This window comes from Azospirillum agricola (assembly GCF_017876095.1).
GTDB classification, from domain to species: domain Bacteria; phylum Pseudomonadota; class Alphaproteobacteria; order Azospirillales; family Azospirillaceae; genus Azospirillum; species Azospirillum agricola.
Map to the genome: position 1 here is coordinate 171,997 of NZ_JAGINM010000010.1, position 57,142 is coordinate 229,138.

43 protein-coding genes and 3 pseudogenes (2 of these 46 running past the window's edge) are annotated in these 57,142 nt (G+C 69.4%); 18 read left to right on the top strand and 28 right to left on the bottom strand.

The features are described from left to right. The 3 genes in view from J2847_RS16755 to J2847_RS16765 are tightly spaced (at most 17 nt apart) and all read right to left on the bottom strand, a layout consistent with a single transcriptional unit that may run on beyond the window. Nucleotides 1-24, bottom strand: the 5' end (the start) of a protein-coding gene (locus tag J2847_RS16755; RefSeq protein ID WP_325169430.1) for an NHLP family bacteriocin export ABC transporter peptidase/permease/ATPase subunit. The gene continues 2,229 nt to the left of window position 1, outside the view; 24 of the gene's 2,253 nt are visible here — the first part of the coding sequence; its start codon is at nt 22-24; the stop codon falls past the left edge of the window. Then, a complete protein-coding gene (locus tag J2847_RS16760) occupies nt 21-1,286 on the bottom strand; it encodes an NHLP bacteriocin system secretion protein (RefSeq protein WP_209780056.1) in 1,266 nt (421 codons plus the stop codon). The genes J2847_RS16755 and J2847_RS16760 overlap by 4 nt, the downstream gene beginning before the upstream one ends. A 17-nt stretch (nt 1,287-1,303) precedes the next feature. Continuing rightward, complete coding sequence (locus tag J2847_RS16765) at nt 1,304-7,741, bottom strand: two-partner secretion domain-containing protein (protein ID WP_209780057.1); 6,438 nt, start codon at nt 7,739-7,741, stop codon at nt 1,304-1,306. A 431-nt stretch (nt 7,742-8,172) separates the two neighbouring features. Here J2847_RS16765 and J2847_RS16770 point away from each other — a divergent pair, with 431 nt between their 5' ends. Both J2847_RS16770 and J2847_RS16775 read left to right on the top strand, forming a co-directional pair. Next, nucleotides 8,173-8,889, top strand: a complete 717-nt coding sequence (locus tag J2847_RS16770; protein WP_233474579.1) for a ParA family protein — start codon at nt 8,173-8,175, stop codon at nt 8,887-8,889. 5 nt (nt 8,890-8,894) lie between these two features. Further along, a complete protein-coding gene (locus J2847_RS16775) occupies nt 8,895-9,593 on the top strand; it encodes a DUF3102 domain-containing protein (protein ID WP_233474580.1) in 699 nt (232 codons plus the stop codon). 40 nt (nt 9,594-9,633) lie between these two features. Here J2847_RS16775 and J2847_RS16780 read toward each other — a convergent pair whose 3' ends face one another. Then, entirely contained in the window at nt 9,634-10,125 is a 492-nt protein-coding gene (locus J2847_RS16780; RefSeq protein WP_411800595.1) for a hypothetical protein, read from the bottom strand. 214 nt (nt 10,126-10,339) lie between these two features. Between J2847_RS16780 and J2847_RS16785 the strand changes: the two genes are divergently transcribed. Next, nucleotides 10,340-11,236 (top strand): LysR family transcriptional regulator, encoded by an 897-nt coding sequence (locus J2847_RS16785; RefSeq protein ID WP_085551978.1) that lies wholly within the window; start codon nt 10,340-10,342, stop codon nt 11,234-11,236. Between the two features lie 49 nt (nt 11,237-11,285). On the opposite strand, the gene mmsB is transcribed toward J2847_RS16785, so the two are convergent. The 3 genes from mmsB to J2847_RS16800 form a co-directional block, all read right to left on the bottom strand. Next, nucleotides 11,286-12,179, bottom strand: a complete 894-nt coding sequence (gene mmsB / locus J2847_RS16790; RefSeq protein ID WP_209780059.1) for a 3-hydroxyisobutyrate dehydrogenase — start codon at nt 12,177-12,179, stop codon at nt 11,286-11,288. A 59-nt stretch (nt 12,180-12,238) separates the two neighbouring features. Beyond that, a complete protein-coding gene (locus tag J2847_RS16795; protein ID WP_209780060.1) occupies nt 12,239-13,384 on the bottom strand; it encodes an acyl-CoA dehydrogenase family protein in 1,146 nt (381 codons plus the stop codon). A gap of 103 nt (nt 13,385-13,487) precedes the next feature. Then, entirely contained in the window at nt 13,488-14,987 is a 1,500-nt protein-coding gene (locus J2847_RS16800; RefSeq protein WP_085551981.1) for a CoA-acylating methylmalonate-semialdehyde dehydrogenase, read from the bottom strand. A gap of 613 nt (nt 14,988-15,600) precedes the next feature. Between J2847_RS16800 and cas5c the strand changes: the two genes are divergently transcribed. The 4 genes and pseudogenes from cas5c to J2847_RS16825 all read left to right on the top strand — a co-directional run bounded on the left by cas5c (nt 15,601) and on the right by J2847_RS16825 (nt 20,908). Beyond that, entirely contained in the window at nt 15,601-16,272 is a 672-nt protein-coding gene (gene cas5c, locus J2847_RS16805) for a type I-C CRISPR-associated protein Cas5c (RefSeq protein ID WP_209780061.1), read from the top strand. Beyond that, nucleotides 16,269-18,140, top strand: coding sequence for a type I-C CRISPR-associated protein Cas8c/Csd1 (gene cas8c, locus J2847_RS16810; protein ID WP_209780062.1), 1,872 nt, complete (start codon nt 16,269-16,271; stop codon nt 18,138-18,140). The genes cas5c and cas8c overlap by 4 nt, the downstream gene beginning before the upstream one ends. Before the next feature lie 4 nt (nt 18,141-18,144). Continuing rightward, nucleotides 18,145-19,214 (top strand): annotated as a pseudogene (cas7c, locus tag J2847_RS16815) (type I-C CRISPR-associated protein Cas7/Csd2). A gap of 468 nt (nt 19,215-19,682) precedes the next feature. Continuing rightward, nucleotides 19,683-20,908: pseudogene (locus J2847_RS16825) on the top strand (IS3 family transposase). A gap of 30 nt (nt 20,909-20,938) precedes the next feature. Here J2847_RS16825 and J2847_RS16830 read toward each other — a convergent pair. The 4 genes and pseudogenes from J2847_RS16830 to J2847_RS16845 form a co-directional block, all read right to left on the bottom strand. Then, nucleotides 20,939-21,157, bottom strand: a pseudogene (locus tag J2847_RS16830) (transposase); the annotation flags it as partial. A 103-nt stretch (nt 21,158-21,260) separates the two neighbouring features. Continuing rightward, the gene (locus J2847_RS16835; RefSeq protein ID WP_209780065.1) at nt 21,261-22,022 is read right to left on the bottom strand and encodes an SDR family oxidoreductase; all 762 of its coding nucleotides are present in this window, start codon (nt 22,020-22,022) and stop codon (nt 21,261-21,263) included. 65 nt (nt 22,023-22,087) lie between these two features. Next, nucleotides 22,088-23,317, bottom strand: a complete 1,230-nt coding sequence (locus J2847_RS16840; protein ID WP_209780066.1) for an MFS transporter — start codon at nt 23,315-23,317, stop codon at nt 22,088-22,090. Between the two features lie 220 nt (nt 23,318-23,537). Beyond that, nucleotides 23,538-24,362 (bottom strand): AraC family transcriptional regulator, encoded by an 825-nt coding sequence (locus tag J2847_RS16845; RefSeq protein ID WP_209780067.1) that lies wholly within the window; start codon nt 24,360-24,362, stop codon nt 23,538-23,540. A 76-nt stretch (nt 24,363-24,438) separates the two neighbouring features. On the opposite strand from J2847_RS16845, the gene J2847_RS16850 reads away from it, so the two are divergent. From J2847_RS16850 to J2847_RS16860, 3 genes are read left to right on the top strand one after another with little or no spacing between them, the layout of a single operon-like run. Then, the gene (locus J2847_RS16850; RefSeq protein WP_209780068.1) at nt 24,439-26,553 is read left to right on the top strand and encodes an FUSC family protein; all 2,115 of its coding nucleotides are present in this window, start codon (nt 24,439-24,441) and stop codon (nt 26,551-26,553) included. Continuing rightward, complete coding sequence (locus J2847_RS16855; protein ID WP_209780069.1) at nt 26,550-26,765, top strand: DUF1656 domain-containing protein; 216 nt, start codon at nt 26,550-26,552, stop codon at nt 26,763-26,765. The genes J2847_RS16850 and J2847_RS16855 overlap by 4 nt, the downstream gene beginning before the upstream one ends. Further along, nucleotides 26,762-27,682, top strand: a complete 921-nt coding sequence (locus J2847_RS16860; protein ID WP_209780070.1) for an efflux RND transporter periplasmic adaptor subunit — start codon at nt 26,762-26,764, stop codon at nt 27,680-27,682. Before J2847_RS16855 ends, J2847_RS16860 begins: the two co-directional genes overlap by 4 nt. Before the next feature lie 230 nt (nt 27,683-27,912). Here J2847_RS16860 and J2847_RS16865 read toward each other — a convergent pair whose 3' ends face one another. The 3 genes from J2847_RS16865 to J2847_RS16875 all read right to left on the bottom strand — a co-directional run bounded on the left by J2847_RS16865 (nt 27,913) and on the right by J2847_RS16875 (nt 31,745). Next, on the bottom strand, nt 27,913-29,142 hold the full coding sequence (locus tag J2847_RS16865; protein ID WP_209780071.1) for a porin: 1,230 nt from the start codon (nt 29,140-29,142) through the stop codon (nt 27,913-27,915). Nucleotides 29,143-29,246: 104 nt separating this feature from the next. Further along, entirely contained in the window at nt 29,247-30,650 is a 1,404-nt protein-coding gene (locus J2847_RS16870; protein WP_085557806.1) for an MFS transporter, read from the bottom strand. A gap of 162 nt (nt 30,651-30,812) precedes the next feature. Continuing rightward, nucleotides 30,813-31,745 (bottom strand): dihydrodipicolinate synthase family protein, encoded by a 933-nt coding sequence (locus tag J2847_RS16875; protein ID WP_109083981.1) that lies wholly within the window; start codon nt 31,743-31,745, stop codon nt 30,813-30,815. A gap of 182 nt (nt 31,746-31,927) precedes the next feature. Between J2847_RS16875 and J2847_RS16880 the strand changes: the two genes are divergently transcribed. From J2847_RS16880 to J2847_RS16890, 3 genes are all read left to right on the top strand, one after another. Then, nucleotides 31,928-32,983 carry a LacI family DNA-binding transcriptional regulator gene (locus tag J2847_RS16880; RefSeq protein WP_325169431.1) on the top strand — a complete coding sequence of 352 codons (1,056 nt, stop codon included), beginning with the start codon at nt 31,928-31,930 and terminating at the stop codon, nt 32,981-32,983. Between the two features lie 245 nt (nt 32,984-33,228). Then, entirely contained in the window at nt 33,229-34,467 is a 1,239-nt protein-coding gene (locus tag J2847_RS16885) for a glycosyltransferase family protein (RefSeq protein ID WP_209780073.1), read from the top strand. Further along, the gene (locus J2847_RS16890; protein WP_209780074.1) at nt 34,467-36,266 is read left to right on the top strand and encodes an ATP-grasp domain-containing protein; all 1,800 of its coding nucleotides are present in this window, start codon (nt 34,467-34,469) and stop codon (nt 36,264-36,266) included. Before J2847_RS16885 ends, J2847_RS16890 begins: the two co-directional genes overlap by 1 nt. A 16-nt stretch (nt 36,267-36,282) precedes the next feature. Here J2847_RS16890 and J2847_RS16895 read toward each other — a convergent pair whose 3' ends face one another. Further along, entirely contained in the window at nt 36,283-37,434 is a 1,152-nt protein-coding gene (locus J2847_RS16895) for a DegT/DnrJ/EryC1/StrS family aminotransferase (RefSeq protein ID WP_209780075.1), read from the bottom strand. A 242-nt stretch (nt 37,435-37,676) separates the two neighbouring features. Here J2847_RS16895 and J2847_RS16900 point away from each other — a divergent pair, with 242 nt between their 5' ends. Together J2847_RS16900 and J2847_RS16905 are read left to right on the top strand one after the other, a co-directional pair. Next, nucleotides 37,677-38,894: a peptidogalycan biosysnthesis protein gene (locus J2847_RS16900; protein WP_209780076.1), complete on the top strand. Its 1,218-nt coding sequence runs from the start codon at nt 37,677-37,679 to the stop codon at nt 38,892-38,894. A 374-nt stretch (nt 38,895-39,268) separates the two neighbouring features. Further along, on the top strand, nt 39,269-40,189 hold the full coding sequence (locus J2847_RS16905; protein ID WP_209780077.1) for a LysR substrate-binding domain-containing protein: 921 nt from the start codon (nt 39,269-39,271) through the stop codon (nt 40,187-40,189). Between the two features lie 13 nt (nt 40,190-40,202). Here the strand turns inward: J2847_RS16905 and paoC are convergent, their stop codons facing one another. The 5 genes from paoC to J2847_RS16930 all read right to left on the bottom strand — a co-directional run bounded on the left by paoC (nt 40,203) and on the right by J2847_RS16930 (nt 45,907). Next, on the bottom strand, nt 40,203-42,401 hold the full coding sequence (paoC, locus tag J2847_RS16910; RefSeq protein WP_209780078.1) for an aldehyde oxidoreductase molybdenum-binding subunit PaoC: 2,199 nt from the start codon (nt 42,399-42,401) through the stop codon (nt 40,203-40,205). A gap of 3 nt (nt 42,402-42,404) precedes the next feature. Continuing rightward, nucleotides 42,405-43,355: an FAD binding domain-containing protein gene (locus J2847_RS16915; protein WP_209780079.1), complete on the bottom strand. Its 951-nt coding sequence runs from the start codon at nt 43,353-43,355 to the stop codon at nt 42,405-42,407. Next, nucleotides 43,352-44,023: an aldehyde dehydrogenase iron-sulfur subunit PaoA gene (gene paoA, locus J2847_RS16920; protein WP_209780080.1), complete on the bottom strand. Its 672-nt coding sequence runs from the start codon at nt 44,021-44,023 to the stop codon at nt 43,352-43,354. The genes J2847_RS16915 and paoA overlap by 4 nt, the downstream gene beginning before the upstream one ends. A 625-nt stretch (nt 44,024-44,648) precedes the next feature. Next, nucleotides 44,649-45,365 carry a YoaK family protein gene (locus tag J2847_RS16925; RefSeq protein ID WP_209780081.1) on the bottom strand — a complete coding sequence of 239 codons (717 nt, stop codon included), beginning with the start codon at nt 45,363-45,365 and terminating at the stop codon, nt 44,649-44,651. 119 nt (nt 45,366-45,484) lie between these two features. Continuing rightward, the gene (locus J2847_RS16930) at nt 45,485-45,907 is read right to left on the bottom strand and encodes a MerR family transcriptional regulator (protein ID WP_209780082.1); all 423 of its coding nucleotides are present in this window, start codon (nt 45,905-45,907) and stop codon (nt 45,485-45,487) included. A gap of 102 nt (nt 45,908-46,009) precedes the next feature. On the opposite strand from J2847_RS16930, the gene J2847_RS16935 reads away from it, so the two are divergent. Continuing rightward, complete coding sequence (locus J2847_RS16935) at nt 46,010-48,337, top strand: heavy metal translocating P-type ATPase (protein WP_209780083.1); 2,328 nt, start codon at nt 46,010-46,012, stop codon at nt 48,335-48,337. Nucleotides 48,338-48,350: 13 nt separating this feature from the next. Here the strand turns inward: J2847_RS16935 and J2847_RS16940 are convergent, their stop codons facing one another. After that, entirely contained in the window at nt 48,351-49,298 is a 948-nt protein-coding gene (locus J2847_RS16940) for a DMT family transporter (protein WP_209780084.1), read from the bottom strand. A 191-nt stretch (nt 49,299-49,489) separates the two neighbouring features. Here J2847_RS16940 and J2847_RS16945 point away from each other — a divergent pair, with 191 nt between their 5' ends. After that, nucleotides 49,490-49,966: an Lrp/AsnC family transcriptional regulator gene (locus tag J2847_RS16945; RefSeq protein WP_209780085.1), complete on the top strand. Its 477-nt coding sequence runs from the start codon at nt 49,490-49,492 to the stop codon at nt 49,964-49,966. Between the two features lie 50 nt (nt 49,967-50,016). On the opposite strand, the gene J2847_RS16950 is transcribed toward J2847_RS16945, so the two are convergent. Genes J2847_RS16950 through J2847_RS16980 form a run of 7 tightly spaced genes read right to left on the bottom strand, consistent with a single transcriptional unit; the run spans nt 50,017 to nt 56,783 of the window. Continuing rightward, complete coding sequence (locus J2847_RS16950; protein ID WP_209780086.1) at nt 50,017-51,084, bottom strand: ABC transporter substrate-binding protein; 1,068 nt, start codon at nt 51,082-51,084, stop codon at nt 50,017-50,019. Nucleotides 51,085-51,111: 27 nt separating this feature from the next. Next, complete coding sequence (locus J2847_RS16955) at nt 51,112-52,242, bottom strand: NAD(P)/FAD-dependent oxidoreductase (RefSeq protein ID WP_209780087.1); 1,131 nt, start codon at nt 52,240-52,242, stop codon at nt 51,112-51,114. Beyond that, entirely contained in the window at nt 52,239-53,636 is a 1,398-nt protein-coding gene (locus tag J2847_RS16960) for an FAD/NAD(P)-dependent oxidoreductase (RefSeq protein ID WP_325169432.1), read from the bottom strand. Before J2847_RS16960 ends, J2847_RS16955 begins: the two co-directional genes overlap by 4 nt. Beyond that, nucleotides 53,633-53,923: a (2Fe-2S)-binding protein gene (locus J2847_RS16965; protein ID WP_085557787.1), complete on the bottom strand. Its 291-nt coding sequence runs from the start codon at nt 53,921-53,923 to the stop codon at nt 53,633-53,635. Before J2847_RS16965 ends, J2847_RS16960 begins: the two co-directional genes overlap by 4 nt. Nucleotides 53,924-53,972: 49 nt before the next feature. Further along, nucleotides 53,973-54,767, bottom strand: coding sequence for an ABC transporter permease (locus tag J2847_RS16970; protein WP_209780088.1), 795 nt, complete (start codon nt 54,765-54,767; stop codon nt 53,973-53,975). A 4-nt stretch (nt 54,768-54,771) separates the two neighbouring features. Next, on the bottom strand, nt 54,772-55,662 hold the full coding sequence (locus J2847_RS16975; protein WP_209780089.1) for an ABC transporter permease: 891 nt from the start codon (nt 55,660-55,662) through the stop codon (nt 54,772-54,774). Continuing rightward, nucleotides 55,662-56,783: an ABC transporter ATP-binding protein gene (locus J2847_RS16980; RefSeq protein ID WP_209780090.1), complete on the bottom strand. Its 1,122-nt coding sequence runs from the start codon at nt 56,781-56,783 to the stop codon at nt 55,662-55,664. Before J2847_RS16980 ends, J2847_RS16975 begins: the two co-directional genes overlap by 1 nt. A 173-nt stretch (nt 56,784-56,956) precedes the next feature. Here J2847_RS16980 and J2847_RS16985 point away from each other — a divergent pair, with 173 nt between their 5' ends. Next, on the top strand, nt 56,957-57,142 hold the 5' portion of the coding sequence (locus J2847_RS16985; RefSeq protein ID WP_085557783.1) for an IclR family transcriptional regulator. 636 nt of this gene lie beyond the right edge of the window; only the first 186 of its 822 coding nucleotides appear in the window; it begins with the start codon at nt 56,957-56,959; its stop codon lies off the right edge, out of view.

The following is a 57,142-nucleotide window of genomic DNA, read 5'->3' on the forward strand; positions in this document are numbered from 1 at the left end:
CGGCTTTCCATCCGGCTTGCTCACAGCCCGGTCGCCTTGCGCAACGCCGGGATGACGAAGGCCATCGGCGGCTGTTCGCGCACCGTCACCTCGCCCTCCGCCGGGGTGCCGCTGGTGACGCTGATCGGCGGCCCGCCACCCGACGACCAGCGGTAGCCGGTGGCCGAGCCGGCGTCGCGCGCCAGATCGACCCGGACCGCGAAGGGCGGGCCCTTGGCCGAGAATTGCTGGACCAGCCGGTCGTTCTGCAACACCGCCAGCATGCCCTGCGGGGTGGAGGGGAAGTCCGACACCTCGGCGACCGTGCCGACCAGCGTGCCGTACTCCTCCTTGCGCACGGTGGAGGGGGCGATGCGGACGTCCATGCCGGGCTTCAGCTTCTTGCCGTGTTCCGGCGGCACGTAGAGCATCAGTTGCAGATGGCTCGCCCCGCTCTCGACGCTGACCACCGGGGTGCCGCCGGCGATCCGCGTGCCCTCGGCCACCTTCCATTCGGTGACGCGGCCGTCGGCCGGGCTGAGGATGCGGGTGGTCTGCTCGATCTGGAGGCGCGTCTCCTCGACGTGGCGGCGGGCGTCGGCGACACGGTCGCGGCCGTCCGACAGCGCCTGTTCGGCGCGGCTTGCCATGTCCAGCGCCTCGGTGTCGATCTGGAGACGCTGGCTCTTCGCGTCGCTGACCCTCTGGCGGGCGGCGGCCAGTTCCTGCCGGGTCTCCTCGACGCGCTGGCGGGTGGCGAAGCCGCGCGCGGCGATGTCCTCCTGCCCGCGCAGCATGGTGTCGAGGAACTGCACGCGCGTCTCCGCCGCCGCCACGACCTGATCCAGGGCGGCGCGGCGGCTGGCGAAATTGGCGCTCCGCGCCTTGGCCTCGCGGTCGAGCTGGTCGGCGCGGCGGTCGAGATCCGCCTCGCGCTCGGCCAGCACGGCGCGGGCGTGGGACAGGGTCTGTTCCAGATCCGCCCTGTCGATGCGGGCCAGAAGCTGCCCGGCCGTCACCGTGTCGCCGGAGCGAACGGCGGGTTCGACCAGCAGCCCGGCCGCCGGGGCGACCGCGTCGAACACCCGGCCGCCGCCGCTGACCAGGATGCCCGATCCCGTCACCCGCGTCGGCAGGCTGCCGGCGAAGCCCCAGACCACCGCCAGCCCCAGCAGCGCCGCCGTCGCCGACAGCGCCAGCCAGCCGCGCGGGCTCGTCAGGGTGACGAGGCGGTCCAGCTCCTCCGGCGAGGACAGGCGGTCGAGGGCGGCCTTGCGGAACAGGCGCTCCGAGGGCGAGGACGACATGCGCGGCGACCCTCGTCTCAATTCACCAGCGGTTTGCCGAGGGCGAGCAGGAAATCGCCGCCCTCGTCGTAACCCGCTGCCTTGATGACGCCGTATTGCGGGGTCTGCGGCGCTTCCTTGCTCACGTCCTCGCGGACCTTCTGGTACAGGCCGAAGCCGTTGCTGTCGGCCGGCAGCGTCCGGACCCGCTCGACCAGCGCCGCCGCGAAGGGAGAGTTGACGTCACCGTCGGCCACCGGCTCGTCGCCGCCCGACGACAGCGCCATCACCGAACGGCGCTGGCGCAGTTCGTCGTCGCTGCCGATCGCGGCGGCGTCGATCTTCTGTTCCTTGGTGAAGGCACCGGAATAGCAGCTGTCCGACACCACCATGACGTGCCGGGCCGGCATGCGGCTGAGGAAACGGCCGATGTCGTTGTTCGACACCCAGTTCTTCGCGCTGTCGGTGTTGGCGTCGGCCGGCAGCCAGTAGCCGGTGCCGGTCTCCGCCAGCTCGTAGCCGTGGCCGGCGTAATAGACCATCACCTGGTCCTGGTCGCCGACCTCGCGGCCCAGCTTGCGCAGCGCCTCGCCGATCTGCGCCTTGGTCGGGTTGCGCAGCACCCGCGTCTCGTAGCCCAACCGCTCGCTCAGCTCCTTGCCGACCAGGGCGATGTCGGCGGCAGGGGTCGCCAGGGCGGGGATGCCGCTGTCCTTGTAGGTGTCCACCGCGATCATCAGCGCGATCCTGCGCCCGCCCAGCCCCGAGGGAACCGGTTCGGCGCTGGCGTTGGCATCGATGCGGATGCGCTGCTCGGTGGTGGCGCCGGCCTCGTCGGTCATGGTCAGGGTGGCTTCGGTCTCGCCGGGGGTGGCCGGGATGCTGGTGCGGAACTGCCCCTGCTCGTCGATGAAGACCCAGCGGCCGTTGACCCGCGCCTCCGCCACGTTGGCGCTGTCGGTGACGACGCCGCGCAGCGTCATGGTGTTGCCGCGCGTGCGCGTTCCCCGCCCCTGCCGCAGGCTGGGCAGCGTCGTGAAGATGGCCGGGCGGGTGAACATGTCGGAGGCCGACGGATCGGCGACGAGCTGCCGCAGGGCGCCGTTCAGGCTCCGGGTGCGCTCCTCGCGCTGGACCCGCTGGGCCATCGCCAGATAGGTGCGCGCCACCGCGGGCGGAACCCCGGCCTGCTGCACGGCGGTCCGGACCTCGGCGTAGCCGTTCTGCCCTCCCCCCATGATGCCCTGGAGGATGGCGCCGACACCGGCGGCGACCGGATCGCCGCTCTGCGCCAGGCCGCCGATCAGGGTGGCGACGGGCACGTTCTGAAGGACCGCGCGCTGCTCCATCGGCGACAGCCCGCTGCCGGCGATCTCGGCGACCGCCTGGGCCATGCCGCCGCCGGACGCCGCCTGGATCAGGTTGCCCGCCGCCGCCTGGATTTGGGGCGAGGCCAGCATCTGCGGGCTCGGCTGGGTCAGCATCGCGCCGGCGGAATGGGCGGCGTTGGCGCCGGCCGAGAAGGTGATCGTCGATCCCGACGCCAGCCTCACCGTCGTCGGTCCGGCCGGTGGCGACGGCTGCCCGCTGCCGCCGCCGGTCGGGGGGGGCGGGGTCTGCGCCGGAGCGTTCGGCGGGGGACCGGCCGGGTCGCTGCCGCCGTCCTGGGACAGAGGCTCGCCCTGCTGGAGCCGGTTCAGGAACTGGACGGGGTCGGTGTTCTGGGCCGAGGCCGATCCAACCCCCGACGGCGGGGGCGGAGGCGTCGTGACCGGCGTGGCGGTGACGGCCGCCACCGTTTGCAGCGTGCTCTGGACGTTCGGATTCGCCGTGGCCGCCGGTGGCGACACCGGCGTCGCGCCGGGAGGGGGCGGCGGGGGGGAGACCGGCGGCGACACGGGCGTGGGCGGCGTTTCCGGATCCGTCGTTACCGGCGGCGGCGGTGAGACCGGCGGCGACACCGGAGGAGAAACCGGAGGCGAGACGGGTGGCGACACCGGGGGGGAAACCGGCGGCGACACGGGTGGCGAGACAGGGGGGGAAACCGGTGGCGACACCGGCGGCGACACCGGGGGTACGACCGGCGGCGAGACCGGGGGCGATACGGGCGGCGGCGGTGGCGGCGGCGATGTCGGATACGCGCCTGCGACGATGAAGAGGTTGCCGCTTTCCGTCACCGCCTGCGGGCCGTAGGAGGCGTAGGTCTGGCCGTAGACCGTGCCGGCCGTCAGGTCGCCGGTGACCATGTTGGTCCGGCTGGCGGCGTAGACCAGCCAGCGGCCGTTCTGCACGCTCAGGCTCGACGAGCCGGCGGGCGGCGTGCTGGTGTTGATGAAGCGTCCGTTGGCCGCCAGCACGATGTTGCCGATGCCGGTGGCCGCGACGCTGGCGCCACCGTCGAGCGTCAGGTTGCCGGCCGTGCGGATGGAGACGTTGCCGCCGCCGACCGCCCCGGTCAGGCGAAGGCCGTTGCCGCTGTTGGACAGGAACAGGTTGCCATGCCCCTGGACGCTGCCCAGCGCCGCGATCCCGTTGTCCACGCCCGGGCGGTCCAGCTCGATGGTGCCGCTTGAGGAGAGCGTCAGGAGGCCGACACCCCGCAACGCCGCCGTCTGATAGATGCCTCCGCCCGTGGTGGTCAAGGACAGCGTGCCGTTGTTGAGGGTCAGCCCCGCGCTCCCGCCCGCGCTTCCGATCTCCAGATCTCCGGCGTTTGTCAGGGTGACGGATCCGGTGGTGCCGGCGAGCTTGGTCACGGCGTTGTCGGCGTGGTCCAGCTGGTAGGAACCGGAGCCGAGCAGCTCCAGGTGGGTCGTTTCGATGCGCGCGCTCTGCGTCACCGCGCCGCCGCTGTTCAGCGTCAGCGTGCCGTTGATGATCCTGACGAAGCCGTCCAGGCTGATGGCCGGCTGGGCGCTGGCCGCCGATGGTGCGCGCAGGGTCAGATGCCGGTTCAGCCGCAAGGGGCCGTCGACGGTGATCAGCCCCTCCCCGTCGGCCCGCCCGATGGTGACGGAGGAGAAATCATTGCCGAAGCTCCAGAGGTTGCCCTCCCCGTCGGTGGCCACCCGCAGCAGGCCGCTGCCGCTGCCGATCCCGATCGTGCCCGTCGTGCTCCAGGGCTGCACCACCAGCGCGCCGCCACCGAGGATCATCGGGCGGTAGCCGTTGCCGTTGTCCTCCATCTCCATCGAATCGGCCGTCAGGGTGACGTTCACCGCGTTGCCGGTGACGCCGTTGCCGATCTGCACATAGTCGGTCATGCGGATGCCGGTGGATTTGGGATCGGCGCTCCTCAGCCCTTCCAGTGTGACCGTTCCGGCGTGCGACACCACCTTGATGCCGGCCGAGCTGTTGGCGTAGAGGTCGATGCCGGCCACGACGGCGCTGGACGAGGATTGGCCGCTCTGCCCCTTCAGCCGAACGCCGCCCTGGGCGCTGATCAAGGTCGCGTGGGTGATGTACAGGCCGGGGGTCTGGCTGGCCGTCACCGGGGCGGCGCTTCCCTCGATCACGACCGCGTCGGCGGCGGCGGAGTTCGAGGTGATCGTCAGTGCGTTGCTCTCGCTGCCGGAATCGATCAGGACGCCGCCGATCATCGACGGGGCGGAGTAGTTGCCCGCCTCGTAGGTCGTCGTGCCGCGGATGAGGATCCGGCCGTTGCCGGCGTTGATCGAGGTCGAATCGCCGATGATGGCGACGCCCCTGACCTCCGACGTGCCGGAGACGAGGCCTTCGCCGATGATCGAGATGTCGCCGCCGTTGGACGCCAGCTGGCTGTCGCGGATCGACACGCCGGCTTCCTGGATTCCCGACTGGGTCTTGGCCGCCTTCGCGAGCGGATCGTCGCCGCCGCCCACCGTGATGGCGCCGCCTCCGGTGGAGGTGATGGTCGCGTGATCCAGGATGACGGCGCCGTCGTCCGACTCGTCGGTGTCGCTGTTCAGCGTCACCGCTCCGCCGGCGAGGATGCTGCTCTCGCTCAGGCTCACGTCGCCCTTGGCCGACAGCCTGGCCCCGTTGGACGCCGAGATGTCGGTGTCCGAGACGGACACGCTGAAATCGCCGGACAGACGGACCGTCTGGCCGCTGATGGTGCTGCGGTTGGAGGAATTGCCGGTGATCCGCAGATCGAAATCCTGGGCGTCCACCGAAACCTGGCCGCCGCTGCTCAGGGACACCTGGTCCAGCCGGACGTCGCGGTCGTATCCGGTGACCGTGATGTCGCCGGCCGTCGACAGCGACGTGCCGTCCTTCAGCACGATGGCTTCGTTGTCGTAGACGTTCGCCCTTCCGCCGGTGCCGGTCAGACGGATCGCGCCGCTTGCCGAGGTCAGGGTCGAATTGGTCAGGGTGATGCCGGTGTTGTAGGGGGAATAGGGATCCTCGCGGTCGCTTCCGCCGATGCCGACCAGGGTGATCGCGCCGGCGCCGGTCTGGAGATGGCTTTCGGTCAGCAGGACGCCGTGATTCTGGCCGCCGAGGTCGTCGCCGCCCTTGCCATGCAGGGTGATCCCGCCCGTTCCGCCGCCGCCGCTGTTGGTGGTCCGGACGGTGGTGTGGGAGAAATCGATGCCGGAGCGGTAAATCTGGCTGCCGTCGTTGCCGCCCAACCCCTCCGCCGGGTCCGGTTCGACCCCCGGCATGCCGCCGGCCCAGAAGGAGCCACCGTTGGTGTTGATGAGGCGCCCCGCGCCCAACGCGCCGCTCACCTTGACCACGCCGCCCTGCCCTTCGCTGCTGGCGATCAGCTCCAGGTTCAGGGCTCCGGCGGTGGAGGTGATGTCGGCGTTGACGACGACGTTGCGGTAGGCCTGGAGCGTCAGGGTGGCATCGCCGCCGGCCGTCTTCTCGATGGAGTTGCTGACCACGATGTCGCCGGTTCCGCCGGTTCCGGACGACGTGGTCATGATGGTCACGGAGGTGCCGGCGTCGAGCGCGGCCTCGATCGTCGAGGGCGCGATGCTGCTCGTGCCGGGAGGGTCGTAAAGCCCGCCCGCCATGCTGTCGGTGCCGGTGTCGGCGATGGTGATGCTGTTCGGGTCGAGCAGCCACGAGCCGGCCCTGCCGCGGGCCGCGCGCGCGTCGACCCGTCCCCCGACCTGCAAGGTCAGCTTGCCCGACGTCTCGACGAAGCCGCCGTCGCCGCCGGCCGCGCCGCCACGCGCGGAGACGGCGCCGTCGAAGCGGGTGCGGTCGTCGGCCCACACCACCACCTTGCCGCCCTGCCCGTTCTCGACGGCGTCGGCGCCGATGGTGGCCCCGGCCTGCACCACGGTGATCGCCGATGGCGGCACCGGCTTGCGCGCCGGGCGGATGTTGTGGCCGGCCAGCGTCGCCGCCGATGCCCTGCCGCCCTGCACGTCGCCGCCGATCAGCACCTCGCCGCCCCCGGCCCGGCCGGAGGCGTCGATGCGCGCCGTCGCCGTCAGCGCGGTGCGGTCGCCCGACACGGCGACGCTGCCGCCCTTCTGCCCGGCCCCGCTTCCCGAGACGTCCAGCGTGCCGGACAGCTCGACATCGCCGCCGTCGCCGAGCAGGACGATCTCCCCATCCCTCTGCTCCACCGTGCGGGCCTGGACGGTGCCGGTCATGTTGACCACCCGGTCCACCAGCCCCTTGGCGGCGGCGGCCGACATCCGCACGCGGCCGCCGTCGGCGAAGACTTTGCCCGAATTCGCCACCAGCGAATCGACCGGCTTGCCGTCGGCGCCGACGGGACGCGCGTCGGTCTTGGCGTCCATGGCGATGTTGATCTTCTGGTCGCCGAACAGGTCGACGACGAATTTCCGCCCCGAGGCCAGAGCCACCTCGCCGAGCCGCGCCTCGATGGTGCCGCGGTTGGCGACGCCCGGCGCCACGAAGGCGGCGAGGCCCGCCTGGGCGACGGTGATGGTCCCGGCGTTCTCCACCGTCGCGGTGGAGCCGGCGCGCCCCTCGAAATTGTAACGTCCGGCGAGGAAATCCTCGTTGCGGATGTCGTGGGTGGTGGCGATCAGCCCGCCGACGTCGACCCTGGCGTTGGGGCCGAAGAGGATGCCGTTGGGGTTGACCAGCCAGACCTGCCCGTTCGCCGACAGCCGGCCAAGGATGTCGGAGCGCTCGGTCCCGACCACCCGGTTCAGCGTGATGGCGTTGGCGTCGGGCTGCTGGAAGCGGGTGTGCTCGCCTTCGCCGACGCCGAAGCGCTGCCAGTCGATGATCGCCTTGGAGGTGGTTTGGATGACGTCGAGTTGTCCGGGCCCGTTGGAGCGGATGGCTGCCTGCCCGGCGACGACGGCGCCGCCCTCCGGGTTTGCCAGGGCGATGGAGGGCGCGAGCGAAGCCGCAAGCACCAGCAGCCCGGCCGCGCCTGCGAGCGCCGTGCTGGCCCGCAGGCGCGGCAGCAGCGCCGGCGCGGATCGGGAAGGCTCGACAGGGCCATGCTCTCCGCTTCGCTGGAACGACGCGTCACGACCCGCAAATTCACCCGACATGACGAAACCAGCCCCCGCGCCCAATCAACCAAGTTGCCGGGCGGCCGCATCGCTCCGCGTCCGGCTGTCGTGAACGGCTCTTGCGGACAGCGTCATCCGGAGCCGGATTGTTTTCACCACTGTACTGCGCTTTCGGCCGACTCTCCACCCGAAATTGCCGACAGCCCGATGTTTCTTCGGTCGGCGATATTGTTATAGCAAGGAAATTGTTGAATCTTTTTGCAACTGTTCTTGAGTCCGCCCGCTTTGGATGCAATCCCTCCGCCCGATGACGGAAAAGCGTTACCGGCGACGGATTCGATGCGCCGGAGCCGGCAAAAGCGTTACCGGTAACGCCATCCACTGCCGATTTGACCGGTAAATTTCTTTGGCCTTCCGGTGCGCCGGCCGATCCGCTACAAGAGCCTATCATGCCGATGCAGGGGGAATCGATGGCCAGTCCGACCGCCGTCGCTGCGAAGAAACGCCCGGGCTCGCGCCCGCCGAAGCCCGTAAAGAAGACAGGCCCAGCCGCCGCCCGCTGGGTGGTCTACAGCGCGCCCAAGGGCGGCACCGGCAAGACGACGAGCTGCAAGAACACCGCCGTCGCGGCGGCCCGCGACGGTATGCGGGTGGCCACGCTGGACTTCGACCCGCAGCGCACGCTCGGCCAGTGGCACGAGCTGCGCCGTCCGCACGACGTCGCCCGCATCGACCATTTCGAGGGCTCGCTGGAGGATGCCGGGGCCGCGCTGGCGCAGATCGCTCCGGACGCCTACGATGTCGTCTTCGTCGACACCCCGCCGTCGGTGGAGCTGTTTCCCGAGGCCACGAAGATTTTGCTGCGCCGGGCCGATCTGGTGCTGGTGCCGACCGGCGTCGGGCGGTTCGACAAGATGAGCGTCATTCCCTGGATGGAGTTCCTGCGCGACTATGGCCGTCCGGCCGCCTTCCTGCTGAACCGGGTCAAGCGCCGCTCGGTCAGCCTGCGCGAGGCCAAGCTTGAGCTGGGCCGCATCGGCCGGCTGGTGCCGCACGAGGTTCCGGACATCGAGGACATGCACCGGGTCGACGACATCGGCTGTTCCATTGTCGATGTCGGCGCGGTGAACGGCGCGGATGAATGTCTGGGCGCCTGGTATTTCGTCCGGCACGAATTGGGGCTGTGAAAGAAATGGTGAACGTCAAGTCCTTCATGAAGAAAGCGGCGGAGCAGGGCAGGGCGGCGCCCGCGCCCGGCGGAAGCCCGGCCGCCCCCGCGGCGCCGGCGGCGCTGCCCGCATCGAAGGCCGACCGCCGTGCCGCCGACATCAGCGACGCCATCGTTCCCTGCCGCACCCGGCAGGAGTTCACGCAGGAGATCCGCTATCACTGGAACCGCAGCCGGAAGGAGTTCCTGTCGATCGGCCGTTATCTGAACCGTGCCAAGGAAACCCTTCCCCACGGCGAGTTCGAGGCGATGATCGAGAGCGACATGCCCTTCTCGGTGGAGACCGCCTTCCGCTTCCGTGCGGTCGCCGACGCCATCGACACCGGCCGGCTGACGATGGAGATGCTGCCGGGGGCCGAAAGCGTCGCCTACCAGATCGTGACGATGAAGCCGGACGAGTTGGAGCGGGCCAAGGCGGTCGGCCTCATCCGCCCGGACGTCACGCGGCGGCAGCTGATCGACTTCAAGCAGTCCCTGCGCGCGCCGAAGCCGGAAAGCACCCCCGACCGCCGCAAGCAGCTGCTGGCCGAATACGCCCGCCACACGGCGCGGCTTGCCGAGATCCGCGCGGAGCTTCTGCGCGACCATGGCATCGATCCGGACAAGCCGACGGGCGGAATCACCATCGACGTCGAAGCGGAGGATGTCGGGGCAGCCTCCTGACCTCCGCCCGCCCGGCACCCGCCCGCCCGGCGCGTCCGCGTCAGCGTCCGGAATGGGACGGGTAGCTGGAGCCGCCGTTGCCCGCCCGCCGGGTGCCCTGTGAGGCGTCGCCGCCCAGCAGGTCGACCAGCTTCCCGAAATCCCGCTGGAGGCTGTCGAAGAAATCGCCGCCGGATCGGGCTTGCGCGGTCTGGACCGGCATCCGGCGCGAGGCGTGCGGACCACCGGCGTGGGAGCGGGAGCGGACCGATGCCGCCTTGGGGACCGGCTTGCGCGATGGCGTCACCGTCGGGGGCGGAGGCGGGAGCGGCGCTTCCGGCAGGCTGGCGGTCGGCCCCAGGGTCGGCGGCTCGCCGGGCTTGCTGTTGCGGGAAAAGGCGTCGCCGCACAGGCCGCTGTCGGCCGCCTGCTCCTTGCGGTCGCCATCGAGCAGCCAGCAATCGACGGCGGCATGGGCCTTGCCCATGCCGGTCCCCGCCGCGCCGATTCCCACCGCCGCGATCACCACCCAGAGCCAGCCGCGCCGCGCCATCACGCTCCCCGTTCGTCGCCGGTCCCGATCACCAGAGATAAACGCCCGCCACGCTTCTTTCGTCCGTGCGAAATGGGAGCGCGATATCGGATTCGTGGTACCCCGGCGGGTGTGGGTGAGAGGGGAGGGCGATCGTGCCGCACTTGTCTTGCGCGCGGGTTGATGGGACAGTTCGCCCCCTTTCCGTCCTGGACTCCGTGACGCAGCATCGACGATGGCCGACTTCAACTGGAACGATCTGCGCTACTTCCTGGCGGTGGCCCGCGCCGGCACGCTGACCACGGCGGCGCAGCGCCTGCGGGCCGACCACAGCACGGTCAGCCGCCGCATCACCGCGCTGGAGGAGGCGTTGCGGGTGACGCTGTTCGAGCGCCGCCCCAGCGGCTTCACCCTGACCACCCAGGGCGAACGGCTGAAGGACACCGCCGAGGCGATGGAAAGCGCCGCCTTCCTGGCGCAGAGCATGGTCGCCGATGGGGATTCCTCCCTGTCCGGCCCGGTGCGGATCGGAGCGCCGGAAGGGTTCGGCAGCTGCTTCCTGGCGCCGCGCATCGGCGGCCTGTGCGACCGCCATCCGGATCTGGAGGTGCAGCTCGTCGCCATGCCGCGCGTCTTCAGCCTGTCGAAGCGCGAGGCCGACCTCGCCATCAGCCTGTCCTGCCCGCAGGAAGGGCGGCTTTACGCCCGTAAGCTCACCGACTACCGGCTGGGTCTCTACGCGACGGCCGACTACCTCGACGCGCATCCGCCCATCGGCAATCGCGCGGCCTTGGCCAGCCACGACTTCATCGGCTACATCGACGATCTGATCTTCGCGCCGGAGCTGGACTACATTGAAGCCATCGGCACGATCACCCCGCGCATCAAGAGCAGCAGCCTGGTCGCGCAGATGAAGGCGACGCTGGCCGGGGCGGGGCTGTGCATGCTGCCGGCCTTCATCGCCCGATCGGAGCCGGCGCTGGTGCCGGTTCTGCAAGAGGAGGTGACGATCACCCGCTCCTTCTGGCTGATCGTCCACGAGGACATGCGGTCGATGGCGCGCATCGCCGTGGCCGCCGACTTCATCGCCGAGACCGTGCGGCGGGAGCAGGGGCTGTTCCTGCCGTCGTAAGGAGCGCCCGGCAGGGGAGGGGAGGGCGAACCCTCCCCGCCGAACCGTGTCAGGCGTTGTCGCCGCGCAGCATGCGGATGATGCCGGAGAAGTCGGCGCCGCCTTCGCCGGCCGCCGCCATCATGGCGTAGAGCTGTGTCGCGGCCGCCCCCAGCGGGGTCGGGGCGCCGGCGCTCTGCGAGGCCTCCTGGGCCAGCTTCAGATCCTTCAGCATCAGCGCGGCCGCGAAGCCCGGCTGATAGTCGCGGTTGGCCGGGCTGGCCGGAACCGGGCCGGGGACCGGGCAATAGCTGGTCAGCGACCAGCACTGGCCCGACGCGGTGGAGGCGACGTCGAACAGCGACTGGTGCGACAGCCCCAGCTTCTCCGCCAGCACGAAGGCCTCGCAGACGCCGATCATCGAGATGCCGAGGATCATGTTGTTGCAGATCTTTGCCGCCTGCCCGGCCCCGGCGCCGCCGCACAGCACGATCTTCTTGCCCATGGCCTCCAGCACCGGGCGGGCGCGCTCGAAGGCGTCCGCCTCGCCGCCGGCCATGAAGGTCAGCGTGCCGGCCGCCGCCCCGCCGACGCCGCCGGACACCGGCGCGTCGAGCGAGGCCGCCCCCTTGGCCGCCGCCAGCGCGTGCGCCTTGCGCGCGGAGTCCACGTCGATCGTCGAGCTGTCGATCAGCAGGGCGCCCGGCCGCGCCGCCGCGACGATGCCCTCGGCGCCGTCATAGACGCCCAGCACATGCTTGCCGCTGGGCAGCATGGTGATGACGATGTCGGCCTCGCGCGCCACGTCGGCCGGTGAGGCGCCGATCGCCACGCCGGCCTCGCGGGCGGCATCGATCGCCGCCGGGACGAGATCGAACCCGCGCACGCTGTGTCCGGCCTTGACCAGATTGGCGGCCATCGGGCCACCCATGTTCCCCAAACCGATGAAACCGATGACGGCCATGTGCGCTTCTCCCTCGGTGCGTTGCTTTTGGTTGTTGGCTGTTGCGGCCTGGCTGGCGGTCACCCCAGGCGGGCGATCTCGCTGCGCGACACGATCAGGCGCATGATCTCGTTGGTGCCCTCCAGGATCTGGTGCACCCGCAGGTCGCGCACGATCTTTTCGACCCCATAGTCGGACAGGTAGCCATAGCCGCCGAAGAGTTGCAGCGCGCTGTTGGCCACCTCGAATCCGGTGTCGGTGCCGAAGCGCTTGGCCATGGCGCAGAGACGGGTGGCGTCCCGGCTCTTGGCGTCGAGCGCCGCCGCCGCGCGGTGGACGAAGGTACGCGCCGCCTCCAGCTCGGTCGCCATGTCGGCGATGCGGAACTGGAGCGCCTGGAAACGGTCGAGCGATTGGCCGAACGCCTTGCGCTCGCCCATGTATCTCAGCGCCGCGTCGAGCGCCGCCTGGGCGCCGCCGATCGAGCAGGCAGCAATGTTGATGCGGCCGCCGTCGAGCCCCTTCATGGCGAACTTGAAGCCCATCCCCTCCTGCCCCAGCAGGGCGGAGGCCGGGATGCGGGCGTCCTCGAAGATCACGGCGCGGGTCGGCTGGGCGTTCCAGCCCATCTTGTGCTCGTTGGCGCCGAAGGACAGGCCGGGCGTGTCCCTGGGCACCAGGAAGGCGCTGATGCCGCCGGGGCCGTCCTCGCCGGTGCGGGCCATAACGAGGTAGAGGTCGGAGCTTCCCGCTCCCGAGATGAACTGTTTGGCGCCGTTCAGCACGTAGGAATCGCCGTCGCGCACCGCCCGCGTTCGCAGTGCCGCCGCGTCGGAGCCGGCGTTGGCCTCGGTCAGGCAGTAGCTGGCGAGCCATTCCATCCGGCAGAGCTTCGGCAGCCAATGGGTCTTCTGCTCCGCCGAGCCGAAGGCGTCGACCATCCCCGCCACCATGTTGTGGATCGAGATGTAGGAGGCGATGGTCGGGCAGCCCTGGCTCAGCGCCTCGAAGATGACGACGGCGTCGAAGCGCGACAGGGCCGAGCCGCCATGCTCCTCCGCCACATAGATGCCGCCCATGCCGAGGTCGCCGGCGGCGCGGAGCTTGTCGACCGGAAAATGCTTTTTCTGATCCCATTCGACGGCGAAGGGCGCCAGTTCGTCACGGGCGAAGGACAGCGCCATGTCGCGGATGGCGAGTTGATCGTCGGACAGTTCGAAGGACATCGCGTCACCCTGGACAGTCAAGACCGGCTGCGTCTTCCCATCGCGTCCCGCCCCCTCCGGCAACCAATTCGTCGGGAAAGGGCGTGACGCGCGAGAGCGATGGTCAGTCCATTGTCGGGATGGCGAAGCTGGCGCCTTCCTTGATGCCCGACGGCCAGCGCGAGGTGACGGTCTTGGTCTTGGTGTAGAAGCGCACCGAATCCGGCCCGTGCTGGTTCAGGTCGCCGAAGCCCGAGCGCTTCCAGCCGCCGAAGGTGTAGTAGGCCAGCGGAACCGGGATCGGCACGTTGATGCCGACCATGCCGACGTCGACGCGGCTGGCAAAGTCGCGGGCGGCGTCGCCGTCGCGGGTGAAGATGGCGACGCCGTTGCCGTACTCGTGGTCGTTCGGCAGCGACAGCGCTTCCTCATAGGTGTCGGCGCGGACCACCGACAGGACCGGGCCGAAGATCTCCTCCTTGTAGATGCGCATGTCCGGCTTGACGTTGTCGAACAGGCAGCCGCCCATGTAGTAGCCGTTCTCGTAGCCCTGCATCTTGAAGTCGCGGCCGTCGACCGCCAGCGTGGCGCCTTCCTTGACGCCGATCTCGACGTAGGACTTCACCTTCTCCAGATGCTCGCGGGTCACCAGCGGGCCGAAATCGGCGGCGCCATCGGTCGAGGGGCCGATCTTCAAGCTCTCGACGCGCGGGATCAGACGCTCCATCAGCGCGTCGGCGGTCTTCTTGCCGACCGGGACGACGACCGAGATCGCCATGCAGCGCTCGCCGGCGGCACCATAGCCGGCGCCGATCAGCGCGTCGGTCGCCTGGTCGAGGTCGGCGTCGGGCATGACCAGGGCGTGGTTCTTGGCGCCGCCGAAGCACTGCACGCGCTTTCCGTTGGCGCAGCCGCGGTTGTAGATGTACTCGGCGATCGGGGTCGAGCCGACGAAGCCGATGGCCTTGATGTCGGGATCGTCGAGGATGGCGTCCACCGCCACCTTGTCGCCATGGACGACGTTCAGCACGCCCGCCGGCAGGCCGGCCTCCAGCATCAGCTCGGCCAGCTTGACCGGCACGCCGGGGGTGCGCTCCGACGGCTTCAGGATGAAGGCGTTGCCGCAGGCGATGGCCGGGGCGAACTTCCACATCGGGATCATGGCCGGGAAGTTGAACGGCGTGATGCCGGCGACGACGCCGAGCGGCTGGCGCATGGAGTAGATGTCGATGCCGGGGCCGGCGCCCTCGGTGTACTCGCCCTTCAGCAGATGCGGGATGCCGCAAGCGAACTCGACCACCTCCAGACCGCGCTGGATGTCGCCACGGGCGTCGACGATGGTCTTGCCATGCTCCAGCGACAGCAGCAGCGCCAGCTGGTCATAGTCGCGCTGGACCAGATCGAGGAAACGCATCAGCACGCGGGCGCGCTTCTGCGGGTTCTGCGCGGCCCAACCGCGCTGGGCGGCCTTGGCGTTCTCCACGGCGCCACGCATCTCGGCGACGCTGGCCAGCGGAACCCGGGCACGAACTTCGCCGGTCATGGGGGAGAAGACATCGGAGAAGCGGCCCGACGTTCCGGCAACCAGCTTGCCGCCGATCAGGTGATGGAGTTCGGTGGTCATTGGCGTTGTCCTCCCACGGAATGTTTGCTGACGCAGCGTTGTGTAATGTTGCCATTCATGTGCGCCAAACCAACATTAAGGAGCGACTGGAAACTTTGCGCAACCGTTGTGCAGGAATGCTCTTCTGGTCTTCTGGATGGAACCATAAAGTGTTACGAGAGCACCCATAACCTGCACTCCTTGGAACCATAAAATGGTCCGTCACAACCGCACGCCTCCGGGACCAGCGGAGAGTGTGGGGATGCTGTGAAATCGCTCCCCTACCAAGCGGATCCGTTTGTAAAATCTCCCACACTGTGAGTGTTGTGGTGACCGCCCGATCGGCGTCCACCTCCAGGTGCCCGCCATCCGAAACTTGGTTGACGTGTTGTTGCGGTTCCTCGCAGGAGATGCCTTTGGCTCCTCCTGTCATCAAAGCCGCAAGATATCGTTTGAAGACAGCGACCTTCAGAGCATCGCAAAGGGGGCAACCAAAAAACATCAATAACAAAGAAATATTTCAGAAATCCAATATATATTAGATGATTATATCAGAAATCTATCACGAATACCAGCCTTCCTTAGAGCCAAGATTTGAATATCGTGTTGTCGAACCGTCGTCGCAGGAGGCCTCATGTCTTACAGCCTCACACTGCGCGTTTCGGGCGCGCGCGCTTGCTTTTCCCGAGCCGAGTTCAAGACCGAACGTGCCTCCTATGAGGTGATCACGCCCTCCGCGGCCCGTGGCATCTTCGATGCCGTGTACTGGCGCCCCGGCCTGCGCTGGGTCATCGACCGCATCCACGTGCTCACCCCCATCCGCCTCCAGTCGCTCAGCCGCAACGAGGTCGGTGATCGCGTCCCGGTCGCCACCGTGCGCCACGCCATGCGCACCGGTGACCTCCACGCCCTGCCGCGCGCCGCCGCCGACAACCGTCAGCGACGCGCCGCCACCATCCTGGTCGAGGTCGACTATCTGGTCACCGCCCACCTCATCCTGACCGACGACGCTCCGGCCGGCGACCGGCTGGACGAGCCTTTGGCCATCGCCACCCGCCGTGCCCGCCGTGGCCAATGCTTCCGCACCCCGTGTCTCGGCACCCGCGAGTTTCCCGCCGACGTCGCGCTGTGGGAAGGCCCGCCGCCGGCGCACCGGCTGCCCGACGACCAGCGCGACCGCGATCTCGGCCTGATGCTGCTCGACATCGACGACGCCGCCGACCGCGCCTCCCGCTTCTTCCACGCCGTCCTGCGCGACGGCGTCATCGACGTTCCGCCCTTCGTCGCGGCGGCGGTGCGGCCATGAGCGTCCTCGCCGCCCTCACCGCCCACTACGGCCGGCTGGAGCGCCGCCACGACGTTGCCCCCTTCGGCTACAGCTCCGAGGCCATCGCCTTCGGCCTCGTGCTCGCCGCCGACGGCGAACCGGTCGCCTGCGACGACCTGCGGCTTGGGACGCGTGGTCAGGGCCGGGGCCAAGCGCTGACGGTGCCGCGCTCGACCAAGCGCTCGGGGATCCGGCCGCCGCCCTTCTTCCTGTGGGACAACAGCCGTTACGTTCTCGGGCTCGGCCGTTCCGCGGAGGGCGGCGAGCCCGCGGCCTACGCCGCCCGCGCCGACGCCTTCCGCGTCTGGCACGAGCGGCTGCTCGCCGGCACCGAGGACCCCGGCCTGCTGACGCTGCTGCGCTTCCTGCAGCGCTGGACGCCCGAGCGCTTCGCGGAGCCACCGTTCTCGCCGGCGCTGCTCGACCGCACCCTGGCCTTCCGCCTTGCCGGCGACAGCGATGCCGCCGGCCGGCCCCGCTTCCTGCACGACCGGCCGGCGGCGCGGGCGCTCTGGGAAGTCCACGCCGCCACCGGCAACCGGCCGGACGCGGTGTGTCTGGTCACCGGCCGCACCGCGCCGGTCGCCCGCCTGCACCCCGCCATCAAGGGCGTGTCGGGCGCCCGCGAAACCGGCGCGTCGCTGGTCTCCTTCCACCAGGCCGCCTTCACCTCGCACGGCAAGCGCCAGGGCGACAACGCCCCGGTCTCGGAGGCCGCCGCCTTCCAGTATGGCGCGGCGCTCAACGCCCTGCTGGTGCCGGGCAGCGGCTGCCGGCTGCGGATCGGCGACACCACCACGCTGTTCTGGGCCGACGCCGCCGTCCACGGCGAGGCGGCGGCCCGCCGGGTCGAGGCGCTGGTCGCCGCCGTGCTGCTCCCCACCGGTCCGCCCGACCGCCGGCGTGACGGGAGCGACCGACCCGACCCTGTCCGGAACTGGGCCTGGCTGGACGCACCGTCCGCCGGCCGGGCCGCCGCGCTCGGTGTCGAGCCCGAGGTCCGTGTGCATGTTCTCGGTCTCGCGCCGAACGGCCCGCGCCTGTCGGTGCGCTTCTGGCAGGTGCTGACGGCGGGGGCGCTGCTCGAGCGGCTGACCGCCCACTGGGACGATCTGCGGCTCGAGCCGCCGGCCTGGAAACGGCCACCGGCACCGGAGGCGCTGCTCCACGCCCTGGCGCGGCAGGGGCGGCCCGAGACCATCCCGCCTCAACTCGCCGGCGAGCTGATGCGGGCCATCCTCACCGGCGACCGCTACCCGCGGGCCCTGCTGACGGCGGTGATCCAGCGCCTGCGCGCCGGCGAGCCGGCCGACGGCCCGCGCGCCGCCCTGTGCAAGGCCATCCTCCAGCGCGAGGCCCGCCTGCACCGGCGCGGTGCCGCCGATCCGTCCATCAACCCGACCCAGGGGGTGCCCGTGAGCCTCGACCGCACGGAATCCGACCAGGCCTACCGGCTGGGACGGCTGTTCGCCGTCCTCGAGAACGCCCAGCGTGCCGCCCTCGGACAACTCAACGCCAGCGTCCGCGACCGCTACTACGGCGCCGCCTCGGCGACCCCGGCCAGCGTGTTCCCCAGCCTGCTGCGCACCACCACCCATCATCTGGCGGCGCTGCACCGGGATCGCCGGACCCGCCGCCTTGCCGTCTGGTTCGAGCGTGAGATCGACGAGATCATGCGCGGGCTGGACATGAGCCTGCCGCGCCAACTGCAGCCGCTCGGCCAAGGCCGCTTCGCCGTCGGCTATCACCACCAGCGCCACACCCGCAAACCCGCCCCGGAGGCTGCCGACCCGGCGTCCCAGCCCAACCCGGACGGCGCCGACGCGGCTCCCGAGCCCGAGGAGTGACATCATGCCCGTCATCGCCAACCGCCACGAATTCGTCCTGCTGTTCGACGTGACCAACGGCAACCCCAACGGTGATCCGGACAGCGGCAACCAGCCGCGCCTCGATCCCGACACCAGCCACGGGCTGGTCACCGATGTCTGCCTGAAGCGCAAGATCCGCAACTACGTCAGCCTGTTCCATGGCGACGATCCACGCTTCGGCATCTATCTGCAGGACGGTGGCATCCTCAACCGGACCCACCGCACCGCCTACCAAGCGGTGCGGCCCGGCGAGACGATGGTGGCGACGGCCGCCCGGCTGTCGCCGCGCGACGAGGACGAGGCGGCGGCGGTGCGTCGCTTCATGTGCGACCATTTCTTCGACGTCCGTGCCTTCGGGGCGGTGATGAGCACGGGGGTGAACTGCGGCCAGGTGCTGGGCCGGTGCAGCTGGCCTTCGCCCAGTCGCTCGAGCCGATCGTGCCGCAGGAGCTGACGATCACCCGCATGGCCGCCACCGAGGAAGTGGAGGAGCGCTGCCGTAAGAAGGCTCGGGGGAAACGGGTCGGCGACGGGCGAAGCGCGGCTGTGGATGCAGACGCCGACCCGGCGGGGGAGGAGGGTGGCAGGGGAGCGGAGGAGGGCGAGCGGCGGGAGAACCGGACGATGGGGCGCAAGCACCGGGTGCCCTACGCGCTGTACCGGGTCCATGGCTTCGTCTCGGCCAAGCAAGCCGAGCGCGGCGGCCCGGGTGAGCGGCCACGCAAGGCGGAGGGCACCGGCTTCGACGAGGCCGACCTCGACCTGTTGTGGACGGCGCTGGAGCGGATGTTCGACCATGACCGCTCGGCCGCCCGCGGTGAGATGGCCAGCCGGCGGCTGGTCGTGTTCCGCCACGACAGCGCGCTCGGCAACGCATCGGCGGCCAGCCTGTTCCGGCGCGTCGCGGTGCGACGCCACGTGCGGGGTGCGGTGTATGATCTCGACAGCCCCGAACTGGACACGGTGCCGCCGGCCCGCCGGTTCGAGGATTACGACATCCGGATCGACCACACCGACCTGCCGGCCGGGGTGGAGATGATCGAGCGGTTCTGAGAAGCCGTTCGGTCCGTGCTCACCTTGATGGGCGCGAACCCTAAGCGCACCGATAAAAGCTGAAGGGTTCGCAACGGACCGGGTGTGTTGAGGATCGTTGCCTTGAGCTTCGTGTGGAGGTTCGGCCACGACCATTGACCAAGGACTTGCCGACGTTTCGCGCGTTGACGGCTGTTCTTGCCTTTCAATCAACGTTGTCGAGCGAAGCGGTTGCTTCTCACACAGAAGCGCGGATCGAAACAGCCCCTTGGCGAACAGGATGGGGACGCGCGCGTTGCTTCTCACACAGAAGCGCGGATCGAAACGGGCACCGCCCCACCGTGGGGCGCGGCACGGTTCGATGAGACGCCCGGCTGCGGTAGATTGAACCGCAACCGGAGGTCTTTGAGATGGACAAGGGTCAGGGGCGTAAGCCCGAGGGGGGCGCCGGAGCGCGCCCACAACGCTGGCGCAGGCGCCCCCTCGGGCGTGGACGCCAGCACGCCCCAGCGCTTCTCTGCGGCGCGCAAGGTGGCGGCGGTCACGCGCCTGCTGCGCGGCGAGCCGCTGGAAGTTGTCGCCCGCGAGTTGAACGTCACCGTGGCACGCCTGTCGGAGTGGCGCGAGCGCGCTCTGGCGGCAGCTGCGTCGGCCATGAAGGAACGCGAGCGCGACGAGCGCGATGAGGAGATCGCGCGTCTCAAGGCCAAGGTCGGCGAGATCACCATGGCCAATGAGTTGCTGGAAGAGAAGATCGCCGCCTTGGAGGGCAAGCGCCCTTTGGCCCGGCGGAGGTCGAGAGGATGAGCCAGACCACCTCGCCCTCCACTGGTCGCCCCTACGGTCTGGCCCGCGTTACCCGGATCTGGCGGGTGTCGCGCGCCACCGTCTACCGCCACCGGGCGGACGCCCCGACACCGACGCCCCGGCATCCGGGCCCGCTTGGCCCCTGCTCGGATGGCGAACTGGTCGAGCACATCCGCCAGCGGATCCTCGCCTCGCGCTTTCATGGAGAGGGCTACCGCAAGGTCTGGGCACGTCTGCGCCACGCAGGCATCCGCACCTCGGCACGTCGGGTGCGACGGCTGATGGGAGCACACGGGCTGCTGGCGCCGCATCGGGTTGGACGGCCCCGCACGCACACACACGACGGCACCATCGTGACCGAGGCGGTGAACACGATGTGGGGGACCGATATGACCGAGACGATCACCGTGGCCGAGGGCGTGGCGCGCGTCTTCATCGCGGTGGATCACGCCAACTCCGAGGTGGTGGGCATGCACGCCTCGAAGAGCGGCAACCGCTTCGAGGCCCTGGAGCCGATCCGTCAGGGCGTACTGCGCCACTTTGGCAGCATCGGCCCCGGCGTGGCGGTCGGGCTGAAGCTGCGTCACGACCACGGTTCGAACTATATGTCTGGCGACTTCCAGGCCGAGATCAAATGTTTGGGCATCACCAGTTCGCCATCCTTCGTGCGCGAGCCGGAGGGCAACGGCGTGGCCGAGCGGTTCATCCGGACGCTCAAGGAAAACTTCCTGTGGGTCCACACCTTCGATACCGTCGAGGACCTGCGCCGCGCTCTGGTCGAGTTCGCCCGTCACGACAACGAAACCTGGCTCGTCGCCCGGCATGGACATCGCACCCCAGCCCAGGTGCGCGCTGACCAACTCGGGGTTGATGAGACGCCCATGGCCGAGCTACCCTTGGCCGCCTGAATAACCCCAGACGGGTGTCTCATTTCCGGGCCGCGGTACATCCCCCTGATGGCTGGTTTCGGCCGCTTCCGCCTTGCCGGAGAACACACCGGCCAGTCCCTCCATCGCCTGCTTCTTCCAGGTGTTGATCAGCGTCTGATGCACGCCGTGCTTGGCCACCAGCTGCGACACCGTCAACTCGCCTCGGATCGCCTCCAGCGCCACCTTCGCCTTGAACTCCGCCGAATACCGTTTCCGTTTTCCCGTCATCGGGTCCGTCCTTCTTCCTGGGCGAACCAAGCTTAGCGAACTGTCCGGGAAACGGGGGCCACCTTCCGCCCGATCACCCCGGCGGTGATCGGGCCGGCGTTGCTCACTTGCCGCCAGTGACATCGAGGAATGTGCCGGTGATGAAGGAAGCCTCGGCGCTTGCCAGCCATAGGATCGCCCGCGCGACCTCCTCAGGCTGACCGCCCCGTCCCATGGGGATCGAATCCTTGACGCGATCCACCCGTCCCGGCTCCCCGCCGCTCGCATGCATCTCCGTGTAGATGTGTCCGGGGCGGATGCAGTTGACGCGGATGCCATCCCGCGCGACCTCCTTGGCGAAGCCGGTCGTGAACGTCTCAAGGGCGCCCTTCGAGGCGGCGTAGTCGACATATTCGTTCGGGCTGCCGAGCCGGGCCGATGCCGATGAGATGTTGATCACCACGCCGCCCCGCCCGTTGTGGCGATAGGACATGCGCTTGACTGCCTGCTGGGCGCAGAGGATCGGGCCGATCGCGTTGACCGCGAAGATGCGCTGCATCCGCTTGAAGTCGAGATCCTCGGTCCGGGACTGCCGCGCAAGCACCGCGGCGTTGTTGACCAGGACGTCGATCCGGCCGAACTCCCGGTCGATCGCGTCGAACAATTGGACGACCTGCGCCGGATCCGCGCTGTCGGCGCGCACGGGCAGGGCCCGCCGCCCCAGGGCTTCGACATCCGCCGCCACCGCGCGGGCGGCGGACTCGTTGGCGACGTAGCTGATCGCGACATCGTAGCCCTGGGCGGCGGCAAGCCTCGCGGTCGCCGCGCCCATGCCACGCCCTCCACCCGTTATCAGAATCAGCGGCGCCCGAGGGACGGTGTTCATTGGAAGACCCCTCCTGTGGTTGCGGGAAATTCATGAGGATCCGGGAACGGCGGAATGCCGGCGGCTCATTGCCGGCCTTGGCCGATCCACCTCAACATCCGGTGCCGGGAGACGCCGGCCCGCCCGCGCGGTTGCGCGCCGGAGGCGTTCAGATGGGGCCTCAGCGTCAGGACGAGCGGAACGATCAGGGCGGCGGTCGCCGCCGAGGCCAGCACGCCGGTCGTCTGGGTGCTGTGATCGGCAATGGCGCCGTAGAGGATCGGCGCCAGGCCTCCGGAACCGATGACGCTCGTGTAGAAGACCGCGAAGGCCCGGCCCGTATCGCCGTCGGCAAGCTCCGGCACGGTGCCGTAGAGCACCGAAGAGGTGCCGTTGAGCACGACGCCGAGCAGCGGCAGCAGGATGAGCGTCGGCGTCAGCGACGTGAACAGCGTCGCCACGATCAGCAAGGCGCTGGCGGCTTCGGTCACCATGACGCTGCCGACGACACCCAGCCGCTCCCCGAGCCGGCCGCACGTCGCCTTTCCGAACGCGCCGCCGATGAACAGCACGGCCAGAGCGAGCCCGACCGTCGCCGTGTCTCCGCCCTGTCCATGGATAAGGAAGGGAAGAAAGAGCAGATAGCCCATGCGGGTCGCCGTATCGAGCGCGCCGATCGTCGTCAGAATGCCGAAGCCGCCGCGGCCTTGGCCGGAAGCCGTCCCCCTCGTGGCGGTCCTGGTGATGGGGGCAGCCGGCGCCAGCGGCATCAGGGCGACCGACAGGGCGATTCCAAGCACCGCCATCACCACCAGCACCGGTTGCCAGCCGAGAATCGGCAGCAGCAGCGCGACGAGCGCCGGCAGCGCCGCTTTTCCGAGATCGCCCGAAAAGTTGTAGATGCCGAGTGGCTGCCGCGATGCCGAGCCATAGCTGGCGGTGACGAGCATCGAGCCGCATGGGTGCTGGATGCTCGATCCGATGCCGGCCACGACGAGGCCGACGCAAAGGCCCGCAAAGCCGAACGGTGCCGCCATGATCAGCAAGCCCGTCAATGCGAGGACGGTCGACAGGATCAGCGCCGCCCGCGGCGACAGGCCGCGCAGGGCCCGCTCGGCCGGGATTTGCAGGCCTCCCATCGTCCCGGAATAGAGAGCGCGCATGATGGCGAGCGCCGCATAGGAAAGGCCGAACTGCGCCTGCCATACCGGCAGGAAGACATAGAGAGCGTCGGTATACCCGTCATGCAGCGCGTGGGCGAGGCAGGCACCGGTCAAGTTCTTCTTTTTCTGATTCCACCAATCTCTCGATTTCATCTTTGACGGTTTCCTTGGAGGCGCGACCGGCATTGCCCGGCTGGGTCCATCCCGAAGGCATGGTATACGCGTGACGTTTCATCGACCAGTGCGCTTCGAATCACGGATACCGTTCATTTTCCTCACGGATCGCGCACGCCCGCCTTCCGCCTTTGAAGGGCCTGCGCATTTTAAAAGCGGCAGCTGCGCGGCAACAGATTTCAATGATCCTTGGTCTTGATCAATCGCCTGACGCTTGTTTCTGGGGTGAGAGCTTTTCCGCCCTGCGTTGCGCGAAGTATTGCGCGGGGGTGCTTCCCAAAGCCTTCTTGAACATCGTGATGAAGGCGTTGACCGAGTCGTAGCCCAGTTCGGCGGCTACGTTCTGGACCGTCGCACCGCAGGCCAGTTCCCGAAGTGCGATGACAAGGTGAAGCTGCTGCCGCCAGCGTCCGAACGTCAGACCCGTCTCGCGGATCATCAAACGGGCCAGCGACCTTTCGCTCATCGCCACGCGCTTGGCCCATTCGGCCGATGTGCTGCGGTCGGAGGGGGTCACCGTCAAGGCATCCGCGATCGCACGGATCTTCGGATTGCTGGAGATTGGCAGGTTGAAGCGCTCACGCGGCATGTCGGCCAGTTCGTCGAGAGTCACCCTCGCAAGCCGGGCCGCATGGCCGTCCGAGGGATAGTCGGCAGGCTCGTGGGCCAGCCGGTCGACCATTTCCCGGATCAGCGGGGAGACGGACAGAGTGCAGCAGTCCTCGGGCAAGCCTGCCGCCCCTGGCTCGACGAACAGGTAGTTGAGTCGCGCATTTGGTGTCGCACGGGCGCTGTGCGGCACGCCGCCCGGAATCCAGACTCCGCAATTGGGCGGCACGATCCAGATCTCGTTGTCCGCGGTGCAGGTGACGGCGCCATGCAGCGCGAGGATCAACTGGCCCTTGCGATGCGTGTGCATCGGCACTTCCGCCTCGTGGTCCGCGAAGTCGAGCTGCCGCGCGACAGCCGGCCGATCCATGAGATCGGGGTCGAAGGCTGAGACGGCTGATCGTGAGCGGGGCATGGATTGGCAGCTTTTGGGTATTTTCTGACAGAATACCGAATTTATTTAATTTTGCAAATCGGTCACAACTGGCGGCATGACCATCGGGAACGCCGCAAACACCCTCTTGCGCAAGGCCTGCGTCGCCCTACCGCGCCCAAGCCTCACCATCCTCCGCACGCCCGCCATGAGGGCGGACGCGGACGCCATCCTCTTTTCGATGAAGAGTTTCGCCGCGGCGATGCTGGCCTACTACATCGCGTTGCGCATCGGCCTTTCCAAGCCATTCTGGGCCATTATCACCGTCTATATCGTCTCGCAGACCTCCGTCGGAGCGTCGCTCAGCCGGGGCGTCTATCGCTTCGCGGGGACAATGGCCGGTGCCGTGGCGACGGTGGCGATCGTTCCGAATTGCGTGAACGATCCGATCGCGTGCAGCGCGATCCTGGCCTGCTGGATCGGTCTGTGCCTGTTTTTCTCGCTGCTTGATCGCACGCCGCGAGCCTACGCTTTCGTTCTCGCGGGCTATACGGCGAGCCTGATTGGTTTTCCCAGTGTCCTCGATCCAGGCGCGGTCTTTGAAACGGCTTCGGTGCGGGTCCAGGAGATATCCATCGGGATTCTTTGCGCCATCCTGATGCACCGCTACGTCGTGCCCAAGCGCATGACGGGTCAGTTCACCGGCAAGCTGTCGGCAACGCTGCGGGACGCGCGGCGGCTGGCGGTGGATGTGCTCAACGGAACACCGGGGGAGAACCGCCGGGACCGCAACCAGCTTGCGGCGGACCTTCTTGTTCTGCAAGGGCTTGCGATTCATCTGCCGTATGACGCGGCCCCCGTGACGCCGCGTCGTGAAACGCTGCAACTGGTCCATGACCGGCTTGCGCGACTGCTTCCACTCGCGACGGAGATCGAGGACCGGATCCATGCCCTTGGCGCCGGGGCCGACGGCGCGCCCGATGAACTGGGCGCATTGCTCGGTGACGTCGAAGCATGGATCGCAACCGCCGGGACGGCCGAGCGGAATGGCTCCGCGGCCCACCTGATCGGCCGCGCCCGGGCGATCCGGAAACGTTTCGGCGCAGACGCCGCCACGCCTGGCGACAGGCTGGCCGCCAACCTCGCCGGACATCTGGCGGAGATGATCGGCCTGCTCCAGGACTGCGACAGGCTCGTACGAACCATCGGGACTGTCGACCGCCCGCGCGAGGCGGCGTCGCTTCATGGACCGCTGCGTGCGAAGGGCTACGTCTATCACCGCGATCCCTGGATGGCGGCGCGGGCCGCCATGGGCGCCATCGTCGGCATTCTCATCGGTTGCGCCTTCTGGATCGGGTCGGCCTGGCCGGAGGGCGGGACGGCCGTCTCCATTCTCGGCGTATGCTGCACGCTGTTCGCGAACGCCGACACGCCGGCGCCCAACGTCGTCAGGTATATGGTCGGCTCGATCTATGGGGTGGCGATCAGCCTCGCCTACAGCTACATCATCCTTCCCCAGATCACGAGCTTCCCCGTTCTCGTCGCGGTTCTCGCCCCGGCGTTTCTGTTCGCCGGTTCCTTGCAGGCACGGCTCCCGACGACATTCCGGGCGCTCGGCATCACCCTCACAATTCCGATCCTCTCGGGTCTGGGCACCAGCTACACCGGCGATTTCGCCGCGTCCCTCAACATGGTGATCGCGCTCTTTGCGGCGGTCGGATTCGGGGCGCTGAGCATGTCCCTGTTCCAGACCGTGCCGGTCGACACGGCGATCAACCGGCTGCTTCACCTAAGTCGGCGGGATGTCGGACGCCGCGCCCTGGGTGCCGCGCCCAACGAAGCGCATTGGACGAGCCTCATGATCGATCGGACGGCGCTGCTGCTTCCAAGATTGCGGGTGTCCGGGAAAGCCTATTCGGACGTCCTTGACGACACGCTGCACCATCTTCGCATCGGTCACGCCGTAGGCCAGCTCCGCAAGGCGGTCCCACGGATCCAAGGCGATGTTGGCGACAAGGTGACGGAACTGCTTTTGGCGATCGCCGCACGCTTCGGCACCGGAGACCGGACCGGTTCCGTCGATCGCATCGATCTTGTCCGGCGCATCGAGGCGCTGGCGGCCCTGATCGCCGACGGCCCGATCAAGGACCGTTTGCCGATGCTCGACCTGCTCATCGACCTTCGATTCGCGCTCGGTTCCAGTGGAACGGCAGAGGGGGAACGCGGCCCATGATCGTCGATCTCAGCGTTGGGGGCGTCCTAATCCCCGGTCTGGTGGTGCTCGCCCTCGCCGCCCTGGTCGCCACCATGGCGGTGGTCCGCCTCCTCGCCGTCACCGGCATCCACCGCCTGTTCGCTCATCGGGCGCTCGTCGAGCTTGCCGTCTTCGTCCTTCTTTACGGTCTGCTCGTGCGGTGCCTGCCCTCCGTTGGAACATTGCCATGAAGTCTGTTCTGTCCCTTCTCAGCCGCTACGCCCTGACCCTGGGCCTCGTGGCCGCCTCCGCTTTTGTCGCGCTGGAGGCGTGGAACCGTCATGAGCGGACGCCCTGGACCCGCGACGGGCGCGTGAGCGTGGATGTCGTGCAGATCGCACCGGAAGTCTCCGGCACCGTAAGCGCCGTGTCCGTTGTCGATAATCAGCATGTCCGCCGGGGCGACATTCTCTACGTGATCGACCCTGAGCGGCTCCGGCTTGCCGTGGCGCTGGCGGAGGCCGACGTCGAAGCCAAACGACAGGATATGCTCGTTCGGCAAGCGACGGCGCGGCGGCACAGCCAATTGCGGGATGTCCTGTCCCGGGAGGCCGTGCAGCAGTCGGGCGGAGCGGCCACGGTGGCCGGGGCCGCCTATCAGGCGGCGGTGGCGGCTCTCGATCTCGCCAAACTCAACCTCGCGCGCTCCACCCTCCGCTCGCCGGTCGATGGCTATGTCACCAATCTGAGGCTGCGGCCCGGTGACTATGCCACGGCCGGCGTGACGAAGGTCGCCGTTCTCGACGCGGCCAGCTTCTGGATCACCGGCTATTTCGAGGAGACGAAGATCCGGCAGATCCGCGTCGGCAGCCCGGCGGAGATCATGCTGATGGGCTTCGATCAGCCCGTGTCGGGCCATGTCGAAAGCATCGGCCGCGGTATCGAGAACAGCAACGACACGCCGGGTCATCTCGGCCTGCCGACTGTGGCGGCGACATTCTCCTGGGTGCGGCTTGCCCAGCGCATCCCGGTCCGCATCCGCATCGATCGGGTGCCCCCCGAGATCGAGCTGGCGGCGGGCATGACAGCGACCGTCGAGATCATCCCCGGGGACTCCGAAACGGCCACGGGTGCTCATTGGCAACGCGCCTCTCATGCCGGATCGTAACGCCCCGCTCGGCACGGATTGACGGTCCTTCAACCCGCCCCCTTGCCAAGCTTGCGGCCATCGAGGATGCCGCGCTGCTCCTGGCCGACGCCGACGCCTTCGGCGGAATGGCCGCGCCCCTCATGGGGTTCAAGCGGGGCCGCAAGAGCTTCGTCAGACCTGCGGCAACGCCGGTGAGGGAGCCGGCGCCCCCCGCGACCTCCGTTGCGGCGCGCGCCGGCGGAAGCGCCTCAGAAGGCCAGCAGCGTCCGGGCCAGCACCACATGCGTCCGGTCGTCGGGTGACCCCGTGACGGCCGTCACGGCCTTGTCGCTCGTGGTGTCGAAGAAATCGTATTGGAGCTGCACCCTCAGCCCCGGCGCCACGGTGTAGCCGGCGCCCACCTCGTACACGTCGGCGGTCCGCTTGCCGGGCCGGTTCACCTGCCCCGGATCCTCGGTCCGAATGTAGGCCGCCCCCAGGACATAGGGGCCGCTGGCGTATTGCGCGCCGACCTGCCAGGTCCATGCATCGTCGAGGTGGGCGTAGCGCGCGTTTTGCCCGCTCCTGCCATAGTTCAGGTAATCGCCGCCGAGCGAGAAGCCCTCATACTCGAAGCGGAAGCCGCCGATGTGGCCCCGGAGGTTGCGGAAGGAGTCGGCGGCGGCCCCGCTGTCGCTCGCCCTGCCCCCCATGAAGGCGGCCGACAGCGTCGCCTTGACCGGGCCGAGGGCGGTCTTGTAGTTCGCGCCGACCTCGACGATGTCTTGGAAGTTCCCCGTGAACTGCGCCGCCGCGGTCGAGCCGGTCTTGCCGCGGTTGATGTCTGTGTTCGAACTGTCGTTGCGCGGCGTGTAGCTGGCGCCGACCTGCAATCCGGCGAAGCGCGGGGAGGCGTATAGGATTTTCGTGGCGCCGGCGTCGGCGTTCAGCCACGGCCACATCAGGCTCGCCGGAGGCTGCAACGCGTCGCCGACGCCGCCGCGGAAATCGCCGCCGGTGTAGCGTCCGGTGGCCGGATCCGTTCCCTGGGCGCCGCCGGCCGGTCCGACCCAGGCCGCCGCGTGGTCGTACAGGCCGAAAGGCAGGTAGGCGATGGGCCGGCCGGTGCCGTTGGCCAGGTGGGAGATCTCGCCGTCGAATCCCGGCGTGACCCCCAGCCGCACCGTGCCGAAAGCCCCCGAGGCGAAGAGGTAGCTGCGGTCGACATCGACCGCCCGGCTGGCAAGCGCGCTGCGCAGACGCAGGTAGGCGCCATACTCCAGGCCGTTGTCCGCCTTGGCCAGCGGAACGATGGTCAACCGGAAGCGGTTGCGGGCTTCGGTGGACCGCAAATTCGTGTCGTTGGACTGCGACACCAGGCCCATCTCAAAGTAGGCGTCGCCGCCCAGCCGTATGTCGAAGCGGCTTTGCGCCAGAGCCGGACTCGTCAGGCACAGGGCCATGGCGCCGCACAGAACAATCGCGTGCGTCTGTTTCATGAAGGAATTCCATTGATGAAGGGGGCCGGGATCCGCGGCATCCGGCGCGCGCGTGGATGGCCGGCTCGGCCATGGCGCTGTCGCGGCTCACACAGGCGGTTCGCTCAGGGCGACAGTTCCTCCAGCACCCGGCCCCTGGTCTCGATCGCGAAGAGAGCCGTCACCACCGCGCCCACAAGCAGCACCACGGCGAAGGTCGCGAACACATACTGCACGCCGGCCGAGCCCATCAGCAGACCGACCAGGATCGGGCCGGTGGAGGAGCCGAGGCGCAGCCAGGCGCTGCCGAGCCCGGTGCCGAGCGCCCTCATGCGGGTGGGATACAGCTCGGCCGAGTAGAGGTAGAGCGAGAAGGTGATCGTCTGCACGATCGCGTAGGCCAGCCCCGCGAGCACCAGCACCTCCATCGGCGAGGTGGCGCCGAGGAACGCGAGCGCCAGAAGCGGCAGCGGCGCCACGAGGAAGGCGGTCATGTACCAGCGCTTGCGCCCGACCTTGTCGATGAGCAGCGCGCAGCCGACCGAGGCGACGACGCCGGCGACCGAGGTGAGCAATCCATACAGCAGGCTCGTCTCGAGCGGCAGGTTGAAGGTCTGCCGGTAAAGCGTCGGCAACCAGGTGATCATGCCGTTCGCGACGAGATAGGAACAGAACCACATCGCCCAGATCGTGAAGGTGCGGCGCCGGTAGAAGCCGGAAAACAGCTCGCGCCAATCGGAATTGGCCTTCACACGCGTGGCGACAGGCTTTGGCTCCTCCAACCGATGGCCCGAGGCGGTGGCGCTCCGCTCAAGTTGGCTGACGATGCGGTCGGCCTCCTCGTAGCGCCCCTTGGAGGCCAGCCAGCGCGGCGACTCCTTCATGAAGAAGCGGAGCGGGATCAGGATGGCGGCCGGAACGAGGCCGACGAGGAACATCGCCTGCCATCCATAGACCGGCACCAGCGCCCGCGCGATCAGGCCGGCGCCGACGAGACCAAACAGGAACATCACCTCGTAGAGCAGGAAGAAGCGGCCGCGCCCCTTCGATCCGATGTACTCGTTGATGTAGGCGCTGGCGACCGGCACCTCGCCGCCGGTGCCGATGCCCTGGATGAAGCGGAACATCATCATGGAGGCCGCACCCCAGGCGAACAGGCAGGCGACGTCCATGCTCACGAACAGCAGGATGGTGAACAGGAGAACGCTCAGGCGGCCGATGCGCTCGGCCAGCCAGCCGAAGAAGACCGCGCCGATGAGCTGTCCCAGATAACCCATCGACAGGATCAGGCCGGTCTGTTCCGGGCTCAGTCCCCATTCACGAACAAGCACCGGCATCGCGTAGGCGATGGCGATGACCGTGTAGCCGTCGAAGAAGGTGGCGGCTCCGATGATGTTGCGGGTCCAGAAGACCCGCCGGGTGATCGGAAGCCGTTCAAGCCGGGCGCTGATGTCGGCCTGGCCATCGAAGCGGTCGGGCGCGGCGTCGCGCGCGGTGGTGGCAACATCCTCGGTTGTCTGCACGAGCATGGCGTTTCCTCTCAAGCCTGATCGGTATTTTTTTATTGCCGGCCGCCTGTGGCGGACGGAGACCCTCCCGGAATTGGTTCCGCGCCGGCAGCCCTGGTCAAGTCAGGACCGCCGGCGACCGGATCGCGGAAGGGAGAGGCCGCCCCGCGGGCGGCCTTGGCATCAGGCCGCGAGAGCGTTCTGGATCACGGTCAGGCCGGACGCCTTCACCGCGGCGCGGATTTCCTCGTCGGCGCCATCGCCCAGCGGCTTCAGGGGCTCGCGGACGTTGACGTTGTCGATGAGGCCGCGCGCCCGCAGGGCGTGCTTCAGCGCGACCGACCCTTCCATGTGCGAGCCGCGGTGGTAGACCGCGCGGGTGATCGGCAGGAGCTGCTCGTGATACTTGCGGGCGAGCGGGTAGTCCTGCGCCTTGCCGGCCGCCAGATACTCGATCAGCAGCTCGGGCGCCATGTTGCCGTAGCCGACGAGCAGCCCGTCGACGTCGAACATCGTCGGCAGCAGCCATTCGTCATGGCAGGACATGATGGCGAGGTCGGGGAACGCGTTCTTCAGCGCCGGGATCTCGTTGTACCAACGCTTCATGTCGCGCACGCCGTTCTTGGTGGCGGTGACGCCCGGCACGGCGGCGATCTGAAGCTGGGTGTCGAGGTCGTAGTTGGCCTTGGTCACGGCCGGGTACTGGAACAGGATGCACTCGAGACCGGACTGGGCGACGGCCTTGTAACGGTCGACGGGGGCTCCCTTCTGGTAGCCGAAGCGCAGCCAGCCGTGGTTCGGGTAGACCAGGGCGCCGGTCGCGCCGGCCTCGAACTTCTCCTTCGCCTCGAGTTCGGCGACCTTGGTGCCTTCGCCGGTGATGCCGGCGACGACCGGCAGCGGCGTCGCATCCTTGTAGACGCGGATCAGTTCGAGCTGCTCGTCGTGGGTGAGGAAGGTGCCCTCGCCGGCGTGCCCGAGGATGACCAGGCTTTTCACGCCGGGAATGGAGGCCAGCCACTTGGCAAGACGGGCGTTGCCGTCGAAATCGACGTCGCCATTGTCCTTGAACAGCGTAACGGGCGCGGGGTTCAGCCCCTTCCAATCAATGGCCATGGTTGCGATGCCTTCCCTAAGGATTTGTGTCTGCGTGGGGAGCGCTCCCGGTGGCGACGCTGGCTTGCCCCCTGGATCGAAGGGCATGGATCGTTACCGGGAACGTTCCCATCGTATGACTTGAACAATTTGGGTGTCAAGCGTTATCTTGGTCGCCGATGACAATCCACGAGGGACCCGGTGTGTTCACCAGCGACGAGCCACAAGAGAAGCAAAGCCGCGTGACGCTGCACGACGTCGCCGCCGCGTCGGGGGTGTCGAAGTCGACGGTGTCGCGGATTCTCGACGAGCGCCTGCCGCGATCCGACAACGAGACGGCCCGTCGCGTCCGGCAGGTCGCGGCGGAGCTCGGCTATGTGCGCGACGTCTCGGCGGCCAGCCTGCGCCGCGGCAACACCAGCACGATCGGCGTCATCGTCCCGCGGCTGACCGACACGGTCATGGCGATGCTCTACGAGGCCTTGGCGCACGCCTGCGCGCGGACGGGACGATTCGCCATCGTCGCCACGACCGATGACGAGCCGCAAGCGGACCGCGCCGCGGCCCAGAGCCTCCTGCAACGGGGCGTGGACGGGCTGGTGCTGTCGACCGCACGCGAGGATGACGATTTTCCCATCCAGCTGGAGGCCCGCGGCGTCCCCTATGTCCTGGCGCTGCGCAGCGACGGCCGCAGCATGTCGTCGGTCGGGGATGACAAGCTTGGAGGATATCTGGCCACCCGGCACCTTCTCGATCTCGGTCATCGCCGCATCGGCATCATCGCGGGGCCCGGCTACGCCTCGAGCAGCCGCGGCCGGCTTGCCGGGTACCGATCGGCGATGGACGAGGCCGGGGTGCCGATCGATCCGGCCTGGATCGTCGAGTCGACCTTCGGGATCGATTCCGGCGCCGAGGCCGCCGAACGCCTGATGAGCGGTCCGACGCGGCCGACCGCCATCTTCGCCATGAACGACAACACGGCGATCGGTGCGCTGTCGGCGTTGGTCAAGCTTGGCCTGTCGGTCCCCGACGACGTGTCCTTGGTCGGCTACAACGACGTTCCCATCGTCAGCCGGCTGTCGGTGCCCCTGACGTCCGTCCGCGTGCCCTTCGACCGGATCGCGGCGGAGGCCCTGGATTTGCTGTCCCGCGGCGCCACCTCGGTCAACGACCGCATCCGGGTGGCTCCGCCGACGCTGATTCCCCGCGCCTCGACGTCGGCGTGCCGATCAGCCGTTCGACAGGCGAAGTCTCAATGAACGCCCTTTATTGGGCTTGACGTCCTGGGGCGGGCTGCACTCCGCACATCCTGGGATTGCTGTCCCGGTCGGGAGGCGGATCACAGGGCCGGCAATGGCGCGGCGGAGATGGGGATTGCAGCGCGTGGCAGGCGGCTGTGAAACGGGGTAGGGTCCCGGCGCCGATCGCCACAGGACTCGTTGACGGCAACGAAAATTGCGGGGTCCCGGCCGCGCGCTGTTTCAAACATCGGAACCTGCCTCTCATGCTCATGCCGTTTTCAACGCCTTCCATGTCCGACGAGGTTCGCGCCGCTGGGGAAGGCGGGGTGGTTGCGGTCGTGCTTCCCCGGGCCGAAGCGGATCCGCACGGCACCTTGCGGCTTGCCTCCGCGAATTATCGGGCGGCGATCGAGGCGATCGGCTTTCGGTCTCTGCTCGTGGATCTCGACCGCTTCGGCCCGGCGGAGTTTAAGGAACTGCGCGCGATCCGGCTTCACGCGGTGTTCAGCGACGGCGGCTGGGTGAACAGCGTGAGGATCGAGGATCGCGACGGTGTAAAGCCGCTGTCCGAGCGGCTTGACGCGCCGGTGGTCGCCCTGATCAACGACAACCCATGCAGTCCCTGGATGCCTCTGGTGATCGGGCGGGATTCCCCCACCCAGACCACGGCCTTTCTCGATTCCGATTTCTCAAGGCTGTGGCAACGCTGGGCACCGAAATGCGGATCGCATCGGGTCTATGTCCCCGCCTGCCCGCCCATGCCCGATCCTCCGTCGGAAGCGGGGCGGGACATCGCGGTCCTGACGGCGGTGACCTTTCGCCCCCCCGAGGAATTCCGCGGCTTTGCACACGACCGTTGTCCCGACCGATCGACCAACCGTCTGTACGACGCCATCGTCGAAACCGGTCTGTCTGAAACGCTGTCTCCCTACAGCGCGGTGTGCGACGCGGTGTGCAGCGCCCTGGGCATCCCGCTGGATTTCGAAAGACCGGAGCACCGCCTTCTGCTTTGCCTTGCCGACCACCACATCCGCAACGAGCGTCGCCGCCGGATGATCGACCGGCTGGCCGACCGTCCGATCACCCTGGTCGGCAGCGCGAACGGGCTGCGGCTGCATCCCGACAGCCAAGTGCTGCCGGCGGTCTCGCATGCGGAACTGATGATGCTCTACCGCCGAGCCCGCATCGTGGTGGCCTGCCCGCCCTATTCCGGCGGCGTTTCCGAGCGGATGACCCATCCGATGGCGGCCGGGGCGGTGGTCGTGGCGCCGCCCACGATCCTGAGCGACCGCCTGTTCGGGCGCGACCGGGTGTTCGTTACGATCGCGGCCGACTTCGCCGATCTTTCGGATGGCTTGGCGCGCGCGGACGATCCGGTCATCCGCCGCCGCATCCTCGCGGCGGCTCGGGCGGAGGTGGTGGAGCGCTTCACGCCCGAGGCGACGATGCGCAGCCTGCTCCCCGGCCTCGGTACGGCGACCGCCATGGGGGAGTGCGACTGATGGCTTGCCTGCTCATCACCAGCGCGGGCAGCCTGGTCGCCGACGCCATCCTGCGTTGCCTGGACCGTCTTCGGCCCGGCTTGACCATCGTCGGCGTGAACAGCGTCGCCGCCCCGACCGCCTTCGGCTGCGACCGGCTGTACCGGGTGCCGACCACCGCCGACCGGGACGAATACGAGGCGGCGTTGCGCGCGGTGCTGGAGCGGGAAACGCCCGATCTCGCGCTCGCCGGCCGGGATGAGGACATTCCGGCGTTGGCCGCCGTCGCCGCGTCCTTTCCCCGCACAGCCATGCCATTGCCGCCGCCCGGCCTCGCCCCCGTCTTCGCGGACAAGGCGCGGAGCCATGGCTTCGCCGTCCGGCATGGGCTTCCCTTCGCCCCGACCGCGCTGGGCGGAGATGCGGCCCGCGCGATGGCCCGCGCGCACGGTTTCCCGTTGATCGCCAAGCCACGCAGCGGCGCCGGCAGCCAGGGCGTGCTGCTGCTGCGCGCCATGGCGGAGCTGGAACGGGTGGCGGACGATGCCCGGTTGATCGTCCAGCCCTTTCTGGATCCGCAGGGCATCGGCGGAGCCTGGGAGGCCGCACTGCAACCGGATGCCATGCCCTGGTCCCATGGGCTGACCGATCTGGAAACCACCGTCGAGCTGGTGGTCGGGCCGGATGGGCGGGTGGTGGCGTCCTGCTGCGACCAGGGCGTCACCGCGCCGCCGCTGCGCCGTGCGGTGCGGCTGATCGAGGATGGGGCGGTGGTCGAGGTCGGATTGGCCTGGGCCGAGGCGCTGGCGGCGGCCGGGCATCGCGGGCCGCTCAACATCCAGGGCAAGCGTCTGGCCGATGGGCGCTTCGTGCCCTACGAGATCGGCGCAAGGTTCGGCGGCACGACGGTCGCGCGGGCGCTGCTGGGCCGAAATCTGGTGCGGGCCCTCGTATCGTCCTGGTTGGGTTGGCCATCGGAGCCGGATGAGGCGCCCCGCCCCGTGTCGATCACCGGACTGGGCCTTTCCCGCCTGTCCTTGCCCCAGCACTGGCGCCGCCGCTTCGAGGAGGCCGGCGAATGGGAGGCCCCGGCCGATCGCTCGGGCCGCTTGGCAAGGCCCGCCCTGTGGCCACGGGATGAAGATGAGGCCGGGGCGGCGCCGGCGGGCGCTCTGCCGGCGTCTCTGGGCGGTGCGGCACCGGACCGCATGGCGCTGGCCCGGCATGCCGTGCGCCATGATCTGCCCTTCGTTCCAACCGTCGCGTCGCCGGAAGGCGTGCGGACCTTTGCTGAGGCTCCGTTGCCGCTCCTGGTGGTCAAGCCGCGGCAGGGCGACGGCCCGGTCCGTCTGCTCGCGCCACGCGAGGCGATGGCGGCGATGGAGACCGATGGCTTGATCGCCCAGCCGGCGCTTGGGGCTGCGGCTTTGGCCGAAGCGCGCGCGCTCTGGGCGGCGCTCCCCGGTCTGCCCTGGCTCTGGTCGGCAAGCGACCGGGTCGGGGTGGTTGAAGGAGAGGTCGGTGGCGACGGTTTGGTGACGAACATCCGCAGCGCGCTGTGCGAGCAGCGGGGCGGCACGCCCTTGGCGCTGCACCGTTTGGACGATGCGCCGGAATGCGCGGCGATGACGGAGGCGCTGCGCTGCTGGGGAGCGTCGCTGGCGCCGCTCGATCATCGCGGACCGCTGCGGCTGACCGGATCGTGGGACGCGGCCGGGCGCTGGCTGCCCTTCTCGGCGAGCGGGAGCCCGCTCGGCCTGCCGGCCGCCGACAGCGCCGGGGGCATGGAGGTCCGTATGCTCCGTCCGATGCCGGGCTGAGGCCCTTTTCCCGCCCTCAGCCCGGCAGGACGCCCCGCAGCGTGTCGGCCGCCGCGTCGACGTCGGCGTCCGCCAACCCCTCGTGGAAAGGCAGCCCCAGGACCGAATCCGCCAGCGCCTCGGTGATCGGAAGGGGCTGGCGGGGAAAGGCGGCGAAAGCCGGCTGGCGATGGCAGCCGGCGTGCCACCAGCGGCGCGTCGCGATCCCTTGCGCGGCCAGCCGCTGCCCGGTCTCCACCGCCACGCGGCTTGGCAACCGCACCATCAGAGTGGACGACACTCCCTCCGGCGCCCAGAGCGACAGGCCGGTTTCGCCCTTCAGTCGCGCGGCGTAGCGGGCGTGCAGGCGTTCCAGCGTGGCACGCCGCTCCGACCAGATTTCCAGGGCGGCGAGGCCGATGGCGGCCCCATATTCGCTGAGCTTCGCGTTCATGCCCGCCTGACGGATAACCCGCTCGTCCGACAGACCGAGCTGGACCAGATCGCGGATGCGCGCCGCCTGCACGGCGTCCCGGGCGATCACCACGCCTCCCTCGCCGATGCCCAGCACTTTGGTGGCATGCAAGCTCACCACCGCGTCCACCGGCCCGCCGCGCAGGCGGTCGAAGCCGCTGGCCGCATCGATGGTCACCGGCAGGCCGAAACGGTCGGAAAAGGCACGCCACGGCTCCGCCTCCACCACCGCGCCGAAGGGGGCGGTCACCATCACATGGGACACGCGCGCGCCCAGCGTGGGGTTGCCGCGCAGGCTGTCGGCCACCATCTCCGGCGACAGCCGCCAATCATCCTCCGCCACCTCGTGGAACCAGGGCGTCAGCCCGGCGCGCAGCACCGCGACCGCCGTCGCCTCATGGGTCCAGGAGGGCAGGATGCAGAGCGGTCTGCCATTGCGCCCGGCATCCTCCGACCCGCCGGCCAGCAGGCTGGCGCTGAGGCCCGCGGTGGCGTTCGCCACCCCGACCACGCGGTCGGGCGTGACGGCGAAATGATCCGCCAGCGCCCGTTCGAAGCGGGCCAGCAGTGGGCCGCGGTTGGTGTACCACTGGTTGGCGTCGATCGAACGGAGATAGGGGAGAAGCCGGTCGGCGGTCGGAAGCCTGGGCCGAAAGACCGTCAGAAGCGCCCTCTTCGAGCGGTCGGTCGAAACGGCGCATGGTGGGGATGACATGTCGATCGGCACAGTGAAAACCATCCATATGGGGGACATTCCCACCCATTATTGGTTTTAGACAGCGGAAATCCGGAAATCAAGAATCAATTTGATGCATTACAACAAAAGAAACCTCCCGGTCCCGCACCTCCATTTCTCAGGAAAGATGTCCTTTGCATGATTTTCTCTTTTCAAGGTGGTGGATTTGCTTCTAGAAGTTGCTTCTGAAATGCAATTTTGTGTCTTTGCACGGAACGTTCATGCCTGACATCATCCCGGCCGGGGCAAGCTCCACGCTTCCACTCCTGTTCGCTGTCGCATCCGGCATCGGAGCGCTCGATCCGGCGGAGTGGGATGCCTGCGCGGCGGGCCAGGGGCCGTTCCTGCGTCACGCCGCTCTGCGGGCGGCGGAGGATAGCGGGCTGGCGGGTCCGGCCAACGGGTGGCAAGCGGTGCATCTGACCGCCCGCGATCCGGCCGGGCGGTTGGTCGGGGCGATGCCCCTCTATTTGCGGCACGGCTCGGAGGACGAGCATTGGGTGGATCAGCACTGGGCCTCCGGCTATCAAGCGGCGGGTGGACGGTATTATCCCAAGCTGCTGACCACGGTCCCCTTCGCCCCGGTGGCCGGGCGGCGCCTGCTGCTAAGGCCGGATGCCCCGCCCGGCACGGCCGAGAGGATGATCGGCGCGATCGAGGGACTTGCCCGGCAGCACGGCCTGTCCTCCATTCACGCCGCCTTTCCCGACGAGCATGACCGCGCCCGCTTCGAGGCGGCCGGATGGCTGACCCGGCATGCCGTGCAGTATGAGTGGCGCAACGCCGGCTACCGCGATTTCGAAGAATTCCTCATGTCCCTGTCGAGCCGCAAGCGCGTCAGGCTGCGGCGCGAGCGACGCGCCGTTCTCGACAGCGGGGCGAGGATCCGCGAGGTGCGCGGCGATCAGGCAGGGGAAGCCGATGTCGCGCTCTTCCTGGATCTGCTGAACGACATCCACAGGCGGCGGACGACGCGCCAACCTTTGACGGCCGATTACCTGCTGCGGCTTTGCGCCGGGTTGGGGGATGCGGTGACCCTGACCTTCGCCGATATCGACGGCGTAACGGTCGGCGCCTTGCTGTCCGTCACGGGGGACGGGCGGACATATGTTCGCAACTGGGGTTGCCGGGGGGAGCCGCGCTTCCTCCATTTCGAGATCTGCTACCACCGAACGGTGGAACAGGCGATTGCGCGCGGCCTGACGGCGGTTGAGGGCGGCTACGGCGGGCCGCACAAGCTGGGGCGCGGCTTCCTGCCCAAGCTGGTCCATGCCTGCCACTGGTTCCTGCATCCCAATCTGCGAACGGCCGTCGCAGCGGACATCGATCGGCAGCGCGCGGAAATCCTGACCCACTTCGCGCACCAGCGAGCAGTTGCGCCGTTCCGAAGGAAACCGGAAGCCGATGAGAAGCACTCCGGCTTCAGCGCCGGTGAATGATCTGGGTCGGCGCGCGGTGCGTCGGGGAAGGGGGGCCGACGCCGATCCCGCCGATCACTTGCCGCCAGTGACATCGCGGACTGTGCCGGTGATGGAAGGAAGCCTCGGCGCTCGCCAGCCATTGGGATCGCCCGCGCGCCCTCCTCGGCGAAGCCGGTCGTGAGGGTTTCGGGCGGCTCCTTCGAGGCGCGCAGTCGATATGTTCGTTCGGACTGCCGAGCCGGGCCGACGCCGATCGGAAGTTGATCGCCACGCCGCCTTCCGATCGGCATTGCCCGGCTGGGTCCATCCCGAGGGCATGGTATACGTGTGATGTTTCGTCGACTGGTGTGCTTCGAATCAAGGATACCGTTCTTTTTTCTCATGGATCGCACATGCGCCGCCTTCCCCCTTTGAACGCCCTGCGCATTTTCGAGGTCGCGGCCCGGACCGGCAGCTATGCCGAAGCCGGAGCCGAACTCGGTCTCACCCATGGCGCGGTGAGCCGGCAGATCGCCGCGCTCGAGAGCTGGCTCGGGCAGCGGCTTTTCATGAAGGACGGGCGCCGCATGGTCGCGACGCCGATGGCGAGAATCTTCGCCGCCGAGGTCGGCCTTTCCTTCGATCGCCTGGCCGTCGCGGCGGATGCCTGTGGCCGGCCCAACGCGCGCCGCATCCTGCGTGTGAGCGCCCCGACCAGCTTCGCGATGCGCTGGCTGATCCCACGCCTCAATCGGTACCACGCCGACCATCCGCAGGTCGAAGTCGCGGTTACGACCGTTTCGACCGTGCTTGAGGAGTTGCGCGGCGGCGTCGACGTGGCGATCCGGCGCGGCGTTGTCCGGGAGCATGTGTGGCCTCAGCATCGCGTCGTCCCGGTGCTGGATGATGTGGATACGCTGATCATGAGCCCGGCGCTGTTCGCGCAACGGCCGATCCTGAAGCCGGCCGACATTGAGGAACATACGCTGCTTGCAAGCGAAACCCGTGCCGGCGACTGGGCGGACTGGCTCGAAGCGGCGGGGCTCCAACATCTTGCGGGGCGTCCCCGCCAGATCTTTGACCACTTCTTCGTGACCCGTCAGGCGGTGGAGGATGGGCTTGGTGTTGGAATCGGCCCGCTGCCAATGCTCGAGATCGACGTCGCCAGCGGAAGGCTGATGACGCCGCTGCCGGAGATCCGGGTTCCGAGGACGGGTTACGTCGCGCTCATTCCACGTCAGGCCGATGCCGGAAACTTGGTTGCCGGCTTTGTCGACTGGCTCGCCGGAGAAGCGCGGGGTGAGCCGGCCCCCGTTCTCCGGACAGTCGGATAGGCTTGGTGGCCGCTCACCCCACCTCCGGCATCCGGTCCAGCAGCTTGTCGAGCGTGACCGGATAATCGCGCACGCGCACGCCGGTCGCGTTGTAGACGGCGTTGGCGATGGCGGCCCCGACGCCGCACAGGCCGAGTTCGCCGACACCCTTGGCCTTCATCGGCGATGAGATCGGGTCCGTCTCGTCGAGGAAGATCACCTCCTGATGCGGGATGTCGGCGTGAACCGGCACCTCGTAGCCGGCGAGATCGTGATTGACGAAGAAGCCGGCGCGCCGGTCCACCGCCAGCTCCTCCATCAGCGCCGCCCCGACGCCCATGGTCATCGCGCCGATCACCTGGCTGCGCGCCGACAAAGGGTTGAGGATGCGCCCGGCCGCGCACACCGCCAGCATGCGGCGCACGCGGATCTCCGCCGTCGCGGCGTCGACGCCGACCTCGACGAAATGGGCACCGAAGGTGGATTGTTGATAGCGCTTGTCGAGGTCGCCATACTCGATGCCGTCCTCGGCGGCGAGACCATCCTCGCCCGCCGCCTCGGCGAGCGGGACGCCGCGGTTGCCGGCCCGGACCTGCCCATCCGCGAACACCGCGTCGGCCGAGTTGAAGCCGAGCTTGCCCGCCACCGCCTCGCGCAGCTTGACGCAGGCGGCGTAGACCCCGGCGGTGGAGTTGTTGGCGCCCCACTGGCCACCCGAGCCGGCCGACGCCGGAAAGGATGAATCGCCGAGACGCACCGTCACCCTGTCCAGCCCCACGCCCATCATTTCCGCCGCGGTCTGGGCGATGATGGTGTAGCTGCCGGTGCCGATGTCGGTCATGTCGGTTTCGACCGTCACCACCCCGCGCCCGTCGAGCCGCACCCGCGCCGCCGATCTGGTCAGCAGGTTGTTGCGGAAGGCGGCGGCGACGCCGAGGCCGGTCAGCCACCGCCCGTCCCGGCTTTCTCCGGGACGCGGGTTGCGCCTGGCCCAGCCGAAGCGGTCGGCGCCCTGACGCAGGCACTCGACGAGCTGCCGCCGGGAGAAGGGGCGGTCCGGTTTTCCGGGATCGACCTGGGTGTCGTTGCGGACACGGAACTCGACCGGGTCGAGCCCCAGCTTCTCCGCCATCTCGTCCATGGCGATTTCCAGCGCCATCATGCCCGGCGCCTCGCCCGGGGCGCGCATCGCGTTGCCTTCCGGCAGGTCGAGCCGCGCCAGCCGCAGCGCGGTCAGGCGGTTGGCCCCGGCGTAGAGCAGCTTCGTCTGGTCGACCGCCGTCTCGGGATCGCCGCCGGGCAGATTGCCGGACCAGCTTTCATGCGCGATGGCGGTGATGGCGCCGTCGCGCTCGGCGCCGATGCGGATGCGCTGGATCGTAGCCGGCCGGTGCGTGGTGTTGTTCGTCATCAGCGGCCGCTGGAGCGCCACCTTGACCGGACGCCCGGCGGCGCGCGCGCCCAGAGCGGCCAGCAGGGTGTCGGCCCGCAGGAACAGCTTGCCGCCGAAACCGCCGCCGACGAAGGGCGAGATCAGGCGGACCTTCTCCTTGGGCATGTTCAGCGTGCGGGCGAGATCGCCGGTGGTCCAGGCGATCATCTGGTTGGAGAGCCAGACGGTGAGCCGGTCTCCGTCCCAGGCGGCGATGGTGGCGTGCGGTTCCATCATCGCGTGGGTCTGGTCGGGGGTGGTGTAGGTCTCGTCGAGCGTCACCGGGGCCGCCGCGAAGGCGCCGGCGAAATCGCCGACCTCGCTGTCGGACGCCCCGTCCTCGGGTTTGGTGGCGCCGTCCTTCGCCCGCGCCAGATCGAAGGCGCCGCCGGCACGGTCGTAGGTGACGCGGACGAGCGTCGCGGCGGCCCGGGCCTGCTCGAAACTCTCCGCCACGACCAGCGCGATGGCCTGATGGTAATGCTCAATCTCGGGGCCGCCGAGAAGCGTCGCCGTGTTCTTCTCGCCCTTGCCGAGCTTGCCCGCGTTCCCGGCGGTGACGATGGCGAGAACACCGGGCGCCGCCCTGGCGTCGGCGAGGTCCATCGCGGCGATCCGCCCCTTGGCGATGGATGAGCCCACCACATAGCCGTAGGCCGCGTCCGGCACGGCGTCTTGCCGTTCATAGGCATAGGGCGCGGTGCCCGTGGTCTTCAGCGGGCCGTCGATGCGCGGCGTCGGCTTGCCGACCACCGCGAGGCGGTCGATGGGATTGGTCGTCGCGGGGGTATCGAACTTCATGGCTCAGCCTTTCGCTTCGGCCAGGACCGCGCCGAGCGTGCGCTCGACCAGCGGCAGCTTGAACGCGTTGTCGTCGGTCGGCTTGGCCCCGGCCAGCAGCCTGGCCGCGACCGCCTTGGCGCCGCGCGGCATCTCCGCCTCGGCGGCCTCGACGCGCCACGGCTTGGGCGCGACACCGCCCAGGGCCACGCGCCCGCTGCCGTCGGGCTGCACGATCGCCGCGACCGAAACCAGCGCGAAGGCGTAGGAGGCGCGGTCGCGCACCTTGCGGTAGATCTGCGCGCCGCCGGCCGGCTTGGGCAGGGCGACCGCCGTGATCAGTTCCCCATGCTCCAGCGCCGTTTCGATCTGTGGCGTGTCGCCGGGCAGCCGGTGGAGGTCGGCGACCGGGATGGTCCGCACGGCGCCGTCCGGCCGCACCGTCTCCACCGTGGCGTCGAGCGCGCGCATCGCCACCGCCATGTCGCTGGGGTGGGTGGCGATGCAGGCGTCGCTGCCGCCGATGACGGCAAGCTGGCGGCTGAACCCGCCGATGGCGGCGCAGCCGCTGCCGGGCTGGCGCTTGTTGCAGGGTTGGCCGGTGTCATAGAAATAGGGGCAGCGGGTGCGCTGGAGCAGGTTGCCCGCGGTCGTCGCCTTGTTGCGCAGCTGGCCCGACGCGCCGGCGAGCAGGGCGCGGGACAGCACGCCGTAATCGCGGCGCACGCGCGGGTCGGCGGCGAGGTCGGTGTTGCGCACCAGCGCGCCGATGCGCAGGCCGCCGTCCGGAGTCGGCTCCACGCTGTCGAGCTTCAGGCCGTTGACGTCGACCAGCTGAACCGGCGTCTCGATCTCCAGCTTCATCAGGTCGAGCAGGTTGGTGCCGCCGGCGATGAAGCGCGCCCCCGGATTGCGCTCCACGGCCGCGGCGGCGGCGGCGGGGGAGGTCGCGCGCTCATAGGTGAAGGGCCTCATGACTCCCTCCCCGCGACGTCGGTGATCGCATCGACGATGTTGGAATAGGCGCCGCAGCGGCAGATGTTGCCGCTCATGCGCTCGCGCAGTTCGGCGGCGCTGAGCCGCGGCGTGGCGTTCAGGTCGGCGCTGACATGGCTGGGGATGCCGGCCTTGATCTCGTCCAGGACCGCGACGGCGGAACAGATTTGTCCGGGCGTGCAGTAGCCGCACTGGTAACCGTCATGCTTCACGAAGGCCGCCTGCATCGGGTGCAGGTCGCCGGGCCTGCCCAGCCCTTCGATCGTGGTGACGCTGCCGCCTTCGTGCATCACCGCCAGTGACAGGCAGGAATTCAGCCGGCGGCCATCGACGATCACCGTGCAGGCGCCGCACTGGCCGTGGTCGCATCCCTTCTTGGTGCCGGTCAGTCGCAGATGCTCGCGCAGGGCGTCGAGCAGCGTGGTCCGCGTATCGAGCCGCAGCGTGTGCGATGTGCCGTTCACGGTGAAGGATAGCGTGGACATGACGGGAGTGCCGTCGGGCATGGCTGGCCTTTCGCTGGCGGTGGCTTGGGGGTTGGTGGCTTGAGCCGGCCCGGCGAACGGCACGGTGGTCATCGCCACGGTGGCGGCGCTTCCGAACAGCAGGCCGCGCCGCGACATCTCGAGATCTCCGGGACCCTCCATTTCCTGTTTCCTTCCTCTTCACCGGTCGCGAAGACAGGCGTGGCGGACGCCGATGCCCGCAGATCCAGCCTTCCGGATGTTCGCCGCGGAAACGGGGTGGTCTGGCATGCACAACGGACGCAAGGTTGGTTCCGGTCCGCCGAGCGGTCGGTGCGGCGTTTTCGATGATGCTCATCGATCGGATTCATGAAACCGGATGGGGAGGACGACTGTTCCCACGGCTTTGTTTTTTGTTCGGCCTGCCGTACCGAGACGGCCCCCGGCTCCCATCGGGATTCTCCAACACAGCCACCATCTCTGCCGACGACAGCCCACCGCGTTCCGCCAGCGGCGTGAGTGATTGGTTGGTTGGTTGGTTGGTTGCGCTGCGCCTCATGTGGGGAGGCGAGCAAGGCCCACGGCACGGACACGGGCGCACCGGGGGCGGCGTGGTGCCGCCTTGCCCCCAGGACAGGGAGGGTATCGCCCACTCACGCCGACAGCCCCATCGCCTTGCCCGTGACCGGCTCGACCACGCTGTCGGCGGCGAGTCCGCAGAACGCCTGCCACCACGCCACGGCGGCATGGGTGTCGTGGACCGACCATCCCCCGCCCGGGCGGGCGCCGCCGTCCGTCCCGCGTCGCCTCAGATCCCCGCCTGCCGCTCGGTCAGCAGGGACGGCACGGCGAAGCCCGCGAGGATCACGGAGAGAAACAGGAACATCAGCGCCCCGGACAGGGCATAGCCCATCACCCCCAGCACGCCGCCGGCGAAGAAGGCGGCCACCGTCGGCACATGGGTCTTCAGCTTCTCGATCGTCGGCGAGGAGCGGGCCAGGGTATGGCGGTGGTAGAGGTCGTCGAGCAGGTTGCCGAGTTCGATCCCGATGTCGGTGACCATGCCGGTGACGTGGGTTGTGCGGACCCGCGCGTTGGAGATGCGGGTCACCACGGCGTTCTGCGACCCCATCAGGAAGCTCAAGCCGATCACCAGCGCCGGCCCGCGCAGTTCGTGAAGCCAGAGGTCGGCCGCCCCCAGCCCGGCGAGCAGCGCCGCCTCCATCAGGATGTTGTAGGCGTAGATGGTGTGGCGCTCCCGACGGTGCCCGGCGTTGATGAGCAGGGTCGAGACGGCGGCGCCGACGATGAAGGTGATGACGATCGCCAGCGCGACCCCCACCCCGGCGGCGTCGCCCAGCGCCAGATGGTCCGCCATGATCGACAGCGTGCCGGTCATGTGTGAGGAGTAGAGTCCCGCCGCGTAGAAGCCGGCCGCGTTGATCGCCCCGGCGACCCCGGCGAGCGACCATGCCAGTTGCCGGTCCGCCGACAGCCCCCTGTGGTCGCCCTGACGAAGCAGCATTCCCCCCGGCCCCCAAGAAACATCGCGCCGGGCGACTATAGGGGGCCGTCTCCGGCCCTGTCCATCGTACGTTCCGCTCCCCCGCGCATCCGCGCCGCGCGGCTGCGCTTCCCCTGGCGTCAGTGGGTTTCGTGCAGGCAATGGGCGTGGTCGGCCAGCACCTCGATCACATGGCAGGTCCGCACCTGCCCCTGGCCGCAGCACGCGACCATGTGCCGCACCTCGTCGCGCAGCGCCTCCAGCCGTGAAATCTTCGATTCGATGTCGGCGAGATGCGCCTGGGCGAGCGCGTCCGCCTCGTGGCAGGACCGGGCCGGATCGTCGGCCATCGCCAGAAGCTGGCGGATCGCCTCGACCTCGAATCCCAGGTCGCGGGCGTGCCGGATGAAGCGCAGGCGCTTGGCCACCGCCCCGTCATACAGGCGCCGGTTGCTTTCGGTGCGCGGCGCCTCGGGCAGCAGGCCGATGCTCTCGTAATAGCGGATGGTCGGGATCTTCACCCCGGTCTGCGCGGCAAGGGCGCCGATGGACAGCATCGCCATCTCGAAAATCTCCTCTTGATCCTCCAGTCACTGGAGAATTTACGCTTGGCCCCGGACCGAGACAAGGCTCCGAGACAAGGGATCGAGACAAGGGGATTTCCCATGACCGCGACGACCGACCACCACGCCCACCCGCAACACGCGCAAGGCACGCCGCCGAACCGGCGCACCCGCTACCGCGTGACCGGGATGGACTGCGGCTCCTGCGCCGCCAAGGTCGAGACGGCCCTGGGACGGGTGCAGGGCGTGCAGGCGGTCCATGTCTCGGTGCCCGGCGGCACCGTGACCGTGACCCACGAGCCGTCGGTCGCCACCGACTCCCTGGTCCGGCCGATGCGCGCGCTGGGCTACGGGGTCGGTCCCGGCGAAACGGTCGAGGCGGCCGGGCAGCAGCCGGCGACCCACGGCGGGTGCTGCGCCCACGGGCACGGGCATGGGCACGGCCATGGCCATGGCCAAGAGCCCGGGCATGGGCATTCCCACCCCGACACGCACAGCCATGATCACGGCGGCCACGACCATCACCACGCTCCCGTCGAGGGCGCGTGGTGGAGGGGGCCGAAGGCGCGCCTCGTCATCGCCTCGGGTGCGGCGCTGGCGCTTGCCTACGCGGTGGGGCTCGCCGTTCCGGCGGCGGAGGCCTGGGCTTTCCCGCTCGCCATGCTGGTCGGCCTCGTCCCCACCGCGAAGCGGGCCTGGGCGGCGGCGCGGACCGGCACGCCCTTCTCCATCGAAACGCTGATGACCGTCGCCGCCGTCGGCGCCGTCGTCATCGGCGCCACCGAGGAGGCGGCGATGGTCGTCTTCCTGTTCCTGGTCGGCGAGCTGCTGGAGGGGGTGGCCGCCGGCCGCGCCCGTTCGGGGATCCGCGGCCTCACCCGGTTGGTCCCCGACACGGCGCTCGTCGAGCGCGACGGGCGGCCGCCCGAAGCCGTCCCCGCCGCCGCGCTGGCCGTCGGAACGGTGATCCTGGTGCGGCCCGGCGACCGGGTGGCCGGCGACGGCGTCATCCTGTCCGGTGAGAGCGCCCTCGACGAGGCCCCGGTGACGGGTGAGAGCGTGCCCAGACGCAAGGGCGAGGGCGACGCCGTGTTCGCCGGAACCATCAACGGCGACGGCGTGCTGCGCGTGCGGGTCACCGCCGCCGCCAGGAACAACACCATCGCGCGGGTGGTGCGGCTGGTCGAGGAGGCGCAGGAAAGCAAGGCCCCGACCGAACGCTTCATCAACCGCTTCTCGCGCGTCTACACGCCGGCCGTGGTGGCGCTGGCGGCGCTGGTCGCGCTGCTGCCGCCGCTGGCGCTCGGCGGTTCCTGGGATGAGTGGATCTACAAGGGGCTGGCGATCCTGCTGATCGGCTGCCCCTGCGCCCTGGTGATCTCGACCCCGGCGGCCATCGCCGCCGGCCTGTCGAACGGGGCGCGGCGCGGCCTGCTGCTGAAGGGCGGCGCCGCGCTGGAGACGCTGGCCCGCATCACCACCGTCGCCTTCGACAAGACCGGCACGCTGACCGGCGGCAAGCCGGTGGTGACCGACGTCGTCGCCTTCGCCGGGCAGGAGATGGGGGGCGAAGCGGCTGTGCTGGGCCTTGCCGCCGCGCTGGAGACCGGGTCGAGCCACCCGCTCGCCACCGCGATCCTCGCCGCCGCCGCCGGGCGCGGCGTGACGGTGCCGGCCGCCACCGACATGGCGGCGCTGGCCGGCAAGGGCGTCGCCGGCCGCGTCGGCGGCCGGGCGGTGACGCTCGCCTCGCCGCAGGCGGCGGCCGGCATCCTTGCCGGTGACGGCGTCGCCCTCGCTCCGGAACAGGTGGACCGCATCGCCGCGCTGAACGCCGAGGGCAAGACCGTGTCGGTGCTGCTGGCCGACGGCCGGCCGGCCGGGCTGCTGGCGCTGCGCGACGAACTGCGCCCCGACGCGGCGGCCGGCATCGCGGCGCTGCGCGAGGTCGGCATCGGCGCGGTGATGGTGACCGGCGACAACGCCCGCGCGGCGGAAACGGTGGCGAGGACGCTCGGCATCGCCGCCCACGCCGAGCTGCTGCCGGAGGACAAGCAGCGCATCGTGCGCGAATTGCAGGCGCGCGGCGAGCGGGTGGCCAAGGTGGGCGACGGCATCAACGACGCGCCGGCCCTGGCCGCGGCCGACGTCGGCATCGCCATGGGCGGCGGCACCGACGTGGCGCTCGACACCGCCGACGCGGCGGCGCTGCACGGCCGGGTCGGCGACGTCCCGGCGATGGTGGCGCTGTCGCGGCGGACGATGAGCAACATCCGCCAGAACATCGCCGTGGCGCTCGGGCTGAAGGCGGTGTTCCTGGTGACGACGGTGATCGGCGTCACCGGGCTGTGGCCGGCCATCCTGGCCGACACCGGGGCGACCGTGCTGGTCACCGCCAACGCGCTTCGCCTGCTGTCGGCGCGCCCCTGATCCCTTCCCCCCTTCAACCGGCGGGGGCGCGGCGAGCCAGGACGATGCCGAACAGCACCAGCCCGCCCCCGGCCCATTGGAGCGGGCCGAGCGCCTCGTCGAAGAGCAGCCACGCCAGCGCCGCCGCCGCGATCGGCTGGAGCAGCAGGCCGATGGACGAGAAGGTCACGGGAAGCCGGGCGAGCGCGTGGGTGATCGCCCCCTGCCCGAACACATGGCAGACGATCCCCAGCGCCAGCACGACGCCCCACCCCCACGGGCCCTGCGGCAGCAGCGGTCCGCCTTCGAGCAGAGCCGCCCCCAGCAGGAAGACAGCGGCGGCGGCGCTGGTGCCCAGCATGATGCGGCTGGTCGAATGGGCGGCGCGCAGCCGCTTCACGATCAGCAGATAGCCGGCGTAGAAGGCGCCGGTGACGACGGCGACGGCGTCCCCGGCCCACCGCCACTCCCCGCCCCCAGGCACGGCCCCCGGCGCCGCGACGAGGCCGTCGCCGATCAGCAGGGCCATGCCGGACAGGGCGACGGCCAGCGCCGCCACCAGGGTTCCGCCGACCCGCTCGCGGAACAGCAGCCAGCCGAACAGGGCGACGAAGACCGGCGCGCAGTTGTTGAACAGCGTCGCGTTGGCGACCGAGGTCATGGTGATCGACAGGTGCCAGAGGGCGAGATCCCCCGCCAGCATCAGCCCGGCCGCCCCCATCAGCAAAGCGTCGGCGCGGGACAAGGGCCGCAACTGCCTGGGCGGACGGCTCCGCCCCCCGCCCCGCCCCTCGGCGAAGGTGCCGAGCCAGAAGAACGGCAAGGCGACGATCAGGCGGTAAAAGGCGGTGGCGACCGGTTCCAGCTCGCTGACGCGGGCCAGGATCGGCGACAGGGCGATGGCGAGCGCCCCAGCGATCAGCGACAGCAGCGCGGCGTGGTCGCGCGTGTGCGCCACCCCGTGGATGGTGAGGGATGTCATGGCGAGGTCCTGACGGGAATGTGGCGGGGGCGCCGGTCCGGCGGTGCCTCGTTGCGCCCGTGGCCCCGACTGTAGCGCAATCGGCGCGTTGGGAAATTTCTAAGTCGGGGGTCGATTTTTCCAGCGTGGAAAAACCGTTCGCGTATCGTTCGGGCCGGAGCCGCCTTCGCCCGTCCGCCGTGGATCACCCTATGGACAACATCGACATCGACCGCATCGACCGGAGGATCCTCGCCCTGCTTCAGAGCAACAGCCGGATCTCGAACATCGAGCTGGCCGAGGCGGTCGCCGTGTCGCCGCCGACCTGCCTGCGCCGGGTGCGCCGCCTGCGCGACGCCGGGATCATCACCGGGGAGGTCGCCCTGCTCGACCCCGCGCGGATCGGCAACCACACCCAGCTCATCGTCAACGTGGAGCTCAAGGGCGACGACCGGGCGCTGATGGACGATTTCGAAAAGGCGGTGCGCGCCGAGGACTGCGTCCAGCAATGCTACGTCGTCACCGGATCGACCGACTATGTGCTGGTGCTCTGCGTCGGCAGCATGGGCCATTTCGAGGCGTTCGCGCGGCGGGTCCTCTACGCGAGCCCGCTGGTGCGCCGCTTCGTGACGCTCACGGTGATCAGCCGCGTCAAGTACGACACCCGCGTGCCGCTGGAGATCGGGTAGGAGGAAACGGCCGGGGCGGCTGTCCGCCCCGGCATGATCAAACGGCGTCGTTACCGTTCGATCTCCTTGTTCCAGCGCTGGTTCCAGTCCGGGCGCTTCTCGTTGATGACGTCCCAGTCCACGGTGACGGCGTTCTTCATGTAGCCCTGGAACTTGTTCATGGCGTCGGCGACCTCGGCCGGGGCCTGCACCTTGGTGTTGGCCGGAATCTGCGCGCCGAACCGCAGGGCGGCGAGCTGCGCCTCCTGGCCCAGCAGGTAGGCGGCGAGCTTCTGGGCGGACTCGTTGTCGGGGTTCTTGGCGACGACGCACTGGCCGACCATCAGAACGACCGAGCCCTCCTTGGGCTGGGCGTACTCGACCGGGATGCCCTTCTCCTTCAGGCTGCCGACGCCGGTCGGGGTCAGCGGGAAGATGGCCGCCTCGCCGGTCTGCACCATCTCGGCGATCTTGGCCGAGCTGGGGATGTATTCCAGCACGTTCGGGCCGATCGTCTTGCGCCAGGTGGTGAAGCCCGGATCGACGTTGGCCTCGGTGCCGCCCTGGATGCGGTTGTACATCAGGAAGGCGTGCAGGCCGAAGCTGCTGCTGGCGGCCGACTGGACGACGATCTTGCCCTTGTACTTGGGATCGGCCAGATCCATCCAGGAGGTCGGGGCGGCCCAGCCCTTCTCGTCGAACATCTTCTTGTTGTAGGCCAGCCCGGTCATGCCCATGTTGACGCCGACCGCCATGTCGCCCTTCAGGCGCGCCGCCGGGTAGACCTCGTCGAGCACCGGCGACGGCTCGGTCTTCTGGCACAGCCCCATGCCGATGGCGCGGTACATCAGCCCGTCGTCGAGGAAGACGACGTGCATCTGCGGGTTGTCCTTCTGCGCCTGGAGCTTGGCGAGGATGTCCGAGGAGGTGCCGGGCACCACCACCACCTTGATGCCGGTCGCCTTCTCGAAGGCTGGGAAGACGTTCTCGGTGTAGGTCTTCTCCATCGTGCCGCCGTTCATGCCGATGTAGACCGTCTTGGTCTGCGCGGCGGCGGGGACCGACAGGGCCAGACCGGCGGCAAGGGCGATGGCGGCGGTGGAAAGGGCGGTGACAGACAGCGAACGCGGGATGGGCATGCTCTCGTCCTCCTGGGGGTCAAAAGGTTAAGGCGTGGCGGTGGTGTCGGGCGGGAAACGGTCGATGCGGAAGGCGTCCAGCGGGGCCGAGGAGCGGCCGTCGCGGACCAGTTCGGCCAGCGCCTCCCCCACCCCCGGCCCGATCTGGAAGCCGGCGCCGGAGAAGCCGAAGGCGTGGAACAGGTTGGGGGTGGTGCGGCTGGGGCCGATGATCGGGTTGCGGTCGGGCGTGTAGCCCTCCACCCCGGTCCAGCAGCGGATGACGTGGGCGTGGCGGATCTGCGGGAACAGCTCCGCCGCGTCGCGCATCAGGGTCAGCACGGCGTCGCGCTGCGGCCGGGCCCGGTCGGCGTCGAGCGCGAAGCCGCGCCCGCCGCCCACCACCATGTTGCCGCGCGGCGCCTGCCGCCCGTAGACGCCGCCGCCCTCGACCCCGATGTTGACGTCGAGGAAGCGCGGCAGCGGCTCCGTCACCGCCATGTTGGGGTGCAGCGACACCAGCGGCACCGGCTCCCCAAAGGCGTCGGCGACGCGGTGCGACCACGCCCCCGCCGTGTTCAGCAGGAAGCGCGAGCGCACCTCCAGCGCCTCGCCGCTCAGCAGCACGAAGCGGTCGCCGTCGCGCTCCACCCGGTCGAGCGGCGTCTGCTCGCGCACCGAGGCGCCGGCGGCGGCGGCGGCGCGGGCGAAGGCGGGGGAGACGAGGCGCGGGTTGGCGTGCCCGTCCTCCGGGCAGAGCGAGCCGCCGACCGCGCGGTCGCCGAGCGCCGGGAAGCGGCGGCGGAACTCGTCCCCGGCGACGATCTCCAGGTCGAGGCCGAAGCCGGCGCTGCGCTCGCGGTAGGCGATCAGCGACTCCAGGTCGGCCTCGCTCCGCGCCAACTTCAGATGGCCGGAGCGGATGTATTCGGCGTCGGTGCCCAGCAACTCGGGCAGGCGGCCCCAGATGGCGTGGGCGCGCTGGGAGAGCGGAAGCTGCTCCAGCGGGCGGCCCTGGCGGCGGACGCCGCCGAAATTGACGCCGCTCGCCTTGGCGCCGCACCAGTCGCGTTCCAGCAGCGTGACCGAGAAGCCCATGCGGCGCAGGAACAGGGCGGCCGAACCGCCGACGATGCCGCCGCCGACGACGGCGACGTCGCAGTCGAGGATCTCCCTCATGACGCGCTCCCTCCCGACGCGGGCTCCGCCGCCACCGGCAGCGGCTTGATCGGCGGCTGGGCGCGCAGGCGGCCGACGCCGTCGGGGCCGGTGCCGAGCGCCCGCGCCAGCAGCTCGGTGGTTGCGGCGCCGCACATGCGGCCCTGGCAGCGGCCCATGCCGGCGCGGGTCAGCGCCTTGGCGCGGTTGATCTCGCGCGCCTGCCCCGTGGTGGCGACGGCGCGCAGGGCGCCGGCGGTGACGCCCTCGCAACGGCAGACCATGGTGTCGTCGGCGATGGCGCCGGCCCAATCGTCGGGGAAGGGGAAGGCGGCCGACAACGCCCGGCGGAAGGCGGCGATACGGGCGAGCTTATGGTCGAGCGTCGCGGCCCGCTCGTGGGCGAAGGCCAAGCCGGCATCCTCCAGCAGGGCCAGCGCGGCGCGCTCGCCAGCCGCCTCCGCCGCGTCGGCCCCGGCGATGCCGCTGCCATCCCCGGCGAGGTAGACCCCGGCGACCGAGCTGCGGCCGGCCGGATCGCGCTCCGGCAGCCAGGCGCGGTCCATCGCGTCGAAGCGGAAGCGGCAGCCGGCCAGATCGGCGAGCTGGGTTTCCGAGCGCAGCCCCAGCCCGAAGGCGACGGCGTCGCAGGGCGTGCGCTCCTCGCGGCCGTCCTGCGTCCAGACCAGCGCCTCGACCCGCTCGCCACCCTCGACGCGGACGGGGCGGACGTTGTTGCGGATGGTCACGCCATGGGCGCGCAGCCAGCCGACGTAACAGAGTCCCTTGGCGAGGGTCGCCGGGTCACGCAGCATGCCGGCGGCGGCTCGGGCCTGGGCGTCGAACGGCGCGGTGTCGAACACCCCGGCGACCTCGACCCCGGCCTTGAGATATTGGTAGGCCACCAGATAGAGCAGCGGCCCCGTGCCGAGGAAGGTGACCCGCCGGCCCACGGCACAGCCCTGGAACTTCAGCGCCACCTGCGAGCCGCCCAGCGTGAAGACCCCCGGCGTGGTCCAGCCGGGGAAGGGCAGCACGCGGTCGGTCGCCCCGGTCGCCAGGATCAGGTGGGAGAAGGGCAGGACCTCCGTGGCGCCGTCGCACAGCAGGTCGAGCGCCCGCTCCTCGCAGTTCCAGGCCAGCGTGCGCGGGCGGTAGTCCACCCGGTCGCGGATCGTCGCCATGGCGCGGTGCACCGCGTCGGCCTTGCCGGCCTCGAAGCCGTAGAGCGCACTCTTCGGGCGGACGAATCCACCCTCCGGCGGCTGGCGGTAGATCTGGCCGCCCCAGCGCGCCGCCTCGTCGATCACCACCGGGCGCAGGCCGGCGGCGACCAGCGCCTCGGCGGCGCGGATTCCGGCCGGGCCGGCGCCGACGATGACGGGCTTCAGCAAAGTGTGCGGGGCGGCGCTCACGATTGCCACTCCCCCTCGCTGACCAGCCGCATGCCGTCCTCGATGAAGCTGCCGCAGGCGCGCAGCCGTTGCCCGTCCTCGGTGCGCACCCAGCAATCCTGGCAGGCGCCCATCAGGCAGAAGCCGGCGCGCGGGGTGTCGGCGAACTCGGACCGGCGCAGCCGGTCGCCGTTGGTCAGCATGGCGGTCAGGATGGTGTCGCCCTCCAGCGCCTCGACCGGGCGCCCGTCGAGGACGAAGCGGACCACGCGCCGGCCGCGTTCGGCCACACGCTGAAGCAAAGCCATGGAAAAGCACTCCGAAGGGGCCGGCCCCTCTCGCGGGACCGGCCGGCTCTCAACGTTGACCCACCAAAATGCGGTCCAGGCCGTAGACCCGGTCGAGCAGCAGCACCGCCACCACCGTGATGCCGATGATCAGCGCCGACACCGCCGCCATCATCGGGTCGATGGATTCGGTCGCGTACATGTACATCCGCACCGGCAGCGTCACGGTGGACGGCGAGGTGATGAAGATGGACATGGTCAGCTCGTCGAAGCTGTTGATGAAGGCGATCAGCCAGCCGCCGGTGACGCCGGGCAGGATCATCGGCAGGGTGATGCGGCGGAACACCGTCGCCTCGCTCGCCCCCATCGAATAGGCCGCCTGCTCGACGCTGCGGTCGAAGCCGGCGATGGCGGCGATCAGCAGGCGCATGACGTAGGGCGTGACGATGACCATGTGCGCCGCCACCAGCCAGCCGAAGCTGCCCGTGGCGCCGACCAGCGCGAACAGCCGCAGCATCGCCACGCCGAGCACCAGATGCGGGATGATCAGCGGCGACAGGAACAGCGCGTTCAGGAAGTTGCGCCCTGGAAACTCCCAGCGGGTGATGGCGAGCGAGGCCGGCACCGCCAGCGCCACCGCCAGCGTCGCCGAGAGCAGCGCCAGCCACAGGCTGTTCCAGAAGGACTGCACGAAGTCCGGGTGGTGGAACACCGCCTCGAACCAGCGCAGCGAGAATCCGCGCGTCGGCAGCGACAGCGTGTTCTCCGGCGTGAAGGCGACGAGGCAGACGATGGCCAGCGGCGCCAGCATGAAGAGGACGACGAGGGTGTGGAAGACCAGGGCGACGGGTCCGTTGCGGGTCATGGCGTCACCCCAGCCGGCGGCGGTAGTGACCTTCCACCACCCGGTGGTAGGTCAGCATGATGATGAGGTTGGCGACCAGCAGAAGCACGGCGACCGCCGCGCCCATCGGCCAGTTGAGGTCGCTGAGATACTGGTCGTAGACGATGGTCGCGACCATCTTCAGCCGCCGCCCGCCGAGCAGGCCCGGAATGGCGAAGGCGCTGGCGCTGAGACCGAAGACGATCAGGCTTCCCGACAGGATGCCGGGCAGGATCTGCGGCGCCACCACCCGGACGATCGCCGTCCCGCGCGAGGCGCCGAAGGACAGCGCCGCCTGCTCGATCGACGGGTCGAGCTTCTGCAGCGAGGTCCAGACCGGGATGACCATGAAGGGCAGCATGACGTGGACCAGCGCCACGATGACCGTGCCCTCGCTGTAGAGCATCCGCGCCCGGCCGAAGCCCAGCGCCACCAGCCCGGCGTTGATCGGTCCCTCCGGCCCCAGCAGCATGCTCCAGCCGAAGGCGCGCACGACGACCGAGACCAGCAGCGGCGCCAGCACCACCAGCAGGAACACCGAGCGCCAGGGGTTGCGCATCCGGCTGAGGATGTAGGCCTCCGGCACGCCGATCACCACGCAGATGGCGGTGGCCAGCGCCGCAACGCGGAAGGTGCGCAGGAAGATTTCCAGGTAATACTCGTCGGTCAGCACCGCGAGGTAATGGCCGACCGTGAAGCCGTGGGTGCGGCCGGTGGCGTGCTCGAACTCGTTGAAGGAGAGCAGCGCGGTCAGCACCAGCGGCGTCAGCACCAGGGCGGCGAACAGCAGCGCCGCCGGCCCCGCCAGGAACAGCGGCGTCCAGCGCCCATTGCCCGGCGCCGCCGAGGAGGAAGGGGAGGAGGTGACGGCGGCCATCAGTGGGCCTCCAGCGCCGGGTCCGGCGCCTCGGCCATGGCGCCGCGATGGACACGCACCACCGACGGCGACCAGTCCACGCCGACCGGCGCGTCGAGGTCGAGCGGCGCCGAGCCGTCGTTCGGCGTCACCGCCATCAGCGTGCCGAGCGGCCCGTCGACGTGGTACAGCCACTGGCTGCCCAGGAAATAGCGTTCGGACACCCGGCCCGGCAGGCGGCCCTGCCCGGCCCCGGTCAGCCGCAGCTTTTCCGGACGGATGCAGAGCGTCACCGTCTCGCCGCTGGCGAGCGCGCCGCCCTTGCCACCCATGTCCGCGCCGGACTGGCTGTCGATCTCCACCGGCACCCCGGCGAGCGAGACCGAGGCGTAGGCGCCGCTGACCGCCTTGACGGTCCCCGGCAGCAGGTTGGTCTTGCCGACGAAGCGCGAGATGAACTCGGTCTGCGGGTGCTCGTAGATGCGGTAGGGCTGGTCGATCTGGGTGATGCGCCCGGCCTCCATCACCACGACGCGGTCGCTGATCGAGAAGGCTTCCGCCTGGTCGTGCGTGACCATCACCGTGGTGGTGCCGACCTTACGCTGGATGTCGCGCAGCTCGAACTGCATCGCCTCGCGCAGCTTGGCGTCGAGGTTGGACAGCGGCTCGTCGAGCAGCAGCACCGGCGGGCGGATGACGATGGCGCGGGCCAGCGCGACGCGCTGCCGCTGGCCACCCGACAGCTCGCGCGGGTAGCGGCCGGCGTAGGGCGCCAGATGCACCAGCTCCAGCGCCTCCTCGACGCGGGCGCGCCGTTCGGATTTGGGCACGCGCTGCATCTCCAGCCCGAAGCTGACGTTGTCGAACACCGTCATGTGCGGGAACAGCGCGTAGGTCTGGAAGACGATGCCGAGGCCGCGCGTGTTGGCCTTGGCGCGCGTGATGTCCCGGCCGTCCAGATGGATCGAGCCGGACGTCACGTCGACGAAGCCGGCGATCATCTGGAGGGTGGTCGTCTTGCCGCAGCCCGACGGGCCGAGCAGCGACACGAACTCCCCCTTCTCGACCGACAGCGTGACGTCGGAAACGGCATTCAAAGTGCCGTAGGTCTTCGTGATGTCTCTCAATTCGAGGAACGACACCGGGGTTACTCCCTCTTGCGACGTTGGGCCTCCTGCGTGGGACGGATGGTTCCGTGTATGACCGTTTCGCGTCAACGGTCATTTCCACGGAGAGAAAAGAATTTGCCAAAGCTTCCAACATACGGAATAGATGCGCGTAACGAACGACCAGGGCTTACAACGGGGCAAAACCCATGACGGTTGATGATGCGGGTGCGAAATCCAGCCTGCAACGCGGCATCGCCATCCTCCGCCTTCTGGCCGAGGCCAACGAGGCGGGCGCCCGGCTGACCGACGTCGCCCGCGCGCTGAACCTGACGCCGCCCACCGTCCACCGCATCCTGAAGACGCTGGTCGAGGAGGGCATGGTGGAGGCCGAC

What these genes read in the sequence shown, in the direction of transcription:
- J2847_RS16975 (WP_209780089.1), bottom strand. Translation starts at nt 55,662, where the DNA reads ATGGCCGCCGTCACCTCCTCCCCTTCCTCCTCGGCGGCGCCGGGCAAT.
- J2847_RS16915 (WP_209780079.1), bottom strand. Translation starts at nt 43,355, where the DNA reads ATGAGGCCCTTCACCTATGAGCGCGCGACCTCCCCCGCCGCCGCCGCC.
- J2847_RS16875 (WP_109083981.1), bottom strand. Translation starts at nt 31,745, where the DNA reads ATGGCCATTGATTGGAAGGGGCTGAACCCCGCGCCCGTTACGCTGTTC.
- J2847_RS16930 (WP_209780082.1), bottom strand. Translation starts at nt 45,907, where the DNA reads ATGGCGATGCTGTCCATCGGCGCCCTTGCCGCGCAGACCGGGGTGAAG.
- J2847_RS16785 (WP_085551978.1), top strand. Translation starts at nt 10,340, where the DNA reads ATGGCCGACTTCAACTGGAACGATCTGCGCTACTTCCTGGCGGTGGCC.
- cas5c (WP_209780061.1), top strand. Translation starts at nt 15,601, where the DNA reads ATGTCTTACAGCCTCACACTGCGCGTTTCGGGCGCGCGCGCTTGCTTT.
- mmsB (WP_209780059.1), bottom strand. Translation starts at nt 12,179, where the DNA reads ATGGCCGTCATCGGTTTCATCGGTTTGGGGAACATGGGTGGCCCGATG.
- J2847_RS16935 (WP_209780083.1), top strand. Translation starts at nt 46,010, where the DNA reads ATGACCGCGACGACCGACCACCACGCCCACCCGCAACACGCGCAAGGC.
- J2847_RS16870 (WP_085557806.1), bottom strand. Translation starts at nt 30,650, where the DNA reads ATGCTCGTGCAGACAACCGAGGATGTTGCCACCACCGCGCGCGACGCC.
- J2847_RS16945 (WP_209780085.1), top strand. Translation starts at nt 49,490, where the DNA reads ATGGACAACATCGACATCGACCGCATCGACCGGAGGATCCTCGCCCTG.
- J2847_RS16885 (WP_209780073.1), top strand. Translation starts at nt 33,229, where the DNA reads ATGCTCATGCCGTTTTCAACGCCTTCCATGTCCGACGAGGTTCGCGCC.
- paoA (WP_209780080.1), bottom strand. Translation starts at nt 44,023, where the DNA reads ATGGAGGGTCCCGGAGATCTCGAGATGTCGCGGCGCGGCCTGCTGTTC.
- J2847_RS16800 (WP_085551981.1), bottom strand. Translation starts at nt 14,987, where the DNA reads ATGACCACCGAACTCCATCACCTGATCGGCGGCAAGCTGGTTGCCGGA.
- J2847_RS16900 (WP_209780076.1), top strand. Translation starts at nt 37,677, where the DNA reads ATGCCTGACATCATCCCGGCCGGGGCAAGCTCCACGCTTCCACTCCTG.
- J2847_RS16770 (WP_233474579.1), top strand. Translation starts at nt 8,173, where the DNA reads ATGGCCAGTCCGACCGCCGTCGCTGCGAAGAAACGCCCGGGCTCGCGC.
- J2847_RS16890 (WP_209780074.1), top strand. Translation starts at nt 34,467, where the DNA reads ATGGCTTGCCTGCTCATCACCAGCGCGGGCAGCCTGGTCGCCGACGCC.
- J2847_RS16860 (WP_209780070.1), top strand. Translation starts at nt 26,762, where the DNA reads ATGAAGTCTGTTCTGTCCCTTCTCAGCCGCTACGCCCTGACCCTGGGC.
- J2847_RS16940 (WP_209780084.1), bottom strand. Translation starts at nt 49,298, where the DNA reads ATGACATCCCTCACCATCCACGGGGTGGCGCACACGCGCGACCACGCC.
- J2847_RS16845 (WP_209780067.1), bottom strand. Translation starts at nt 24,362, where the DNA reads ATGCCCCGCTCACGATCAGCCGTCTCAGCCTTCGACCCCGATCTCATG.
- J2847_RS16970 (WP_209780088.1), bottom strand. Translation starts at nt 54,767, where the DNA reads ATGACCCGCAACGGACCCGTCGCCCTGGTCTTCCACACCCTCGTCGTC.
- J2847_RS16835 (WP_209780065.1), bottom strand. Translation starts at nt 22,022, where the DNA reads ATGAACACCGTCCCTCGGGCGCCGCTGATTCTGATAACGGGTGGAGGG.
- J2847_RS16850 (WP_209780068.1), top strand. Translation starts at nt 24,439, where the DNA reads ATGACCATCGGGAACGCCGCAAACACCCTCTTGCGCAAGGCCTGCGTC.
- J2847_RS16780 (WP_411800595.1), bottom strand. Translation starts at nt 10,125, where the DNA reads ATGGCGCGGCGCGGCTGGCTCTGGGTGGTGATCGCGGCGGTGGGAATC.
- J2847_RS16955 (WP_209780087.1), bottom strand. Translation starts at nt 52,242, where the DNA reads ATGAGGGAGATCCTCGACTGCGACGTCGCCGTCGTCGGCGGCGGCATC.
- J2847_RS16765 (WP_209780057.1), bottom strand. Translation starts at nt 7,741, where the DNA reads ATGTCGGGTGAATTTGCGGGTCGTGACGCGTCGTTCCAGCGAAGCGGA.
- J2847_RS16795 (WP_209780060.1), bottom strand. Translation starts at nt 13,384, where the DNA reads ATGTCCTTCGAACTGTCCGACGATCAACTCGCCATCCGCGACATGGCG.
- J2847_RS16840 (WP_209780066.1), bottom strand. Translation starts at nt 23,317, where the DNA reads ATGAAATCGAGAGATTGGTGGAATCAGAAAAAGAAGAACTTGACCGGT.
- J2847_RS16950 (WP_209780086.1), bottom strand. Translation starts at nt 51,084, where the DNA reads ATGCCCATCCCGCGTTCGCTGTCTGTCACCGCCCTTTCCACCGCCGCC.
- J2847_RS16905 (WP_209780077.1), top strand. Translation starts at nt 39,269, where the DNA reads ATGCGCCGCCTTCCCCCTTTGAACGCCCTGCGCATTTTCGAGGTCGCG.
- J2847_RS16775 (WP_233474580.1), top strand. Translation starts at nt 8,895, where the DNA reads ATGGTGAACGTCAAGTCCTTCATGAAGAAAGCGGCGGAGCAGGGCAGG.
- paoC (WP_209780078.1), bottom strand. Translation starts at nt 42,401, where the DNA reads ATGAAGTTCGATACCCCCGCGACGACCAATCCCATCGACCGCCTCGCG.
- cas8c (WP_209780062.1), top strand. Translation starts at nt 16,269, where the DNA reads ATGAGCGTCCTCGCCGCCCTCACCGCCCACTACGGCCGGCTGGAGCGC.
- J2847_RS16855 (WP_209780069.1), top strand. Translation starts at nt 26,550, where the DNA reads ATGATCGTCGATCTCAGCGTTGGGGGCGTCCTAATCCCCGGTCTGGTG.
- J2847_RS16895 (WP_209780075.1), bottom strand. Translation starts at nt 37,434, where the DNA reads ATGTCATCCCCACCATGCGCCGTTTCGACCGACCGCTCGAAGAGGGCG.
- J2847_RS16865 (WP_209780071.1), bottom strand. Translation starts at nt 29,142, where the DNA reads ATGAAACAGACGCACGCGATTGTTCTGTGCGGCGCCATGGCCCTGTGC.
- J2847_RS16965 (WP_085557787.1), bottom strand. Translation starts at nt 53,923, where the DNA reads ATGGCTTTGCTTCAGCGTGTGGCCGAACGCGGCCGGCGCGTGGTCCGC.
- J2847_RS16760 (WP_209780056.1), bottom strand. Translation starts at nt 1,286, where the DNA reads ATGTCGTCCTCGCCCTCGGAGCGCCTGTTCCGCAAGGCCGCCCTCGAC.
- J2847_RS16925 (WP_209780081.1), bottom strand. Translation starts at nt 45,365, where the DNA reads ATGCTGCTTCGTCAGGGCGACCACAGGGGGCTGTCGGCGGACCGGCAA.